This window comes from Paenibacillus sp. GCM10027630 (assembly GCF_042676305.1).
In the GTDB taxonomy this organism is placed as follows: domain Bacteria; phylum Bacillota; class Bacilli; order Paenibacillales; family NBRC-103111; genus Paenibacillus_S.
The window spans coordinates 172,192-223,938 of sequence record NZ_JBHTGY010000055.1 but is presented as its reverse complement, the minus strand read 5'-3'; the positions used below and the strand labels follow the sequence as shown (position 1 = coordinate 223,938).

The 51,747-nt window shown below is 43.7% G+C and carries 58 protein-coding genes (1 of these 58 only partly in view); 12 read left to right on the top strand and 46 right to left on the bottom strand.

All coding sequences use genetic code 11. The features are described from left to right. Positions 1-128: 128 nt before the first annotated feature. Positions 129-254 carry a YjcZ family sporulation protein gene (locus tag ACFQ0C_RS27220; protein WP_258212469.1) on the bottom strand — a complete coding sequence of 42 codons (126 nt, stop codon included), beginning with the start codon at positions 252-254 and terminating at the stop codon, positions 129-131. A 398-nt stretch (positions 255-652) separates the two neighbouring features. Here ACFQ0C_RS27220 and ACFQ0C_RS27215 point away from each other — a divergent pair, with 398 nt between their 5' ends. Further along, entirely contained in the window at positions 653-1,228 is a 576-nt protein-coding gene (locus ACFQ0C_RS27215) for an Hcp family type VI secretion system effector (protein ID WP_379371313.1), read from the top strand. Between the two features lie 1,114 nt (positions 1,229-2,342). Here the strand turns inward: ACFQ0C_RS27215 and ACFQ0C_RS27210 are convergent. Beyond that, a complete protein-coding gene (locus ACFQ0C_RS27210; protein WP_258212474.1) occupies positions 2,343-2,552 on the bottom strand; it encodes a sporulation protein Cse60 in 210 nt (69 codons plus the stop codon). Positions 2,553-2,987: 435 nt separating this feature from the next. Between ACFQ0C_RS27210 and ACFQ0C_RS27205 the strand changes: the two genes are divergently transcribed. The 4 genes from ACFQ0C_RS27205 (at position 2,988) to ACFQ0C_RS27190 (ending at position 4,848) form a co-directional block, all read left to right on the top strand. Then, a complete protein-coding gene (locus tag ACFQ0C_RS27205; protein ID WP_379371311.1) occupies positions 2,988-3,251 on the top strand; it encodes a hypothetical protein in 264 nt (87 codons plus the stop codon). A 357-nt stretch (positions 3,252-3,608) separates the two neighbouring features. Then, positions 3,609-3,890 carry a hypothetical protein gene (locus ACFQ0C_RS27200; protein ID WP_379371308.1) on the top strand — a complete coding sequence of 94 codons (282 nt, stop codon included), beginning with the start codon at positions 3,609-3,611 and terminating at the stop codon, positions 3,888-3,890. Further along, a complete protein-coding gene (locus tag ACFQ0C_RS27195) occupies positions 3,844-4,494 on the top strand; it encodes a DUF3862 domain-containing protein (RefSeq protein WP_379371306.1) in 651 nt (216 codons plus the stop codon). The genes ACFQ0C_RS27200 and ACFQ0C_RS27195 overlap by 47 nt, the downstream gene beginning before the upstream one ends. Before the next feature lie 48 nt (positions 4,495-4,542). Beyond that, positions 4,543-4,848 carry a transposase gene (locus tag ACFQ0C_RS27190; RefSeq protein WP_379371304.1) on the top strand — a complete coding sequence of 102 codons (306 nt, stop codon included), beginning with the start codon at positions 4,543-4,545 and terminating at the stop codon, positions 4,846-4,848. A gap of 86 nt (positions 4,849-4,934) precedes the next feature. Here ACFQ0C_RS27190 and ACFQ0C_RS27185 read toward each other — a convergent pair whose 3' ends face one another. Then, positions 4,935-5,033 (bottom strand): YjcZ family sporulation protein, encoded by a 99-nt coding sequence (locus tag ACFQ0C_RS27185; protein WP_379371302.1) that lies wholly within the window; start codon positions 5,031-5,033, stop codon positions 4,935-4,937. A 573-nt stretch (positions 5,034-5,606) separates the two neighbouring features. Here ACFQ0C_RS27185 and ACFQ0C_RS27180 point away from each other — a divergent pair. Beyond that, positions 5,607-6,029 carry a hypothetical protein gene (locus tag ACFQ0C_RS27180; protein ID WP_379371300.1) on the top strand — a complete coding sequence of 141 codons (423 nt, stop codon included), beginning with the start codon at positions 5,607-5,609 and terminating at the stop codon, positions 6,027-6,029. Next, complete coding sequence (locus tag ACFQ0C_RS27175) at positions 6,030-6,344, top strand: DUF4352 domain-containing protein (RefSeq protein WP_379371329.1); 315 nt, start codon at positions 6,030-6,032, stop codon at positions 6,342-6,344. Between the two features lie 314 nt (positions 6,345-6,658). Here the strand turns inward: ACFQ0C_RS27175 and ACFQ0C_RS27170 are convergent, their stop codons facing one another. From ACFQ0C_RS27170 to ACFQ0C_RS27150, 5 genes are all read right to left on the bottom strand, one after another. Next, positions 6,659-6,967, bottom strand: coding sequence for a YolD-like family protein (locus ACFQ0C_RS27170; protein WP_379371298.1), 309 nt, complete (start codon positions 6,965-6,967; stop codon positions 6,659-6,661). Between the two features lie 48 nt (positions 6,968-7,015). Further along, a complete protein-coding gene (locus ACFQ0C_RS27165; RefSeq protein ID WP_379371296.1) occupies positions 7,016-7,423 on the bottom strand; it encodes a YhjD family protein in 408 nt (135 codons plus the stop codon). Positions 7,424-7,567: 144 nt separating this feature from the next. Beyond that, positions 7,568-7,795: a hypothetical protein gene (locus tag ACFQ0C_RS27160; RefSeq protein ID WP_379371294.1), complete on the bottom strand. Its 228-nt coding sequence runs from the start codon at positions 7,793-7,795 to the stop codon at positions 7,568-7,570. 87 nt (positions 7,796-7,882) lie between these two features. Continuing rightward, on the bottom strand, positions 7,883-8,074 hold the full coding sequence (locus ACFQ0C_RS27155; RefSeq protein ID WP_258215231.1) for a hypothetical protein: 192 nt from the start codon (positions 8,072-8,074) through the stop codon (positions 7,883-7,885). A 141-nt stretch (positions 8,075-8,215) separates the two neighbouring features. Next, positions 8,216-8,905, bottom strand: coding sequence for a peptidylprolyl isomerase (locus ACFQ0C_RS27150; RefSeq protein ID WP_379371292.1), 690 nt, complete (start codon positions 8,903-8,905; stop codon positions 8,216-8,218). A 706-nt stretch (positions 8,906-9,611) separates the two neighbouring features. Here ACFQ0C_RS27150 and ACFQ0C_RS27145 point away from each other — a divergent pair. Further along, positions 9,612-10,271 carry a non-canonical purine NTP pyrophosphatase gene (locus ACFQ0C_RS27145; protein ID WP_379371290.1) on the top strand — a complete coding sequence of 220 codons (660 nt, stop codon included), beginning with the start codon at positions 9,612-9,614 and terminating at the stop codon, positions 10,269-10,271. A gap of 79 nt (positions 10,272-10,350) precedes the next feature. Here the strand turns inward: ACFQ0C_RS27145 and ACFQ0C_RS27140 are convergent, their stop codons facing one another. Together ACFQ0C_RS27140 and ACFQ0C_RS27135 are read right to left on the bottom strand one after the other, a co-directional pair. Next, positions 10,351-10,464, bottom strand: a complete 114-nt coding sequence (locus tag ACFQ0C_RS27140) for a YjcZ family sporulation protein (protein ID WP_258215228.1) — start codon at positions 10,462-10,464, stop codon at positions 10,351-10,353. A gap of 248 nt (positions 10,465-10,712) precedes the next feature. Further along, entirely contained in the window at positions 10,713-11,375 is a 663-nt protein-coding gene (locus tag ACFQ0C_RS27135) for a glycoside hydrolase family 73 protein (RefSeq protein WP_379371287.1), read from the bottom strand. A 901-nt stretch (positions 11,376-12,276) separates the two neighbouring features. On the opposite strand from ACFQ0C_RS27135, the gene ACFQ0C_RS27130 reads away from it, so the two are divergent. Further along, positions 12,277-12,603: a hypothetical protein gene (locus tag ACFQ0C_RS27130; RefSeq protein WP_379371285.1), complete on the top strand. Its 327-nt coding sequence runs from the start codon at positions 12,277-12,279 to the stop codon at positions 12,601-12,603. A gap of 84 nt (positions 12,604-12,687) precedes the next feature. Here the strand turns inward: ACFQ0C_RS27130 and ACFQ0C_RS27125 are convergent, their stop codons facing one another. The 4 genes from ACFQ0C_RS27125 to ACFQ0C_RS27110 form a co-directional block, all read right to left on the bottom strand. Further along, positions 12,688-12,939, bottom strand: coding sequence for a YolD-like family protein (locus ACFQ0C_RS27125; protein WP_258215225.1), 252 nt, complete (start codon positions 12,937-12,939; stop codon positions 12,688-12,690). 189 nt (positions 12,940-13,128) lie between these two features. Continuing rightward, positions 13,129-13,584: a phage holin family protein gene (locus ACFQ0C_RS27120; protein ID WP_379371283.1), complete on the bottom strand. Its 456-nt coding sequence runs from the start codon at positions 13,582-13,584 to the stop codon at positions 13,129-13,131. Between the two features lie 203 nt (positions 13,585-13,787). Continuing rightward, entirely contained in the window at positions 13,788-15,131 is a 1,344-nt protein-coding gene (locus ACFQ0C_RS27115; protein WP_379371281.1) for a TrkH family potassium uptake protein, read from the bottom strand. 257 nt (positions 15,132-15,388) lie between these two features. Next, positions 15,389-16,003 (bottom strand): nitroreductase family protein, encoded by a 615-nt coding sequence (locus ACFQ0C_RS27110; protein WP_379371279.1) that lies wholly within the window; start codon positions 16,001-16,003, stop codon positions 15,389-15,391. A 165-nt stretch (positions 16,004-16,168) separates the two neighbouring features. On the opposite strand from ACFQ0C_RS27110, the gene ACFQ0C_RS27105 reads away from it, so the two are divergent. Continuing rightward, the gene (locus ACFQ0C_RS27105) at positions 16,169-16,726 is read left to right on the top strand and encodes a DJ-1/PfpI family protein (RefSeq protein ID WP_258215221.1); all 558 of its coding nucleotides are present in this window, start codon (positions 16,169-16,171) and stop codon (positions 16,724-16,726) included. A gap of 102 nt (positions 16,727-16,828) precedes the next feature. Here ACFQ0C_RS27105 and ACFQ0C_RS27100 read toward each other — a convergent pair whose 3' ends face one another. Continuing rightward, positions 16,829-17,683, bottom strand: coding sequence for an ATP-dependent DNA ligase (locus ACFQ0C_RS27100; RefSeq protein ID WP_379371276.1), 855 nt, complete (start codon positions 17,681-17,683; stop codon positions 16,829-16,831). Between the two features lie 103 nt (positions 17,684-17,786). Here ACFQ0C_RS27100 and ACFQ0C_RS27095 point away from each other — a divergent pair, with 103 nt between their 5' ends. Next, a complete protein-coding gene (locus ACFQ0C_RS27095) occupies positions 17,787-18,014 on the top strand; it encodes an alpha/beta-type small acid-soluble spore protein (RefSeq protein WP_379371274.1) in 228 nt (75 codons plus the stop codon). Between the two features lie 81 nt (positions 18,015-18,095). Here ACFQ0C_RS27095 and ACFQ0C_RS27090 read toward each other — a convergent pair whose 3' ends face one another. The 19 genes from ACFQ0C_RS27090 to ACFQ0C_RS27000 form a co-directional block, all read right to left on the bottom strand. Continuing rightward, positions 18,096-20,474, bottom strand: coding sequence for an S-layer homology domain-containing protein (locus ACFQ0C_RS27090; RefSeq protein WP_379371272.1), 2,379 nt, complete (start codon positions 20,472-20,474; stop codon positions 18,096-18,098). Between the two features lie 209 nt (positions 20,475-20,683). Further along, positions 20,684-21,142, bottom strand: coding sequence for a carboxymuconolactone decarboxylase family protein (locus ACFQ0C_RS27085; RefSeq protein WP_379371270.1), 459 nt, complete (start codon positions 21,140-21,142; stop codon positions 20,684-20,686). Positions 21,143-21,248: 106 nt separating this feature from the next. Continuing rightward, positions 21,249-22,130 (bottom strand): RNA polymerase sigma-70 factor, encoded by an 882-nt coding sequence (locus ACFQ0C_RS27080; RefSeq protein ID WP_379371268.1) that lies wholly within the window; start codon positions 22,128-22,130, stop codon positions 21,249-21,251. 82 nt (positions 22,131-22,212) lie between these two features. After that, a complete protein-coding gene (locus ACFQ0C_RS27075; protein WP_258215215.1) occupies positions 22,213-22,647 on the bottom strand; it encodes a DUF350 domain-containing protein in 435 nt (144 codons plus the stop codon). A 33-nt stretch (positions 22,648-22,680) separates the two neighbouring features. Further along, positions 22,681-23,961: a glutathionylspermidine synthase family protein gene (locus tag ACFQ0C_RS27070; RefSeq protein ID WP_379371265.1), complete on the bottom strand. Its 1,281-nt coding sequence runs from the start codon at positions 23,959-23,961 to the stop codon at positions 22,681-22,683. Positions 23,962-24,023: 62 nt separating this feature from the next. Continuing rightward, positions 24,024-24,326 carry a hypothetical protein gene (locus tag ACFQ0C_RS27065; protein WP_379371262.1) on the bottom strand — a complete coding sequence of 101 codons (303 nt, stop codon included), beginning with the start codon at positions 24,324-24,326 and terminating at the stop codon, positions 24,024-24,026. 78 nt (positions 24,327-24,404) lie between these two features. Continuing rightward, positions 24,405-24,869, bottom strand: a complete 465-nt coding sequence (locus ACFQ0C_RS27060; RefSeq protein ID WP_379371260.1) for a hypothetical protein — start codon at positions 24,867-24,869, stop codon at positions 24,405-24,407. Between the two features lie 158 nt (positions 24,870-25,027). Continuing rightward, positions 25,028-25,282, bottom strand: coding sequence for a DUF2164 domain-containing protein (locus tag ACFQ0C_RS27055; protein ID WP_379371258.1), 255 nt, complete (start codon positions 25,280-25,282; stop codon positions 25,028-25,030). A gap of 78 nt (positions 25,283-25,360) precedes the next feature. After that, positions 25,361-26,701 carry a right-handed parallel beta-helix repeat-containing protein gene (locus ACFQ0C_RS27050; RefSeq protein ID WP_379371256.1) on the bottom strand — a complete coding sequence of 447 codons (1,341 nt, stop codon included), beginning with the start codon at positions 26,699-26,701 and terminating at the stop codon, positions 25,361-25,363. Between the two features lie 158 nt (positions 26,702-26,859). Next, entirely contained in the window at positions 26,860-28,632 is a 1,773-nt protein-coding gene (locus ACFQ0C_RS27045; protein ID WP_379371254.1) for a hypothetical protein, read from the bottom strand. A 29-nt stretch (positions 28,633-28,661) separates the two neighbouring features. Further along, a complete protein-coding gene (locus tag ACFQ0C_RS27040; RefSeq protein ID WP_379371252.1) occupies positions 28,662-29,891 on the bottom strand; it encodes an efflux RND transporter periplasmic adaptor subunit in 1,230 nt (409 codons plus the stop codon). Between the two features lie 68 nt (positions 29,892-29,959). Further along, positions 29,960-31,573, bottom strand: coding sequence for a DHA2 family efflux MFS transporter permease subunit (locus ACFQ0C_RS27035; RefSeq protein WP_379371250.1), 1,614 nt, complete (start codon positions 31,571-31,573; stop codon positions 29,960-29,962). Between the two features lie 45 nt (positions 31,574-31,618). Continuing rightward, complete coding sequence (locus tag ACFQ0C_RS27030; RefSeq protein WP_379371248.1) at positions 31,619-32,272, bottom strand: HlyD family secretion protein; 654 nt, start codon at positions 32,270-32,272, stop codon at positions 31,619-31,621. Positions 32,273-32,298: 26 nt separating this feature from the next. Next, a complete protein-coding gene (locus ACFQ0C_RS27025) occupies positions 32,299-32,724 on the bottom strand; it encodes a MarR family winged helix-turn-helix transcriptional regulator (RefSeq protein ID WP_379371246.1) in 426 nt (141 codons plus the stop codon). A 166-nt stretch (positions 32,725-32,890) separates the two neighbouring features. After that, positions 32,891-33,178 carry a stage VI sporulation protein F gene (locus ACFQ0C_RS27020; RefSeq protein ID WP_258215205.1) on the bottom strand — a complete coding sequence of 96 codons (288 nt, stop codon included), beginning with the start codon at positions 33,176-33,178 and terminating at the stop codon, positions 32,891-32,893. Between the two features lie 107 nt (positions 33,179-33,285). Then, positions 33,286-35,340: an ATP-dependent DNA helicase RecG gene (gene recG / locus ACFQ0C_RS27015; RefSeq protein ID WP_379371243.1), complete on the bottom strand. Its 2,055-nt coding sequence runs from the start codon at positions 35,338-35,340 to the stop codon at positions 33,286-33,288. Position 35,341: 1 nt separating this feature from the next. Next, positions 35,342-36,193, bottom strand: coding sequence for a DegV family protein (locus ACFQ0C_RS27010; RefSeq protein WP_379371241.1), 852 nt, complete (start codon positions 36,191-36,193; stop codon positions 35,342-35,344). A gap of 51 nt (positions 36,194-36,244) precedes the next feature. Beyond that, on the bottom strand, positions 36,245-38,068 hold the full coding sequence (locus ACFQ0C_RS27005) for a DAK2 domain-containing protein (protein WP_379371327.1): 1,824 nt from the start codon (positions 38,066-38,068) through the stop codon (positions 36,245-36,247). Between the two features lie 114 nt (positions 38,069-38,182). Then, complete coding sequence (locus ACFQ0C_RS27000; RefSeq protein WP_379371325.1) at positions 38,183-38,545, bottom strand: Asp23/Gls24 family envelope stress response protein; 363 nt, start codon at positions 38,543-38,545, stop codon at positions 38,183-38,185. Between the two features lie 255 nt (positions 38,546-38,800). Between ACFQ0C_RS27000 and rpmB the strand changes: the two genes are divergently transcribed. After that, the gene (rpmB, locus tag ACFQ0C_RS26995; protein WP_028550362.1) at positions 38,801-38,989 is read left to right on the top strand and encodes a 50S ribosomal protein L28; all 189 of its coding nucleotides are present in this window, start codon (positions 38,801-38,803) and stop codon (positions 38,987-38,989) included. A 140-nt stretch (positions 38,990-39,129) separates the two neighbouring features. On the opposite strand, the gene spoVM is transcribed toward rpmB, so the two are convergent. The 12 genes from spoVM to coaBC form a co-directional block, all read right to left on the bottom strand. Next, positions 39,130-39,210 carry a stage V sporulation protein SpoVM gene (gene spoVM, locus ACFQ0C_RS26990; protein ID WP_258215245.1) on the bottom strand — a complete coding sequence of 27 codons (81 nt, stop codon included), beginning with the start codon at positions 39,208-39,210 and terminating at the stop codon, positions 39,130-39,132. 251 nt (positions 39,211-39,461) lie between these two features. After that, positions 39,462-39,719: a hypothetical protein gene (locus ACFQ0C_RS26985; RefSeq protein WP_379371238.1), complete on the bottom strand. Its 258-nt coding sequence runs from the start codon at positions 39,717-39,719 to the stop codon at positions 39,462-39,464. Between the two features lie 7 nt (positions 39,720-39,726). Next, positions 39,727-40,383, bottom strand: coding sequence for a ribulose-phosphate 3-epimerase (gene rpe, locus ACFQ0C_RS26980; protein ID WP_379371236.1), 657 nt, complete (start codon positions 40,381-40,383; stop codon positions 39,727-39,729). Between the two features lie 2 nt (positions 40,384-40,385). After that, positions 40,386-41,366: a ribosome small subunit-dependent GTPase A gene (gene rsgA, locus ACFQ0C_RS26975; RefSeq protein WP_379371234.1), complete on the bottom strand. Its 981-nt coding sequence runs from the start codon at positions 41,364-41,366 to the stop codon at positions 40,386-40,388. Continuing rightward, positions 41,366-43,657: a Stk1 family PASTA domain-containing Ser/Thr kinase gene (pknB, locus tag ACFQ0C_RS26970; protein WP_379371232.1), complete on the bottom strand. Its 2,292-nt coding sequence runs from the start codon at positions 43,655-43,657 to the stop codon at positions 41,366-41,368. The genes rsgA and pknB overlap by 1 nt, the downstream gene beginning before the upstream one ends. Before the next feature lie 6 nt (positions 43,658-43,663). Beyond that, entirely contained in the window at positions 43,664-44,443 is a 780-nt protein-coding gene (locus ACFQ0C_RS26965; RefSeq protein WP_379371230.1) for a Stp1/IreP family PP2C-type Ser/Thr phosphatase, read from the bottom strand. An 8-nt stretch (positions 44,444-44,451) separates the two neighbouring features. Then, positions 44,452-45,534 carry a dual-specificity RNA methyltransferase RlmN gene (gene rlmN / locus ACFQ0C_RS26960; protein WP_258215198.1) on the bottom strand — a complete coding sequence of 361 codons (1,083 nt, stop codon included), beginning with the start codon at positions 45,532-45,534 and terminating at the stop codon, positions 44,452-44,454. A 100-nt stretch (positions 45,535-45,634) separates the two neighbouring features. Further along, complete coding sequence (gene rsmB, locus ACFQ0C_RS26955; RefSeq protein ID WP_379371322.1) at positions 45,635-47,041, bottom strand: 16S rRNA (cytosine(967)-C(5))-methyltransferase RsmB; 1,407 nt, start codon at positions 47,039-47,041, stop codon at positions 45,635-45,637. 173 nt (positions 47,042-47,214) lie between these two features. Next, positions 47,215-48,162, bottom strand: coding sequence for a methionyl-tRNA formyltransferase (gene fmt, locus ACFQ0C_RS26950; protein ID WP_379371227.1), 948 nt, complete (start codon positions 48,160-48,162; stop codon positions 47,215-47,217). Continuing rightward, a complete protein-coding gene (def, locus tag ACFQ0C_RS26945; RefSeq protein WP_258215196.1) occupies positions 48,159-48,638 on the bottom strand; it encodes a peptide deformylase in 480 nt (159 codons plus the stop codon). Before def ends, fmt begins: the two co-directional genes overlap by 4 nt. 92 nt (positions 48,639-48,730) lie before the next feature. Continuing rightward, the gene (priA, locus tag ACFQ0C_RS26940; RefSeq protein ID WP_379371320.1) at positions 48,731-51,361 is read right to left on the bottom strand and encodes a primosomal protein N'; all 2,631 of its coding nucleotides are present in this window, start codon (positions 51,359-51,361) and stop codon (positions 48,731-48,733) included. A gap of 2 nt (positions 51,362-51,363) precedes the next feature. Then, positions 51,364-51,747, bottom strand: partial view of a bifunctional phosphopantothenoylcysteine decarboxylase/phosphopantothenate--cysteine ligase CoaBC gene (coaBC, locus tag ACFQ0C_RS26935; RefSeq protein ID WP_379371225.1) — the 3' end only. 828 nt of this gene lie beyond the right edge of the window; 384 of the gene's 1,212 nt are visible here — the last part of the coding sequence; its start codon lies beyond the right edge, outside the window; the stop codon is at positions 51,364-51,366.

Here is a 51,747-nt window from a genome sequence, read left to right as displayed (position 1 = left end):
CTACCAGTGGGGATTAAAAAAGATGACCCCTGATGAATACAGAAGTCATCTTCTTTCAGCCTAGTAGCTTTTTATTACGTGTCCATAAATTGGGTCACAGTTCAAACGGAAAGAGGGCTGCTTTTTTATTAGATAAATGAACGAGAAACAATTACCAACAAAATGAAAAGTACAAGAATCACACCAGTAGATGTAAAAAATCCACCGCAGCTACAGCTACCTACACCACCAATTCCTCCAACTCCAAGTCCCATGGTTTCAGCCTCCTTTCGTTAACATTCTGTATATTATGAACACATAGTTTTTAGAGATTGGACTTATTCAAAACTTAGGCATCGGTAGAGGGGATAAGTCGTTCCAAATTGGATGGATTTTCATAAAATGTAGTGTGGACCATTCTCCAAGTAATTCCACATCCCATAGTTCTCCTTCTAAATAGATGGTTGCATTTATTGCACCGTCTATTGTTATTAAGGCTAAGGAAAATTTTCCTGATCATAACAACAAAAAAGCCCTCTTTCCTTCTGATGGATCATTTGTCAAAAAATCAGTTGTATTAATGTTTTGATGTTTCTTTGTCAGGCTTGCATTTAACATCATTCCGTTGAATATCAATAATTTTGTATCAATATTTAATGAGGAGTGATTTTTCATGATAACATTAAAAAAAATGCTTCTATCCATGTTGATTACATGGACATTGATGCTAACTTTTAGTGTGATTCCCGCTGCTGCAGCAACAACTGGCAAGACCGAAGTTGATCTTAACTACGATGTTTATATGAAGTTAGAAGGCATTGAAGGTGAAGCAACAGCTGAAAAATTTGAAAAGTGGATTGTCCTCTCTGGTATTCATTTTGAAGTTTCTAATACCTCATCAAACTCAAACGGAGGTGGTGGTGCTTCTGGAAAACCCACGGTCAAAGAGTTTATGGTCATTAAACAATTCGATTCCTCATCAGTACCTTTATTTCTGAATACTTTAACCAGCAAACATATGAAAAATGGAAAAATTGTATTCGTATCTCGTGGTGAATCCCCCACTCCTTTATTAACTATAGAATTAAGTGATGTGGTTGTATCCAACTATGACTTTAACAATACAAATGAAACCATTAGTTTGGAGTTTAATAAGATCCAGTTAAGTTACTCTACAATTGATGAAAAGGGCAACAAAACTCCTCTAATTAACGGCGGTTTTGATTTCAAACAGAATAAAGTGCAATAATAAAAGAATAATCCCTGCCTTTTTGAAGGTTTGGGATTATTTTTATTATTTTTAAGTGATTCCGAGTTCCCCCAGGATCAGTCTCTTAGCGTTAGTTCAACTAAACTTTCGCACACAACTGCTTTGGACAAACCTGCTTCAGTCCATCCTATTTACCCCAATCACAACCTTTGCATTTTTCCGGCTGCTTAGATGACTTTTTTCAACTATTCTCTTTAATTCCTCCCGACTCCATTCCCTGTTACATAATGAGTGATAACATCTGTAAGTGTGACTCCGTAGGAGCCCCAGACTCTACGTTAACAGCTTGGCCTCTTCTTGGCTCGTTTCCACGATGACACAAACGATTTCGTTTTGGCCTGCTTCGCCGGCAACCCTCTAGCGCTTCTTACCTTTGATGAGTGTCATGTCCAATCAATCCAGGATCGACTACAACACATCATGCTTTCAAACACTTTCGACCAACGATTCATAAATATGATCGACCATTACATTTGTATTCCAACCGTTGGTTTGAGTTAGATGTGTGGCAATGATTCTATTTCATAATTCATTTCTTTGTCATAAGTTGGATTTTCTTCAAAACTTAGAAGACGGAAAAAAACATTGCTGTTTTCATATTTATAAAGTAACTTTAACAAGTAACATAGAAGAAATTATATAAAAATGGGGTCGAAATTATTGAAAATCATTAAATTTTTGTTTCTTGCAATGTGTGGCAGTGTGCTTTATTACTTATTTCTCGGGGGATCGTTCATTGGTCTTTATAATCGATTAATGCAACTTATCCTCGTGTAATTAGCAAACACCAGAATGCTGTGCTCATATAAATATAAATAGAGGAAATGAGCACAGTACTTTCAAATCGACTGTCCGATCGACCTTGGGAAAAAGAAAAGCACCGGTTAAGGTGCTTAATAATATTCTTAAAAAGTAACTAGTAAGATTCGCTGATACATTCGATGTCGTTTTCGATTTATATTTTCTGTTATTTCTCCTTAATGTCGTCATTAAATTATGAAACATATCGCAATGTATTCTAATTTCACCATTAATCAATCCCATATAACAAAAGTTCCTGATGCATTATTTATTCGAGAGCCGACAAAAAAAATCAAATTCCAATCTGATAAATCACTAGTACTGAATAAAGTTCTAGTGTACCATCATTGCTTTTACTGTTTTTATCTAAACAAACAGCACTGCTGTATTTAATATCAATAATCTCGCCTCCATTTAATTCTAAGTCATCCAAAAATTCATTTAATTCATTCTCGAGTAGTCCTTCTTGATAATGTGCAAGTAACCTAGCTTTGGTTTTCAAACGTGACACCTCCGTGATTTAATAATTATTTATACGCAAAGAAAAACAGCCTATTCCAATAGAACAAGCTGATATTTTTCGCATCTTAAATTTCATAATTGGGGCTATGATATAAAGTCATCCGTTGTGCCATAGATCTTATAAATTATTTTGGTTCCAAAATCCCTTTTTCGATAAATTAATCGTCCTTCCCCTTGGTATATCACTAATATTTGTGCTAAGTTCATCGAAATTTTTCTGAATTTCATCTACTACCTGTTTTTGCTCAGCTTTCATCATAGTGTAAAAAATTAAAGAAAAAAATCAATGAAAGAGCGCATTATAAAAATGGAACCTTCAAGCTCGCAAGGATCATCCATTTCTTTCGTTTTGAACGGATTTGGCTTGTTTTTTATGTTAAAATATGGAGTATCATGCAAGAAACGGAGTTGAATTATGGATGACATCCGAAAAAGGGCATATAAAGCACTGAACTATCAAGCCTTATTAGATATAAAGAACAGTGGCAGTTTCAACGAGGACAGCTTTTATAGAATTTATCGAATTGCACATGCATTCCATAATCTTGCAGAACATATAGTTCAAGATTTTGAAGGATTCGATGAGGAAATCTTCTGGAGCACAATAGACCCATTGGAAATTCAGTTTGGGATGTATCACTACAGAAAACTTTTTGATGACGCCTTCAATAATTGTTGATAACTCTGCATCACTAAGACCATTTCTAACGTAACGGCTTAAAGAGGAGTTGGAGATGTTTAGTCTTAAAAGTAAAAAGGTGAATGAAAAGAACAAATAATACTGCAGAAAGCGGAACCGATAAACGTATGGTTCCGTTTCTTTTGTTATTTAATTAACTTAAGGATAATCCAATAGTTTTATGTACATGAGTTAACCCGATGGGGATAGATTCCATTTTTTCGCAAAATAAAGGTAAATAGTGGAAGGAATATGGAACTATTAGTACGAATATACTCCAGTGAAGAAATAGAGTTAGGTAAGATAAAGATATTAATTCTCAAATTATTTATATGGAACGGGGAAGGAGCAGCTTTAATGAGTCAATCTAAAAATTTGTATATCTGTCCAGTATGTAAAATGAAAAATGAAGAAAGTCAAAAATATTGTACTGGTTGCGGTACATGGTTACTAAGTGAAACCTTCCCAGCTCAAAAACATAAGGTAAATAAAAATATAGAAAGACTTTACATATGTGCTTTCTGTGATACAGCTAATGAACCCGGGAGAAACGCATGTAAAAAATGCTTTAAACCTCTATTTAGCACGGAGTATGAAACCAAAGAAATTAAAATCACAACGAAAAGTAAAATGGCTTAAAGTGGTATATCTTACTACCGCCATTCCGTTTGCATTATTTGCAGTATTAATAGTTCTAACTCAGAACGACAAAATAAATTTACTCGGCAGCCTAACCTTAATATTCGGGCTTACCGGAATCGGGATCACTTTAATTACTACATTAATACTCCTGATATCTGGAAAGTTTGGAGTAAACAAAAAAAATTGGGGAGTCTTCCTTCTTACGAGCGTATTCTGTATAATTGCTGGTTTTGTTAATGGGGCGATAAACCAAATGAACACCTCTGTGGCGGTCACAACAACACAGCCCGCTAGAGTGGAATCTGCAGCAGTATCCGCACTTAAAATGGAGCAACAAGTGGCGTCCACGCCAGCTGAGGAAAAACCAAAAACATCTATTACAAAAACTGAATTTGATAAGCTTGAATCCGGAATGACATACGAGCAAGTGACCGAAATATTGGGAACACCTGGAGAAGTAAAGTCGGAAGTCGGTTTTAAAGGAGACAAGTTTCACCAAATTATCTATGGATACAAAGGAGAAGGTTCTGGCTCATCTTTTGCTCAATTAACCTTCCAAGCAAACAAATTAAATTCCAAAATGCAAGTTGGTTTGAAATAATTAACCAAATCTATTAAGCGGGACTATAATGCTCCCATAGCTTGAGACATGGGAGGGGAAAAAATAAATTATAACAAGAGCATGGAGAAACGGAAGCGATATACCTCAGAGTTTAAGACGAAGGTTGTGCTGGAGGTCCTCCGGGAGGAGCAGAACGTGAACGAAATAGCTGCTAAGTACGAAATGAGTCCGGTTATGGTTAGCCGGTGGAAAGCTGAATTTCTTGAGCGTGCTTCCTTGGTCTTTGAAAAGAAGACCGGTGAAGCTGACAAACTGAAAAAGGAGTACTTAACTTATTCCTTAAAATTTCGTGTCTTGACAATGGGGAGCATTATAGACTTCCATCAACAGTAGTAGCCCTGTTGTTCTTATAGTCCATTAATTAAATACAACAAACAGAAAAAAGCCCTCAATCCCGAAAGATAGAGGGCTAGCTTTTGTTAGATACATGAACGTAATACAATAACAAGAAGAATGAACAGTACAAGAATTACTCCCGTGCTAGTCCAAAGACCTACGCCTGCACAACTTGCCCCCATAGATAACTGCCTCCTTCCATTTGGCCTACAACATATTATGTATATTGCAGATTTACTGATTGGACACTTTAAAATAATAGGCCCTTTGCAAGCAAGACATTTCGTTCCCTATTGAGATATGGAGCAATGTTTCAACTTCCAACTTAGATATCCACTGAATAGAAGAGCGCCTTTATTGCACCCTTACTAGTTTTCAAATAAGCACAGGAATAATTCCCCGTCCTACAATGCCTGATTTATATCTTGAAGTGGAATGAGTTTATAATCTACTTAATAACATTAATATTTAATCGTATTAATTTTTAGGATATCATTCGAAAGTACTTATATCTATTATCCAATCTGTTGAGTTAATGAAGTCTTTTAAATGGACGTCCAACAATTCTATCAGAACATGAATGAAATTGATCTATTAACTCATCCATAATATTACATATATTTCGCCGAAATGATATAATAGGCCTGCATTCTTCGTTATAGTAGCTAGCTTGCCCCAAATACTAAGGGTAGATGGCTCAGTAAGGGAAGCCAAGTACTGCCAGAAAAAGTCCTATACAAAATGAGGTATTAATCATGACATCGACAATAATAGAAAGTCTAATGGGAAGTCTCTTTTTAATAATGGGAGTTGTTTCACTTGTCCCAGCTATCATCTTGTTAATATTGAGAGTGAACCTATTTAAGTATTTTTTCCTGGCATCAGGAGTTGGTTTTTATTATTTTTTAATTATCTTGTTAGTAGTCCCCTATATCCCACCATTTGGATCTATGTCCACAGAAGAATCGAGGGAAACCTCCAAAGCTTTAGTAGAAGCGAATATCAATGCCCTATCAACAGATAAAGCTAAAAAGGAAACCGATTTGAAAATCAAAGCCGAAGAAGCTGCCAAAAAGAAAGCAATGGATGAAGAAGCTGCTAAAAAGGCTGCGGCTGAGAAAGCGAAAACTGAATTTGAAATGAACGAGACCATAGCTGCTGCAGACAGGAATTTTTAGATAGAAGGGATTAGAAGAGAGCCTGCAAACTTTAAAGATGCCTCTAAGGGATTAGAATATATCTATGTTACCGTTTCAACTGAAAATAATGGCGACAAAAAAATCATTTATAACCCTAGTCATTTTAGGATGGTACAAGAACCCAACTTTCTTATTAGCAGCAAGCTACACACGTATAAAGAACTGAGTCCTGGCGAAAAAATCACTGATGAAATCCAATTTTCTCAGAAAATTAATGAAACAAATATACAGTTAAAATGCGATTTCGAACCATTTACATCATTTAACAAAATTTATTTAATTCATTTGCAGTGAGTACCATAATGAATCCGGGTCTGCTCCTGATAGGGTATTGCTCTAGGAGACATGGAACATGGTGGCGTATCTACTCCAGTTACTGCTCAGATCCCTACTAGTTCATCGGTCTCCACCGTGGAAGCTCTTGTTCCCGACTTTGAATAACGCGCAAAGCCCCAGGCTGCACTTCAATATATCCGGTTTCAACTAGCTTCTTAATGCAAGAACGTACTTGGTGTCGGGGGCGAACAGAGAGCCGGCAAATGTGCTCTAAATCAGGACGAGACCAATTATTCTGGTACAAGTTCCAAAGGATGCGCAATATTTTTCTTTCAGTATCCTGCATCATGCAAATCCACCCTGATTACATCTGAAAATTGAAATACTTCCCACGAAGGTCCAGACTCGACTTTTATAAGAGCATATCGCGGATCTATACTTGTTACAATTCCAAATATAGTCCGGTTTCCACTATCTCTAAACAACGTAATTGAAGCCTCCAGATTTTGCGATTTCGAGACCTTTAATCTCCTGAATAATTCTTGCTGCTCCTCGTCTGTTAACGCTGGTTTAGTCAATTTCATTTTTTTCTTCTGTCCATAAACTCTATTGATCCGATTCTTATGTTCCGGTAACATCATTCCACTACACTCCCATATACTGTTTTCTTCTAGATTTGTTCTCATTGTTCACTCGCTATCTGATAATGAAATATCCCAATACTGGCTACCCTTTTGAACAATGGCTGCTCTGACCTTCTTCCATTGAATCAAAAGATTGTGATCATAGCCACGGCATATGAATTGAGCCTGTACGCCATCTTTGGCGCGAATTTCTTCTAAAATCTTGATGTCTCGTTTTTTTAACTCTACCCTAAGCTCCATCAATTCCGAGTGGACACTTTCATGCGCATTGCTGAGACTCAGGGCATAAAGAACATTCAGCTTCAAGTTAGCTTGTTTAATTTTCTGAATATCACTTTGAAGCACATCAAGCATGATCGATAAAATAAGCTCCATTTTAACTAATAGAAGCTCACCGGGAGTAACTAATTGCGCTGGATTGGTTTGAATGTATTTGTTCATCTTATCTGTCACGAACATCGCCTCCGCTCAAAAGAGAACATATGTTTGTATATTATCCAGAATAACGAACATTTAATCTAATTTCAATAGTAATTTTTAAGTATGAGCAAAAAAAATCCCCACCAGCCTAAGCTAGTAAGGGATACATCTACTTCTTTAACTTTCATTACGTAATTTTCGCTTGGATGCTGCAACCTTCTCTGTTTTTTTATCCGCTATTTCAGATACTGCAAGTAAGCCCATTGATAATCCAAACATGATGCAGACCATTAGTATACCTAGAAGTATGTAGTTATTGATCTCTAAATAAATCATGAGAGGAATGGAGATCATTAGGCAGCAATACAAAGCTACTCCAATATGGTTTGCCGTCTTCCTTGTCATTATAAGCCCTCCACTAAATCGAGTTCTTATATTTTATTCAGAAATGCAACTATTAGACGTGTCAGGTTATATCTAAATGAAACTTCATTACTCGGACTCTTTCGCTGGATACTCTGCTTTTAATGCGTCTAGGCTATCGAATCTTGGTGTCTCGAACATGAATTTAGCCGGTGCTTTCTCCGTTCGGTCTTTGAGAATATGTCCGTAATATTTTCCATTCTTCTCAAATACACACATAGTGCGTCCTGCTTCGTTTAATAATGGATACCGTTCGATCATGCCGCTGCACCCCCATTGAGTTCTAATTAAATTCTATCATATGGGATCTATTTGCAAAAGAAAAAAGCCTATGGATTACTTCGGAGTAGATTCGAAAAATTACCGGTAGTTACATATGTTGGTTTATGGGCGTTTCAATTATCATTTCTCTGTCACGGTTATTGACTCCATGAATACTTTTTCAGACGGATGGCTTAATTCTCCGGTATTATTAGCCTTTTCAACCTTTGTATCGGCAATTTTTAATACCGTATCCATGCCAGCTGTAACTTTGCCAAAAATCGTATAGTTCGGGTATTGATCCAGACTCTTGCTGTCTTCCCCCGTACAAATAAAAAACTGACTACCGTTTGTATTAGGACCTGCATTGGCCATTGCAACAATACCCGGTTCGTATTTATACGTTGAGCTCAATTCATCTTCGAATTTATATCCGGGACCTCCAGTACCATTACCATTAGGATCACCTGTTTGAACCATAAAGGACTTAATAATTCTATGGAATACAATATCGTTATAAAATCCTTCCTTTGACAGAAAGACAAAATTATTGACGGTTTTTGGTGCCGTGTTTGCAAATAGCTCAATTGTGATATCACCTTTATTGGTCTTGACAAGAGCTTGATAAGACTTATTCGAATCAATAATCATTGCTGGAGGACTTGTGTATTTCTTCTCGATAACTACTTCTTTTGCACTTTCACTTTTGGTTATCTCCATCTTCTGCTCCACTACATTACTATTGTGCGTTACTGAGCTATTATCGCCTGTACTAATAAAGTGCAAAGAAGTGGCAAGAATCAATAAAATCCCTATAATACTTGTCCCCATTGTTGTCTCTCCTTATGATTTAACTACTTACAAATTTGAGGGCATTGGCTGCTACACTATTAAAATAATTTCCCGGGCAACCGCAAAAAGTGACGAAATCTCTTAAATATTGTTATATTGTAACATAATTGAATTTCGATTGTATCTCAGATGTGCTACACTTCTGAAATATTTTGATTTCCCTCTCTTATTTCCTCTCTAACATATAATTCGATTAAAAGACCCCTTGAATTTATTTGATTTATATCCACAGATAAAATCTGTTATTTCATTGTATATACTACCATAATTTTACTTTCTATTGTTGAAAAATATCGGTGAGCGCTTGGCCCTCTTCGGACCATCATTCCGCATAAATTCCTGCAAACCTGCAGTTATTTTTTATAGTATGGTAGCATTCGAGAAAAATAAAGGTTAAAGTGCAGTAATTTTCATTCAATGCGGTCAGTTTAAGCTAAGCATGAAAAAAGAGATGCACATTTGCATGTATTTAAGATTACTACGATAAAGCGGCCAAAAGGATGTATGAATGCAGGTTTTTTGGGGAACCAATGGCTTCGAATCCAATCATATCTTGTGCGCTGCCAGGCCGATTATCCTTAAAAAGGGGAAATAAATAGGGCTCTGTCTTCCCTTTTATTCCATTAATACTTTGACTACTATAGGATTGATGGAACAACATTAGATAGAAGGATGTGGGAGCGCAGTGGAAATTTTATTAGCAACATGGAATCGCCAAAAGCTTGCTTGGATGGCAAACGGTCTGCAAGGGGTTGGCCTTCCGATTCATATACTGCGAGACGGCGAGATACCCGAGGCGGAGGAGTCCGGTAAAACTTGCGAGGAAAATGCGCTGCTAAAGGTTAGGGAGGTCCGGGCAGCTAAAGAAGCGAAAATGTCCGCTGCTCTTAGAGCCTCTTCTTCCCTGCCAACATTATCGGAAAATAAGGCTACATCTGACACCATTATCGTTGGGGAGGACTCCGGCTTATTCATTGATGCATTAGATGGATTTCCAGGCGTACGCACCGCCCGGTTTGCTGCGGGAACCGATAATGATCGAAGCCAAATTATACTTGAGCGTATGCTCGGTCTGAAAGAGGGCCAACGAAAGGCCTGTTTCGTGAGTGCAGTCGCAGTCCAATTCCCGGATGACCAGGAGGATGTTTATCGGGGTGAGTTCCATGGGGAAATTTCTTTTGCTCCGATGGGAACATTGGGTGAAGGTTATGCTCGTATATTTCAATTGTTGAATGGACAAACACTGGCCAGTCTTAACCCTGCACAGTGGGAAGGCCGAGATCATCGCCGCCAAGCTTTGTCATTAGCCTCAGCGGGAATACTTAAATGGTTGGAACCCCGCTAATAAAAAACTAGCGGGGTACGTAGAAATTCCCTGACAAAACAAAAAACCTCAATCCCGAAGGAAAGCGGGCTGATGTTCATTAGATAAAGGCACGAGAAACGATAACAAGCAAGATGAAAAGTACGAGAATCACACCCGTAGAAGTAAACACACCTGCACAGCTACAGCTGCCTGCTCCAACTCCCAATCCCATAGTTTCTTCCTCCTTCCGCTCTAGCTGCTGTAGTTTATGAACCAATGAAGCCATGCGATTGGACTGTTTTAATATATAGGCATTTACCAAGGGTAATAAGTCGTTCCAAATTTGATAGATTATCATACGATGTGGTATGGATCAGCCGCCAATTGGTCCATTATTTCCCCATAGATCCTTCTGGATAGACGGTTGCAGATATTGCGCCGTCTATTGTGCGTGGGAATGGATCAGCAATTTCTACTAACTTAAACTTCTATCTTCCGGTCTATACGGCCATCCAACACAGTATTTAAAAAGGCCAGCTCGGAAGCTGTCAGCGTCCTGTCTACTATTTTTTGCATCCAGTTCCAGTCCAGTTGATCGGCATTATACGCTTTCCCCATCACTTGGTGCAGCATATCCCACTGCCATTGTTCTAGTTTCATTGGCATATTCGTTTCATCCTCCTCAACTATAGCATTTGCTAAAAGGTCATATGGCGCCAAACTGTTATTTTCAATGATACTGATTAACTTCGATGCATAGTTCGCATCAGTCGCGTAGCCTGCCGTCTGCAAAGCTTTGGCGGCCCCTACATAGTCTAACTCTGAGCATCGATCAAAAAATCCAGCCTTAGTATAACGACTGTTTTGCACAAGAAACTTGCTATGATCGGTTACACTGCCTTCCCAACTGGAGTAAACACGAAAACCATCCTTAATCGTAACGAATGCTCCGTTGATATATTCTTGCGTAGTAAGCTCTTGCCCCGTACCTTTAATGCCAAACAGGTTATTGCCAGGAGCAATTGTCCCCCATGCTGATTCTAATGCTGCTTGAGCTATCGTAATAGATGTCAGGATACCTGTGCGCTTTTGATCATCCACTGCCAGAGGAGTAAGTATTTCAATAAAAGATTTTTTATCCACAGCATTCCCTCCGTTCTCTTATATCTTATTCAGAATGGGACTTGCCCGAATCATGTAATTGTCCCTGTAGCTTAGACGATTTATTATGGATCTGACTTTTCAGTACTGATAAAAACATTTATCCATACACTTATACATTTTACACATAAGTAGTTATAAACAATATGCAATTCTGTTATATGCGTTTGTATGTTATATTTGTGTTGTCACAAAACATTCAAATAATTCATTTCTACTCGGAAGGTGATTTAATGAATACCGATCTTGTTGTATTGGGTTTTATCATTTTACTTTCAACCATCCTCTATCTTCCAGGCAAATTGATATTAAAAAAGAAAAAGGACTCTAAGATCATAAACATTGAAGACTATAAAAAGAGCAAGATAAACAAGGAGCTCCCTTAGCTTTTACATAATAAAAAATGCTCTCATAGTCGATTCAACCATACTCCACTTGCTGCGTGGAAATTGATCGAAATAGTGCAAATAATTATCGAATTTCTAATATTTCTATGGTAATCTGAAATTGACATATAGGGAGTTGAAATGAGGGAATAAGAGGATGGTTTTATTGTTTCTTTTTCTTGCTTCTTTATCTGTATACGTTTGCTATCGCTACTATGAGACCGTTGAAGTGGTTTTATTTTTGCTTGGATTTTACTCCAGTATCTTTTGGTTGGTCGTTGCTGCCAAGTGGATAACCGGTTAGTTAAATATAGATTGCTTTACGAAGTCCTCTGCGAATAGAGGGCTTATTTTATTTCATTGGCAAACGAAAAATCGACTGTTACTTCAGAAAACGAGAACAGATGTTACGAAAAATTTATTATTTCATGTCTGTTTGCCGATATATGTAGAGACAGATAATTGAGCAACAAATTGAAAGGCGGCTGAGAACGTACATGGACATTGAGAAACCTATTGTAACTAATGAGCGTTATGTAACGACTATTGAAATACTGGAAAAGTACGGCGCCAGAACCACACATTTAGAAATACTGATAGAACTAGGAAAAGTACCCTCTGTAAAAGATTATATAGATTTATTCAGGGAAAAGCTGGGCGTTGAAACAGAGATTAAGGATATTAATACTATGCCTCACTTTGATAAGCAGAGGTATTATTTGATGGATTTCAGAGTTCTGGAAGGGGCAACTCAAGAACTGCGAGGAATTAGAGTATTACGTACAAGCAAGGACTTTACCTATACACCGGTAACTAAAATATAGATTTTTCAAAATCTATTAAAACAGCCCTCGATTCCATTCAAAAAGGAAAGAGGGCTTGTATCTTGTATCCGGCTATTCTCAGAGCTAATCTCTTGGACTATCAACTTTCATAATATCCATAAAAGGCACCTTCGTCAGTTCTTCGTTACGTTGAATATGTACCTTGCCGGTGCGCGAGTCTAAATTGGTAATCCACCCTCTCACTGGCTCCTCCCATCCCCAAACCGTTAGCTGAACCTCTGAATTCTCATTTTTGGCCTCAGTCAGCTGATTACCAATCTCCTCTAGCACAAACTCGTCTCGCGTCGGGCGCTTTGCTACTTTTGCCTTTGCCATATCGATCTCTCCCCTTATCCCTTTGTTCTGTAAGCTTGCCATTCGTTCCTAAATAATCCGCTGATATAATGTTAATGCATAGTAAATTAAATAATTTCCAACAAGACAGAACGAGGCAACAAAAAACCCCGGAATCATCCCCCGAGGCTTCCTACTCTATCATACCAAAACCTATCACAAAAGGGCTAATTATTTACCTTCTCCTTTATCTTTCAGTTGCTCCAAAAATTGGGTGATAATTCTAGGCAATGGTACACCAAGCACCCCGAGATTCTCAACTACCGACAACCCTTCTCTGCCAGCATAAAAATAAAGCACAAGGGTTCGAAATACGGGCGTCTGACCGCCAACAAACTCATCTAGCAATACGGATAATGCAATGACTCCCAAGACAATCGCCTTACGAATGCCACCCCAGAACATAATCTCACTATTTACCGTCTTTGTTTTGATCGCTCCTAGCAAGCCACTTATGTAATCAGCCACCATGAGGTAGACCATTACTTTAAGGGCGATATCCCATCCCCCCAGAAATTGCGTTGTAATGATACCAATAAGCGAAACCGCAGACCCTATCAATGTCTCCGTTCTTTTATCGCCTATTGCCGCTGAAACTAGTAATGGCACAAGTTTGCTAGCTTCCATAAAGTAGCATCAACCTCCCTTTGTACAAACTATGTAAAAGGGTTCCATTTGGTTTGGTTATGCTCCTAATTTGAATAAATGGACGGCAGTTTTTTGTAGAAATGTGCAAATTTTCCTCCATACTTTAATAAAGAAAAAGACCCCTAATTGGAGTCTTTATTCAAAGCTAAACCGGATTTACAAGACACACTATGTACACAGCATCAGCCTATTGTGATTTTACCTTCCGGGTATCGGTACAAATCTTTTTTATGTTTGGGTAAGAGAGAAAATGCTAAAGTCAACAGTCCTATCCGCCCGGTAAACATTAGTAAAATAATAATGATTTTACCTGTGAAAGTTAAATGCTGCGTTAATCCCATACTCAGTCCTACTGTACCAAATGCAGAAGCGGTTTCGAACAAAATCATTAGAAAATCCTGCCCCTGTAGAGCGGATAATATCATAGTAAAGGTAACGACAATAAAAACAGCAATTACAGTTAAGGTTACAGCCTTATAAATATCCTTTTGAGGGAGCCTGTGACGAAACATAACCACATCTTCTTTACCTCGAATCATTGATAGCAAAGCCCCTACCAAAACCGCAAAGGTTGTTAGCTTAATCCCTCCTCCAGTTGATCCCGGTGCCGCACCTATAAACATCATAATAATCATTAGGAATTGTGTTGCCTCGTGTAAATTCGCTATATCAATAGTATTAACACCCGCTGAGCGTAAGGTGATAGATTGAAATAATGATGCAACTATTTTCGTAGTCCAACTATGGTTTCCGAGTGTATTCGTGTTGGCATATTCAAATATAAATATACAGACTGCGCTGATCGCGGTCAGTATGGCCGTCGTAACTAAAACTACTTTAGAATGTATGGACAGCTTTCTTGTTTTGGGAAAATCCATAATATCTGAAATGACAATGAAGCCTATTCCTCCTAGCAAGACGAGCGCCATGGACACTATATTAATAAAATAATCATCGATATAAGGGGTTAAGTTCGTAAAGCCACCCATCAGCTCAAAACCTGCATTATTAAAGATAGACACCGAGTGAAAGATAGAGAAATAAACGGCTTTTCCCAGTGGCATTTCCTGCGACCAACGGATTAGAAATAAGACAGCGGCAATACTTTCTATCGTTAAGGAATAAATAAGAACCTTGCGTATAAGGCGAACGATACCCTCCATCGTATTTTGATTTAAAGTCTCGGTCAGAATTAACCGGTCGCTTAGTGAAACCTGTTTTTTCAAAGCTATGGCAAACCAGGTTGCAACGGTCATAAACCCAACCCCGCCAGCTTGAATCAATAATAATAAAATAATTTGTCCGAATACGGAAAAATGAGTGCCTGTATCCACAACAATTAGGCCAGTTACACAGAGTGCAGAGGTGGCTGTAAATAAAGCGTCGATAAATGATATTGTATTTCCGCTTTTGAGAGAGATCGGCAAATACAAGAGAAAGGTACCCAAGCAGATAATCAATGCAAACCCGCCCGATAACACACGAGAAGGAGTCAGCTTAATAAATTTTGATAAACGCAACTTCAAGCACCCCAATTATTTTATTTCGATTGCGCCCATTGTTCACATATTAATTTGATACATTAAGATGATGCTCAAATAAACCAAATTCTATTATACAATATAAAAGGAATGTTATACAGCGAGTATATACGAATCAACACTCCTTGAAGGTGAACACCTTATTAACGTTGGGCCAAGCCCGGTATAGATGCATTTTTTACTCAACAAAAAAACTGCCTGGATATTCCCGGGCAGCTTGTAAAGCCTATTTCAACTTTTGCTTATTTCTCAATAGCACCTTCAAAAACAACCTCACTCAGTGGAAGTCGGCCATTAGGCAGCTCACGAGCTTGAAGCGCTTCAGACAGTTGGCTCTTGTCACCATGATAACCGACCGCAATAACGGCATGCAGTTCATACTCATCCGGCACATTTAGCAGCTGGCGTGCTTTTACACGGTCAAACCCACCCATTGCATGAGTCACAAGCCCAAGAATGGTTGCTTGCAAAGCCAGGGAACCCCATGCTGTTCCGCTGTCGAATGCATGTGCTACATTAGCGTCCCCGTTACCTCTTAGCTTGTTGGATGCTACTACTATTAGTACGGGTGCTTTAGATGCCCACGCCAGATTAAATTCGTTAATGAATTGATGGAAGAGATCCAGATGCTCTTGCGTTTTGGCAACAATAAATCTCCAAGGCTGGTCGTTCGAAGCTGATGGAGCCCAGTGAGCGGCCTCTAGAATGGTGTTAAGGTCTTCATCGCTCACTTTGCGATCGGAATAAGCGCGAGGTGACCAACGATTCAAAAACAAAGGGCTAACCGGAAAATCAGACTTACGATTATTTTCTACCTCTGAAGCCAGTTCAGTAAGAATGGAAACATTGTTACTCATCAATAAATACCACCTTTCACATCGGAATTAACTTACTTAAAAATAGCACATAAATGATTGTTTAGCAACCATAATTTGTTACTTCCCTCTTTACAATAATTAGGATTTGCATCACAATTGGACTATGGGAATCATCCATAATATACCAAATCGGGAGTGATCCAATTGTCCAAAAAAATTCTTCTCATTACCGGTGATGCAGTAGAAGCTCTGGAAGTATATTACCCATATTTTCGAGTTTTAGAAGAAGGCTACGAAGCTGTAATTGCATCTCCTAAGAAAAAGGTATTGAAAACTGTCGTTCACGACTTTGAAGGATGGGATACTTATACAGAAAAACCGGGATATCAATTGGAATCCCACTTATCCTTTGAAGAAGTCGATCCTGCGGAATATGACGGTCTTATTATACCCGGCGGCCGTGCTCCTGAGTACATTCGGTTGGATCCAAGCATACCTCGAATCTTGACCCACTTTTTCGAAACTAATAAGCCTGTTGGTGCTATATGCCATGCTGTTCTTGTACTTAGTGCATTGAAAAATAATACTTATTTCGAAGGACGCACGCTAACCGCCTATACGGCTTGTCGCCCTGATGTAGAGCAGCTGGGCGCGACCTATGCGGCAGATACACTGCATGTAGACGGAAATATTGTATCTGGACACGCTTGGCCGGATTTGCCAGGATTCATGAGGGAATTTCTTGCGCTAGTCAAGAAATAATAGCATTAAGCAGCCGGCCAAGGTTTGCCGGCTGTTTTCATTTAACAGCATAAAAAACTTCCCTAGGTTCCTATAAAACAGAAGCCGGGAAGTTCTCATTAATTATACGAAATTCATAAAAACAGGTGCTCTCAGCATTCCATGACGGGTAAGCCCTCGATACATAACCCTACCTTTAATACCAGGCTGGAAATATACAAAACGGTCATTTTCGGACGTCACCCATTTTTTGCTGATGGCATAAAAGGCAATTTCCTGCATTGGATTTACACCCTGCTTAATAATGCCTGCTGGACGCTTATTTCCATTCTCCTCCGTTTGTATAAGCCATCCTAGCTCATCCTTGCAGTAGCCTATAATATCAACCTCCGCATAGCGGGTGTTAATTATTTTCAACCAATCATGCGAGCTTCGCGAAACATAAAGACTGTCTTTACGTTTGGCTACTATCCCCTCCATCGATTTCTCCACTACCGTATGAAATAGATCATTTCCTTTATCTTCAGTCTGCGGCACAAGATGAAAATATTCGTTTGGGATCAATTTAGACTCCAAAATAGAGCGTCGTTTCATTAGCGGCAAAGTACGCAAATCTCTGCCTCTATAGAAAAGCACGTCCCACACCACAAAATGTACAGGCCTTTGACTAGCATAGGACTGAATTCTATGTTTACTTTTTAGTTGTAATCGTTCCATTACCAATTCATAGTCAGATTCACCCGTATCCGGATCTATACAGCACACTTCACCATCAAGCACTATATCCCCATCTACAGGCACATTTAAAAGCTCGGGATACTGCCTTGTACATTCTTTTTGGCCGCGCGTGAACAAACGCGTTTCATGCGCGTTAGCAGACAGTATAACCCGATGCCCATCGAGTTTAGGTTCATAAACGAAAGCCGAATCCGAGAATGGCTCATCTATTGATTCCAGCAGCATCGGTGCGATAAACATTGGCATCACCCAATTTCATTGTAACATGGACTTCGCTATGAATAATTAGGGAAAACATGGGGATGATATGTTTACTTTCAAATATAACCAGGAGGTGCTTTTCATGGCAACAGGTCAATCCAGAAACAGTAATCAAATTGTGGTTCAACAAGCTGCATCGGCTTTAGAAAAATTGAAATATGAGGTGGCTCAAGAGCTGGGCATTCAAATTCCTCAAGACGGTTATTATGGTTATATGGCAACCCGGGATACAGGAGCCATAGGTGGACATATGGTTCGCCGTTTGGTACAAATAGCTGAGCAGCAGTTAAGTAATGGAAACCGGTTCTAAGTAAAATGGGTTACATTCAAAAGCAAAAAAACAGGCTTGGTCTTCTAATCTGACCTTCGCCTGTTTTTTGTTATCTGTTTATTACCAGCCTCTATTTATAGGTGAATCCTGCAGTTCCGAGCGAACCTGTAAAAACTTGTAGAACGTAGTGGCAGCTTGTGCACGGGTAATTTGCTCGCTAGGCTTAAACTTACCACCTTCAAGCGGCATAATAGTCAATCCGTTAAGTATGGAAATGGCCCCTTTGTTCTTTACCCCTTCCAAATCAGTTGCGCTTGCCGCAAAAAGTCCTTCCACTTGAGCCAATTTACGGTAACCAAGAGCTCTAACAATAAGGTCAGCCATCTCCGATTTAGTTAACGTTGCATCCGGCTTGAAAGTATCCGAGTTACGGTCTATCAAATTGAGATCGATCGCATTTTCAATATAAGCGAAATATTTATTATCTTTGGCAACGTCACTGAAGCTCGCAGTTCGTTCAGCATATGCTCCTGCTGCCATTGGGTAATACCCTCCATTAACAGACGCCAGCAGCATTTTAACCATTTCCCCACGAGTGATCAACCCATCAGGCTGAACTTTCCCGTCCACCACATCAAGCGCTTGATAATCAATCATTAGCCTTAATGCTTCTTCAGCCGGGTGGCCTGTGATATCGGTTGGTGCAGAAACCGGCTTAATTACTTGAATCGTCTCTCTATTCTTCCACTCACCTGTTGTCGCATCCAGGAATGAAGGCTCTCTGAATTGAACCTTTGACTTCAAATTATAGACAAGCTTCGTTTCAGGCTTTTGTGGCGCCTCTTCGGACGGCTTGATTTCACCTGCAGCAACCATCAGGTTATATTTATCCATGGCCATAGTTGAGCCATAATAAGGGACACCCATGCCACCCTTCATGAAAGTTATATATTGCAATTCAACCTCATATTGGGAGAGCAGTATCTTCTTGGCGTCGTCATCTGAAATTACCTTAGGTTTTTCAGACGGATACGGTATCGAAGTTATATTGCTATAGAAATCCTGTATATCGCCTGTTTTGCGATCCAGATTGATATTAACGGATTCATACTCTGTGTACACTCCGTTAACGATACGGCGGAAACTATAATTAAAATTAGGCATGTATTGCATCTTTTCAACGGGTATATCATAGATTTGTGGCTCCAGATACAGCTCGTGTGCATAAGCCGGAAGCAGCTTTTGAATATACGTGGCTGCCTTCTCCTTCAATTGATCATAGCTTAGACCGCTTGTATCCTGAGCAGCAGTTGCATCTGCTGAGGCTATCCTGTAATTATATTTGGAATAACGCAACACGGCGCCTGTATTACTGTCTACCGTTGCATGGATAGACGGATTATCCTTCTCTTTTCCCGTAGACCAGCTGAGATCCCACTGAATGGAAGTGCTGCCAGTGCGCGGATCGTTATTTTCTTGATACGATGCGTTTTCCAGCTTGGCATCTGCAGGGAGCGGGAGAAGCTTGGATACTCGTTCTATAGCCTGTTCCTTAGTCAGCTTGAGCGGTTGCTTCGGAAATTCCTCCAATTGTTTATCACTTGCAGCAATGGACGCCGGACGAGCGCTCCTCGGTGCTCCGGTGTACAGAAGCGCTTCGCCGCTTTGTGCATCAATCATGAACGGTTCCATTTGATAAGAAATCAGAGGGGTTGCTTTTCCGGTCGGCGTGTTTGGAAATATGTATTGCAGGCGCGATTCGGCAAGCTTCTTAAACTGTTCGTTAGCTTGTTCAGTAGTGAGCTTATTTTCCGTTGCTTTAAAAGTGAGCTGAGAATCCCATTGCATATTATAAGAAATGATTTGACCTTCTCCATCTACAGTCACAGAGATTGAATTTTGCGGAAACACAACCCCATTCACAACTCTAACATACTGGAATGGATACTGAGCTGAGCCGGTTAGAGGCTTGCGATAGCCTTGTTCGAACTGGTCATAATATTTAAGTTGGTCCTTTTCAGTTGGATTTGTCTTCGCAATGTAATCTAAGGCAATTTGTTTGGCATGCTCCAGATCAACCTTGGGAGGAAATACAGGCTTTTTATCAGGATCATAGTTATTGATATAATAAGAAATGAGTTGCCCAGTATCCGAATCAATTGAAACGTTAATGTTTCCATAATACCGCTTCTGATCCTGCTTATTGAAATTCATATTCCATGTTCCTCGACCGCTACCGCTACCGTAAGCATTATTATAACCGACTCCTTGCAGTGTAAAGCCGTCCGGAATCTTCACGTACTGTTTGGCAAGCTCGATAGCGCGTTCTCGATTAATTTTTGTGTCAACAGGAGCTTCCTCATTACCGATTGTTTTACCCATGCTTATGTCAGGCTGTACGGCCATTACATTAGCAGCTTCAGGCATCATAGCAGAAACCGGCGCTACAGAACCAAGCAGCATAATGCTAGTGATACTGGCAATTCCTAATTTTTTCATATTAATTACCGACCTCTTCCTGTGAAGGTTATTTGATGTTACCAGAAAAGCGGCTAATCCAGTACGAACGAAGCTCATCCGGTCAATTAGATGCTTTTCTTAATACATGTACTATAACGAACCTCATTTGGAAAAAGTTGCACTCGAACAGCCCTTAAAAAAGAAAAATTCTCAAACGCCGGAGCGAGTGAGAATTTGGGGTTGAAAAATTATTTGGCAGCAGCCTTGTAAGCTCCAGGCACCATTCCTGTCGAGATGGCTATACGGTTCCAGCAATTGATTGTGTTGATAGCCATAAGCAGTGTAACAAATTGTGTCTCGTCAAAATGCTCGCGGACTTTATCGTATATTTGCTGAGGCAAACCGGCATGAGATATTTGGGTCACTGCTTCTGTTAGCTCTAATACCGCTCTCTCCGCCTCCGTATAAAATGGAGCTTCACGCCAAGCATTCAGCATGTAAATGCGCTGTTCCGTCTCTCCCATTGCACGCCAATCCTTCGTATGCATATCAAGGCAATAGGCGCAGCCGTTAATTTGTGAAGCGCGGATTTTGATAAGCTCATATAAGGATGCATCGATACCGCTGCTTTGCATAAATCCCTCTAATTTCAACAAAGCTTGTAAAGCTCCTGGGTTGGCTTTTTGATAATTCAATCTTTCTTTCATAGTTAAATCTCCTCCACTGGATCATTATTTGTTTGTTACATATTCTTAGACCAGCGTCTGCACTTATTTGTGACATGTTCAAAAATATTTGTTTAACAAAATAACCTTATGCTTGTATAGCCCGCTTCAGCTTATCCGGATTAACGACAAAATAAATAGTTTGGATCGCAGAATGTTGGGGGGCAGCTCTAAAGCATATCGCTAATTGCGGATCACCATCTCGAACTAGCAGCAGACCGGGCTCGCCATTGATAGCAATCGGACGCAGCTCGCCACCAAATGAATTTTTGCCTTGAATCCCTTCCAAAAACGCTTGAATACGTTCCCTACCTGTAATTGGAAATATCGCTGCCCTTCGCTTCCCGCCTCCATCGCTAATAAGAACGGCCTCATCCGCAAGCAGATGCACAAAAGATGCAAAATCGCCTGTCCTTGATGCATGAAGAAAGCTGTTAACCAAATCCTTTTTATGGCTAATACTGTTTGAAGAAGATAGTGGATCTTCCATCTCTTGCTGTATTTTCGGTTTGACACGACTGTATATTTTACGGCAATTAGTTTCCGTTTTATCCAAAATATCCGCAATCTCGCTATATTCGTACAATAGCACCTCTCTGAGCAGAAACACAGCTCGCTCCACCGGATTTAGCTGCTGCAGCACAACAAGTAAAGCGTAAGATACCGTCTCCTCTTGGACCACCTGCTCCTCCGGGCTTGCAATAACCTCTCCGATATCCGGCTCAGGCAGCCAAGACCCTGGATACACTTCCCTTTGTTTACGTGAAGAGCTCAAAAGATTCAGACATCGGTTTGTCGTCATTTTGACCAGGTAAGCTTTCTGATGCTGAACCTCATCCAGTTGAACCCGCTCCAGCGAAACAAACACATCCTGAACTATATCCTCGGCATCCGTAAGTGAACCCAGCATGCGGTATGCTATTGAGATAAGCAGCAGCTTGTAATCCATGTACATCTTTGCCAATTTCATTGTTCGAACCTCTCCTTTAATAGCAAAGAAGCAGCCTCTCATTGGAGACCGCCCTCTGTCCTGCCTGCTTCGTAAGTATGTATCAATAGCTGATTAATGATGCCATAAGCACACCGGTAACAATACTAAGAATGAATGAAAACTGGCCTACCGCAAGGTTACCTTTTGGAATTTCTACCAGCACCTTAAACGGAGTCAGCAGCTCAAATAAATAAAATACAATGATTTGAAAGGCAATGCCAAGCAGCCCCCAGACGATCAAATCCAGCAGCCCGACAGAATGGTATACCGCTGAAGCAATTACTAGCACTTGCCCCAATATTTTGCCTCCCAGATCGTAGGCAGCTGCGCGGGCTGCTCCTACTTTGACAGGATCGGTTACATCGCTGCCCTCCTTGATCAATTTAAATTCGCTGTATGGCGTAGTGAACAGGAAAAAAAAGATGCCAATAGCTAGCAGCGGCACGGCCACCCCTAAATAAATTAAAAAATTAACAATGGAATCCAATTGCGTCACTGCATTTCCCCCTTGTTTTTTGGTGCATAACTATTACTTAAAACCTACAGGCAAATAATAGGATAAATTATTGGTGATGGGACCACCTACACGTGGAACAATAGCCGAAGCTCTGCCTCCAATGACAAAGCAGCCCCAGAGCAAGCTTCCTCGCGTGCTGCCTTTTAATGTCTCTATGTCAATCGTCGGCAGCTTCGTATATTGCTGATAGACCATTGGCTGTTGACTATACTCATCGGCATTGTTTAGATAAAGGGTTGATCCATCGGCGTTATAAATGGACACTCCGCTGCCTTCCCGCCCAAATATAGGCTTGACCACATAAGGAGAAGCTCCCATTCCCGCTCCCTCAAAACGATTTTCCAAATAAGTGGGAAGCATATGCGACTCGATAATTCGATGCTCCTCTGAGGAAAAAAAATGCCCTTCCTCATGCAAGCTCCATATTAAGGCCTGCAATGCTTTTGTTTGCGCCAGAAAGCCGGATGGAGGGTTGATAACGGCAAGCTTTCTTTCTGCAATCAGCTGCAGAACATGTTCACCTGTCGGGTAACCGTCTTCGTCATGTTCCTCTGCAAGCTTCTCAAGCGCATGCAATCGATATAGCACCTGGACAGGCTGCAGCTCTTCTATCTCGTCTATGACCCACAGCCGGTCGTCTAACACCCGCAGCTGTGACAAGGGAGCGAATCGTGCAGGGAGTCCGGAGCGCTCCAACAAATAACGAGTCGTACCCGCATCCTCGTCATGCCAATCCAATGCGCTGAAGCAAATCTGCTCTGTTGAATAACCTGCTTCTCGATATACGTTTATAGCTTTATCGAATGCCGTCCTTAACATGCTGTCACAGCCGGCATTCGGATCCTCCGCTCCGTAAGCAGCGCATACATGGCCGTTCACATGAAACGCTTCTACAATGCCAGTAGGAGTATCACTGTTGAACTCGAGCATCTTAATCTCCTGCCCGTTAACGGCAAAATCGAAACGGCCGACTAAAGTTGGCAGCATCTGCTCCAAGCTAAGTCTGACCGCGCCAAACGAAGCGCGAGGAAGCCCAAGCTGCTCTAATAGAGCATCATCGGACTGCTGTACGATCTGTACCGTACGTGCGTAAATCTGAGTAAGCCCTTCCGCAGCTTGAAGTATTCGACCGTGCAGCTCCCTATCGATTCGATAAAGATCCGCCAGAGCGTACTCATCTCCATACATGCAGTCCCAGTTAAAGATCCCTTCCTGCCGCAGCGGAGTATAGATGGCCTCTCGCCGATCCGCATAAGACATAGCTGCTGCGGACGCTTTACGGTGATGCTCCATGATATTCGCGTCCTCCTTTCAAGCTTTCCTTCTATTGCGGTACTCGACTAGCCAATATCCTTTTAGCTGGAGCTGGAGCCCCCGCTGCTCCCAATGCCGCCATGTCCTGAAGTGCCTTTCGAAATACCCGATGAACCATCCGACGGTGTAGAGGTTGCAGAAGAGGTCGTTCCGCCCGAATTTCCTGTTGAACCATAGTATCGTGAAGTCGAGCTGCCGCTCCCATTATCACAATATCCGTCATTATTTTGATCGACACAGTTCGAATTAGCCGGTGTGTTTGAACACCCAGGTGCTGCAACAAGCGCAGCGGCCACAAACAAAGTGACGATATGATGTGTTTTTCCAATCTTTTTTTGCTCCAAAGCGTTCTCCTCCTAAGAGTTTTGCTTTAGCAAAACTAAACTTCGTAAGCATAGCTCAAGTTTTGAAATTAGCAAAACCTACTTCGTAAGATCCAGCTCAGATTTCACCGCATAAATGACAAAAGTCTCACGATCTTCATCAATTTCCGTTGATGTGCGGTACCATTCCTGCCCCTCTAGATATAAATAGTTGGCTTCCAGATGAAGCAGCACAGCAAGGGTATCTTGGAAACTGTAACAATGGACCAATCGATAGTCAGCGCCAAATTCTCGGTACTCACGGAGCTCTAGCCTTAGTCCCGTTGATTGACCAGAATCACGCTTCTCCCAAGACATTACCCGTTCGTCATCCGCCCGCTTCACATAGATGACATAGCAGCCATCCTCAATAGCATTGGATGTTTTCTCGTAAACTACGCTTTCTTTTACCAAGTAATCACAAGCAAATCGCAGCGCAGTCTCTTCCCGTCCTATCCGATCATAGTAATACAGCAGCGGGAAGTCGCTGTCTTCTTCAAATAAACGATACTCCAATCGCGGCATAAGCATGCTCCTTTCTCGTCTACGGCTATTCCTCTGCCATTAGCAAGCAGTAAGTTATACGCGCAAAAGGACCAAAAGATTCGTGGGCCACCCTTCCTAAACTCATCAATCAGAAATAGTTCATGAAGCCGCAACGCTTAAGGTTACGATAACTTTTGTCATTTTCGCGGGAATTGATGCGGCTTCTCCAGAGCATACATATCTTCCTCCACCGCTGCAACCCGTTCTCGAACATACTGACGACAATCGTCAACCGCCTGATTATAGAAAATAGGGCCTGCCTGTTTCACAAAAAAATCCAGCAGCTGCTCAGCCGCCAAATGCCCCAGTTCTTCATTGCGTTCCTCTTGAAAATAATGCTGGAGCATACTGATGATCTGTTCTTTTTGCTCCTTGGGAAATTTTAAATTCATTATTTTATTCAGCTCCTCTTCTCATAGCTAAAGCCGCCCCAGCTTTTATAGGACGGCCAACCATTCCGAACCCTCATACTAAAATCCTACAGTCGCTGTATCCGTTCCTGAATCGGATAATCCGGCTATATTGTCAAACCCCGCATTACCGAAAACCGTATTGCTCTGACAGCGTGCCGAACCCACTCTTACAGCTGCTTTGGAGCTTTGAAATATACTGTTGCCGGTAACAATATTTTGTTTGGCGGAAGAGGCCGATCCGACTCCAACTGTATCTATCAAAATCCCTGTTTCTGTCCAACGCACCTCATTGCTTTTTACGGTATTCGCATCTCCATTGAATACGGAAATACCAAGTGGTGCAGTATTGATTGTATTGCTTGTGACAGTGTTGCCAAACGGACGGTCATCACCGCCATTATCTGCTGCATCCAACTGAATTCCGCCTGAGGATGAGCGGGATATTATATTATTTACAACTGTATTATAAGTGCAATAATCTTTCAGTCGTATCCCAAAGGTGCAGCTAAACTCCTGATCACCCAAATTCGCCCCAGAGATCAGATTCCCTTGTATTAAATGATAGGAGCACGCCTTCAGCTTCGAAGTAACCAAAATGGCTGCATCTTTACAACCTTCGATTACGTTATCGGCAATTATTGAATAGCTGCTTCCGGCATTTACATAAATGGCATTTTTGTTCACATTTTTGAATTTATTTGTTTGTAATATATTATTGCTTCCACCTTCAACAACAATACCATATCCCTCATTAGGGTTTTCCGTTCCCACGATGAGCGTAAATATGCAATTGGTGACATTAACATGCTGGGAGCGTTCCACATGTATGCCTTTCGTAACTCTGTTAAACAAGCAACGACTAATCCGAACATGCTCCGAATCAAAAATATAAATGCCGCATTCGAAAATGGATGCTAATGAGGTACTAACGATCCCGCTTCCTTCAAATGTAAGGCTGTCTATAGAAAAATGCTTGCTGTCCGAGCCGCTCTTGATCATATGCAGATTGGTATCTATCGACCTGATAATAGTCACGCCTGCTCCTGCACCAAGAAGATGCACTTTAGAGCGCATAAACAAGCTGGATTTTATAACATAATCTCCGGGTGGGAGGTACACCGTCCCGCCTTTATCAGCTGAGGCAGCATTAATGGCAGCTTGTATATAAGGTGCATCATCTTGTCCATAACGGCCATTTCCTTGAGCTCCATAATCCTTAACATTATAATAAAAGCTCGTATCTATGACAGGAATAGTCGTAGCTGCACGAGCCTCCCCAGGAAATCCAGCCCCTGCTGCAAGCAGTACTCCGGCCGCTCCTAATGAAGCTAACATTTGTCTGCGAGTCATCGGTTTACCTGTTTCTTGTTCTTTATCGTTCGGTTCTATTGGAAGCAATGTCAATCCTCCTTAATTTCTATAAATCTTTCAAATTGTCATATTTTTTTCTTAATAGATAGATTCAGTATAAATGGAAATGAGGCCAGCATCAATATTGAAAAAAAAGCCCTCAATTGAGGACTTCATTTTCAAAACTTCAATATTCGTTTATTTGATTATTTTAGCACCTTCAGCAAACGTCTTGCGGGTCCTGACGGCGTATCAATCATTTCGTACAATTTAAGGGTAAGCGGGTATTCCAGCTGCTCGGATAATGCAGTGTTTAGATAATAGATCTGGCTGCCGTTAATAATCCGGTTCTCCCCTGCCAAATCTACGATTTTGGAAGCGACCTTTTTTCCATCCGTATTTTCCAGCTCAAAAGCAAGCTTCGAAAATGCTGTATTTGTAACAACATTATCTGTCGGATGCACATCCAAATCCAGCTTTAGCTTGTAGGTATAGTTTAGTGTAAAGGTGGCTGCATTACTTAACACATAATTGCTGACAGACCAGTTTTTCAAGTCAATATCATAAGGGTACAACGCTAATTGATTGGCAGGAACTTCAAGCTCCCTTTCAACCTGAAGATCAGCACGCGCTATTACCGTCTTGTAAGGAGCCGCTGTTTGTTCGTCATAAACACGTAATGAAAATTGTCTATTTTGTTCAGATAACGGCAACAAGAAGGTATAGGCTACCACCAGGCTCGCATTAGGCGCAACCTCAATCTTGGAAGTCGGCTTCTTGCCGCTATAAGCGCTTCCTGCAGTTGAGACAAGCTCTGTGCCAAAGTCCGGTACGGTCAACGGCTTGCTACTGCTGTTAGTCATTTTTAGTTTGACAACCGCAGTTTTGTAGCCTTGACCTTCATTTTCAAACATCTGGACATGCATTACAGAAACGGCAAGCGCAGGGTCGACTATGACATTCAAAGGATCAAAAGCAAGTGGCTGCTGCAAGGAGTAATTTGGCGCTATCAGCTCTGCAGCTTCTGCCACCGGTTGCGATCCCGTTATAGCAGAGAGCCCTATATGCAGCCTGCCCACGGAATAGCTAACTGCTGGCGGCAGCTCAGCATCTACGGTGCGCGCTGCGGGCTGGTAGCTTTCCGGTGTCATTATATTCAAGTCGGTCAGAACCGTATCCTGGTCGGTAGGAATCGAGAAGTACATATATTTCTGGGAGCCTGCATCCAGAGATTTTACACTTTTCTCAGCACGATTGCCTGCATAAACCTGCTTGTCAGATCTGCCATTGATCGTAAAGTCAGGGATCAGCTCTGTCCGATCACTTGGATTTTGGACGCGCAGTGTTAGCAGCTGCACCCGCTTCGTCCCATCACGCTCTTCTGTCAAGCGAATAGGGGTATAAACAAGCGGCGAGGCTAAGGATGGAATTGAAAAGGATTCCTCCCATTTTTTCGTAAATTCCGGTTCGGATAAAGAATCGTCAATTCCTTTCCAGCTTAACCCCTTAACCGGTACGGACAAAAGCGTCGTTTCTACCTTCGGATATACATCCTTATTAATATCAACCCAAGCCAGCTCATTCAAAGTGATATCCTGCTTGCGGTCCAGCAGTACCATATAACTCAGCTCAACCGTTGCACCACTTTCCACAGCCTTGACATTATTCGCGCTAGGACGAAGGACGAAGGCTTTGTCATCATTCATAACCGCTCTGAGCTCGCCGTCCGGAACGCGGGCCAAAGAACTCGAATGATTCGTTAATTTTACAACCGCAGCAATACGTGTTCCGCTATATGTATGCTCGTTAAGCAAGCTTTTTACCTCTAATTGAAGCTCATTCGTTAAAGCAGCCGGCAAGGTTAGTTGAGCCCCCACTTCCGAAGCAGCAGCAGAGGCAGCCGAACCTGTATATGGTATTGAAAAGCATAGTGCTGTAGTAAGAAGCATGACTAGCATTTGATTTTTTTTCTTATTCATAGCTGATCCTCTCCCTGATCCCGCTTTATTCATTTGATGATTTCCACCTTTTCTTTATCCAGCAAGCCCTGCCCGACCGAAATGACAATTTGCTCCCCTTCCTTCAAACCGCTTACGACCTCACGATAGCCGTTTACCGCGCGGCCAAGCGTGACTTTGCGTTTCTCGACCTGCTCGCCTACCAGCACATAAGCGTACATCTCATTACCTTCCTGAGCAACAGCGGAGGTCGGTAAAGCCAACGCATCCTGTTTGCCCCCGTCACCCAAGAGCAGCTTCACGCGTGTGCCCGGCTTCAGCTTGAAGCCTTCATTTTTAGCGGTCAGTTCCATTACAAATGTTTTGCTCTGAGGGCTCATAACATCCGCTAAATAGGTAACCGCTCCTTGAAATTTATCATTGCTGCCTGGGAGCGTAAAGCTCACTTCTGACTTGCCTCTTGCAAGCTTCACTTGGGCTTCCGTAAGATCAGAGTGGATTTTCACAGGATCGAGCTGTTGAATAACACCGGCAACATAGCCCGACTGAATGGACATACCCTGCTCAGGAAACAGATCCGTCAAAATACCGCTGATCGGCGCCTTCACTTCGAGATCGGAGATCGTTTTATTGATATCCTCAACCCCTACCTCTGTGGTTTCCAATTGAATTTTCAATGTCGCAAGCGGATCCGTTGCCTCCAGATTAGCCAGCTGCTTCTGAGCCGTATCGAGATCCAATATTGCGGTTTTCCACTGTGTTTCAGCTTTCTCCAATTGGCTTTTTGCAGCAATCCCTTGATCATAATCATTTCTTAAATTGTTGTAAGCTTTTTCGAGATCCGCGATTTGCATTCCCAATTTGCCGATAGTATTTTTTAATACCGCTTTATTCGTAGCCACATCTTCACGTGTTTTAACCAGCTGTGATTGCAACCCCTCGCGTGTAAGCTCAGTTTTTCGCTTTGAACGCTCCATGTCCGCTGTATCCAGCTTCAGGATGACCTCTCCTTGGCGAACAGGTTCACCACGCTTTTTGAGCAGCTGCTGGACATCGCCGCCTACCTTGACGGTAACATTCACTTGGGAGGAGGATACGACATCCGCATCCTGTTCAACGAGCCCCTCCATAGCTTGCTTGGCAACCGGCACCACTTTGACCTGCCGAAGCTGCGACTCCTTCGCAGACGTAACGGAACAACCCGCGGCTACAACAGCGCATAAAAGAATCATCGATGCAGGTGCTACTGTACTTTTCCATGCCTTAAATCTGTGTTTCATAGTTTATGTACCCCTTTGCCCAAAAATAGTAAACCTTTCCGAGGACATTCTTAACGGACCGTTTCTTTCTATTCACCCATTACATGCTCTTTGGAGGACCCAGGCCTTTTTACTGTCTTCAAGAACATCGACAGCACAACAGCAGCAAGCGCCAAGCCTGCGGTCATATAAAACACATCGTCCATTGCCTGGACCGTTGCCTGTAATTGAATTTGTCCATACACATAACCGATTGCGCTGCTTTGGGCTTGACCGAACGATTGTCCCACCGCCATATACTGGGTTTGAATTTGGCTAATATTGTTCTGGACTGAGGCCGAGAACATGTTCATCTGATCGGACATCGCAGCCGAATGAAATATTCGCTGGTTGCTGAACATTAGCGCGAGCCAAGCGATACCGAACGATGCACTCACCTGCCTGATGGCATTCGAGAGTGCCGTCCCCTGCCCCATCTTGTGCATAGGGACTGTATTCATCCCGGCCGTTTGTACCGGCATCATAACAAGACCAACACCAACAGCACGGATCATCAACCATCCAACAATTGTAGAGAATGGAGTTGTCACATCCAGCTGCCTTGTCAAATATAAGCCATAAGCCGTAATGATCATTCCGATAACAGCAAGCGGTTTGGCGCCTATTTTATCAAACAACGCACCTGCGATAGGCATCATCAGACCGGATACTATCGCTTGCGGAAGCAGGAGCAGCCCTGTCTGGATCGGAGATAAGCCCGCAACATTTTCCAGAAATACCGGCAGCAGGAATAAGCTACCCATCAATATAACCATTGCCGTACTGGAAATCATCAGCGTAAGCGTAAAAGTGAAATTTTTGAGCAGTGATAAATCCAGCATCGGCCGCTCAACAATAAGCTCAATAATAATGAAAGCAATCAAGCAAACAGTGGCAATTGAAAGAAAAATAATAACTTCCGTATTGTTCCAGCCCTTATCCGCTACAATCCCTACACCATATAACAGTGTGGCAAGACCTGTGCTCGAGGTCACAAACCCCCATAGATCAAACTTGCCTGGGTTCTCAATCTTGTATTCCTTTAAAGCAGCTGCAGCCAGAAAAATATCTATGATACCTATGGGAACATTAATGGAGAAAATTAACCGCCAATCCAAATATTCTACTATGTAGCCGCTCAGCGTCGGGCCCACTGCAGGCGCAAACATTACGGAAATACCGAATAGGCCCATCGCCATTCCCCGCTTCTCAGGCGGAAACATACGAAACAGCATAACCATACTTACCGGCATAACCGCTCCTCCGCCTATGGCTTGGATAATTCGAAAAACGATCATCGAGTTATTGCTCCAAGCCGCACTGCATAATGCGGAACCGATAGTAAATACAGCTACAGAATATAGAAACACTCTTTTATAACCGAATCGATCACCCATATAGCCGGTAATCGGTATCAGTGCACCTACAACAAGCGAATAAGCAGTCAAAACCCATTGTATTTCCGTCTGACTGACACTGAACACTGCCATCATCTTAGGCACCGCTACATTAACGATGCTGGTATCGAGAATAGCCATAAAAACCGCCAAAATCATGGCGAGCATGGCCAGCCCTCTTCCACGTGCAGGAGGCTCTGTGCCCACAGGCGCATTAGCGTTTCCTTGAGCCGCTGCCGGCTTCGCTTCGCCTAATTGATCCGTCATCTCTATCGTAACTCCTCTCCGAGGTTGAGCTAGGTAACAGCGAAGCTACCTCTCGATTTTTGTGACGGCATTCAACCCGGGAATAAGCCGCTTTCCTTGGTAATCATCCAAAGTAATTTTCACAGGTACACGCTGTACAACCTTAGTAAAGCTGCCGCTCGAATTGGAAGAAGGTATTAAGGAAAAGGAGGAATTCGTGCCGAGACCAATTTTTTCAACACGCCCCTTAAACGCAGTGCCCGGGAACGCATCAATGGTTAGCGTTACTTTATTGCCGGCCTTCACGTCATGAAGCTCTGTTTCTTCAATATTCGCTGTTACATACAGCTTCCCTAAATCAGCGCTCATTAACAATGCAGCCCCCGCTGCCACCGTCTGATCCTTAACCGCATTTGTTTGAATGATGGTACCGTCATCAGGAGCGATAATGTCCTGAGTTGTAGCGGCAACATTACCCCGTGCGGGAGCCGTCTCTACGATACCCAGAACATCGCCCTTTTTGAAAGTATCCCCTTCCTTATAATTCCATTCAATCAGCTTGCCTGGCGCCATCGAGCCTATGGCTCGTAGCTCACCTTGTACCTTGGAGTCTTCCGTGCTTATGTATTTACTGATCTGTTGATAATAATAAAACCCTCCGATAGCCCCTCCAATAACAACAACAGCAAGAACACTCAATCCGATTATTTTCTTTTTCATCTACCCAAGCGCACCATCCTTCAAAATCATTGTTTAATAATTAAATCCGTTGTCATTTTCCGAAGTAATCCAATGAATTGCCCCTGCTCTTCTGCCGTAAGCTTTTGCAGCATGCCAATTAAAATCTGGTCCCTTGTCTCCTTCAATCGCATGATGGTTTCGGTCGCAGGTTCCGTAAGCTCTACCCATACAACACGACGGTCTGTTTCATCTCGAGTTCTATCGATGTGACCGGATATCACCAGACGATTAATAGCGATTGTGGTAGCACTTGTGGACAGGCCCAGCTCCTCTGCAAGCTCACCCACTGTAGTTCTCTTCTTGCAAAGCAGCGTAATCAACAGCAGCATTTGCTGGCGCGAGAAGCTGTGCTGCTCCGTAAATTGATCCTTGAACTTGGCTACTCTTCGGAATAATTCGTCGATTTGAGCCAAACTATCCTCAATGGCCATCGATATTTACCACATCCTTTAATCACCAAATAGTTTTATGATAAAATTACTTTGGGATAAATTTACCACTCACTTTCTCAAACCGTCAAATGCCATATTCAGCCAAAAACACGCAAAAAAAAGCAGACCCGCTGGTCTGCCTAAGTCTTTAACCGTTTTTCTCTCGCTATCGAAACATCCCCCACAACTTGATAAGATGAAATGTGTTGTTAGGATCGATTTTTTGCGAAATCACAAAATTCACCATATGCTCTATCTGTTTGTCGCTCAATTTCTCACCAAGCACCTTACCCAGCATACCGACAAATCGACGCACCTTGGCCCTGTCCTGCAGATCGTACTTGGTCACGCCCTGCAGAATCATTTTGATACGTTCTTTTGTATCCGGATTTTTCATTTTCGCTTTAACGCGTTCCACAAATGCAGGCTCAAATCCGAACTTTTGATAGCTCATGCCACAAATACCTCCGATCAAGGAAATGAGAAATTCACTCCTAATAAGTCTATGACGGGAGGCTCGGACATGTGTCTTATTAAACGGGACAAAACTTTACAATACTTTTAATCCAACAATTCACTGTCAAAAATATGTTCTCGCTGTAAATATTCACGCTGCTTCCAATAGGCCGCGGCTGTCCAAAAATCTGGATGCCGGACGAGTGCTGCCGCCTCATCGCGCGCTTGCTCCATAACCTCAAAATCCGTGACCATATCAGCAAGCCGAAAATCCGGCAGCCCACTCTGCTTGGTGCCGAAGAAATCACCCGGGCCCCGAAGCTCCAAATCGCGCCGCGCGATCTCAAAGCCATCGTTGGTGTCGGTCATCGCCTTCATGCGCTGCTTGCCGACCTCATTCTTCGGATCAGCGATGAGCACACAGTAGGATTGATGTTCTCCACGGCCAACCCGGCCGCGAAGCTGATGAAGCTGTGACAAACCAAAACGATGCGCATCATATACAACCATCAAGGTTGCATTCGGTACGTCCACGCCAACCTCGATTACAGTAGTCGATACAAGCACTTGAGTTTGATTTGCGCTGAAGTCACGCATGACCTCGTCCTTTTCCGATGCAGGCATCCTCCCATGCAGGAGCGCTACCTTGTATTCTGGAAAAGCGAACTGCAATTGAGCGTGCACATCGATAGCATTCTGGACATCCAGCTTCTCCGATTCTTCAATTAACGGGCAAATAATATAGGCTTGCCGTCCTTCGGCAGCCTCGCGACGAATAAAGCCCAGCACCCTTTCAAGCATATCATGAGTTACTGCATAGGTTTTGATTGGCTTGCGCCCCTTCGGCAGTTCGCTCAATGTAGATACGTCCATATCCCCAAAGGCTGTTATCGCCAGAGTTCTCGGAATGGGCGTTGCTGTCATCGTCAGCACATCCGGGTTCATTCCTTTGCGACGCAAAATACTCCGCTGGTTAACACCGAAACGATGCTGCTCGTCGGTTACAACGAGCCCCAGCTTGCGGAAAAATACATCCTCCTGGATTAAGGCATGCGTCCCGACGATCACATCGATCAACCCCATCTGCAGAGAGGCCAGCACATCCCGTCTCTGCCGGTCTGTCAGGCTGCCGGTAAGCAGTGCTACACTAATGCCATATGGCTCGAACAAACGCTCCAGTGACCGTTTATGCTGCTCAGCGAGTATTTCTGTCGGCACCATCAGCGCTCCTTGGCAGCCTGCTTTGACAACAGCAAACAAAGATGCTGCCGCTACTACAGTCTTCCCCGCGCCAACATCCCCTTGAAGCAGACGGTTCATGCAGAAGGACTGCTGCAAGTCGTGTAAAATTTCGGCCAGCACCTTCTTTTGCGAATCGGTAAGCTTGAATGGGAGCGCCCGAACGAATGCCCTCACTTCAGGCAAATCAAGCTGATGGGCAACCCCATCAGCCCGGTCATGATTCAATGCTCGGTAAGCCTGCATTTTCAGCTGAAACAAGAACAGCTCCTCGAATACCATCCGTTTGCGTGCACTCAAACCCTCTGCCATGGAGCCTGGTAAATGCAGCAGAGCTACCGCTTGCTTACGGGGCATCAGCTCATATTTGTCCATCAGCTCCTGCGGAAGCACCTCAGGTATGAGATCGCCATATTGTGTAATCGCCTGCTTGGTTGTTTGACGCATCCATTTTTGGGATATAGCTCCGGTAACCGAATAAACAGGCTGCAGCGTTCCGATCTGCGTAGTCCCTTTTCCCGGAAATTGTGACTCTGATACGGTAAGGTGCAGCCTTTTCTGATCCCACTTTCCGGTTAATATAATTTCAGTGCCAGCCTGCAGTTGATCTTTGATATAGTGTCTGTTAAACCAGACAGCCGTAATAAAGAGCGAGTTTACTACAAGCTTGCAGGTCAATCTTGATTTGATTCGACCATACATCTGAACCTGCGGCATTCCCGCAATGGTTCCTTGAACTGTGATCTTATCCCCATCCTTCACCTCAGTCAGATCACGCAGCGTGTAATCTTCATACCGAAAAGGATAGTAATCAAGCAGCTCACCTACCGAAGCAATGCCTAGTGTCAGAAGCTCCTCCGGCTTCTTCCCCTTGACCCCATGCACTTCTTTAACCGGAACTTGGTATAAATCAATGGTCATATTAAACCGGATTAACGAACACAGCTACGGTTCCGGGACCGGTATGCGTTCCTACAACAGGACCAATTTGTGTATAGCGTGTGCTCTTGACAACGAAATTTTGCAGCATCATTTCATTGAATAGTTCAGCACTGTCCAGAGCTGCTGCATGTGCAATTGTGATGTTCAACGGCTTATCTCCCAAATCCTGTTTTAAAAGTTCGATAATCCGAGCCATCGCTTTTTTCTGGCCTCTCACTTTATCAACCGAATAGACGGTCCCTTCATTAGACACTGACAAAATAGGCTTAATATTTAACAGCGAACCTACCAGAGCGGCGGCTTTTCCGATACGGCCTCCTTTTTGCAAATACTCAAGCGTATCCACCAAAAAATAAAGCTTCAATTGTTGACGCATCGAATGAATCAGGTTGATTATCTCATCCTTGCTTTGCCCCGCACGAGCAGCCTCTGCCGCTGCAACAACTATGGAACCAAACCCATAGGATGCTGATTTGGAATCAATAACCGTTAGATCTGCACTATCATCCATCATCGATTTAGCCAATATTGCAGATTGATAGGTTCCGCTTAATCCTGAAGACAAGTGAACCGATATAACCGAGGTATCCGCAGCATCAAGCATCCTTTTATACGTTTCCACAAATTGTACGGGCGAAGGCTGCGATGTTGTAGGAAGAACAGCAGCACTCGTCAAATTTTCAAAAAAAACTTCTGAGCTCATATCTATTTGGTCACGGTAAGTATCCATACCGAAATGCACCTTTAATGGAATAACCTCAATGCCTAATGCTTCTTGTAAATCAGCTGGAATATCAGCTGTACTGTCAGTAACGATCCGAATTTGACTCAAAAACGACTCCACCTCCACTTCCCCATCTTCCCGGTAATAAATACGATAACTTTACTCGGCGGATATAATATAATAATAAAGCGGTTGACCGCCTGCATGAACCTCTACTTCCACTTCCTTATACGTGTCTTCGATATAGCTGACAAGCCGCTCAGTCTGATCGTGTTCCGCTTCTTCACCCGTATACAAGGTAACAATTTCTGCTCCATCACTCAACAAGCTATCTACCAGTCGCTTACAGGAAAGTAATAAATCAGGCTCGGCTGATACAATTTTGCTGTTGTGGATTCCAATATAATCCCCTTGAGCAATGTCCATATCATCTATACGCGTATCACGAACCGCATAGGTAACCTGACCGGACTGAACGAGACCAATAGCTTTATGCATACTATCGGTATTCTCCTCAAGTACAGCGTTCTCTCGAAAAGCAAGTACAGCAGCTATACCTTGCGGTATCGCTTTGGTAGGAATAACGACCATTTGTTTGTCCTCTACTAGATCAACCGCTTGTCTAGCCGCCATAATAATATTTGAATTGTTGGGCAATACAAACACGGTATGAGCTGGGACAAGCCTTACAGCATTCACAATATCCTCCGTACTCGGATTCATGGTTTGGCCTCCATGCAGCACCCGGTCCACACCTAGGCTGTTGAAGATATCGGAGATTCCTTGTCCGACAGATACCACGACAAAGCCGTACTGCTTTAATTCTCTTACATCCTGCACCGTACCCATTGACCCATGATCAACTACAGAAACTGCTTGCTGAGAATCGTTGGTTATCGCGGCTCCGGTTCTGCTCCCATAAAGCTCTTCGGCCTCTTCAAGCAGGAGATGCGTATGCTGGTCACGCATATTCTCGATTTTGATCCGGCTTAAATCACCATATTGCATGGCATGGTTCATCACTGTTCCCGGATATTCCGCATGGATATGCACTTTGACCAAATCATCGTCAGCCACAACAAGCAGAGAATCTCCGAAGTTGGACAGCTCCTGCCGGAATACCTGTTCATCGAAGATTAAGCCTGTCATCTTCTGCTTCTGCGCCTGCAGAGTAACTATAAATTCCGTGCAATATCCGAATTCGATATCCTCTGTTGACAGCTTAGCTTGGGCCCGCTTAGGTTCCCCCATTGTTGTTCCTGTGCCCCCGATTACAGCGGCATCTATAGCAGATGAGCGATGAGCCGAGTTTGTTCCCGTTTGTACAGCCCCAACAGGAGCAGTCGCAGTAAGATAACCCGGACGAGCTTCCGTCTCGTTGTCTTTACTGCCAGCTCCCTCTTCACCTTGCTCCAACGCTTGAAGAAAGCCTTCGTAAATCAGCAGCAAGCCTTGGCCGCCCGCATCTACTACTCCAACCTGCTTAAGGATCGGGAGCAGATTCGGCGTATTAGACAGTGCCTCGCTGCCTTTATTGCACACTTCTCTCATCAGCTCAACCACATTCGATATGCGTTCTGCTTGCTTAACCGCATGCTTGGCCGCTTCCTTGGCAACGGTTAGAATCGTACCCTCAACCGGCTTGACAACGGCTTTATATGCCATGGTAACGCCGTTCTGGAGAGCTGCCGCAAGCTGTTTGGCATCGATGGAATCCGCTTCCATTACTTCTTTTGAAAATCCGCGAAATAATTGAGACAGGATTACCCCCGAATTGCCGCGCGCTCCCATCAACAGCCCCTTGGCCAGAGCATCCGCCGATTTACCAATCTGTTGAGATGAACGCCGCTTCAGCTCTTCAACACCGGATGTTAAGGTCAGGTTCATATTAGTCCCTGTATCCCCATCGGGTACAGGAAACACATTGAGCGCATTGACCTTTTCCACATTTTCTCTCAGCTGCTGCGCTCCCTTTTCCACCATGCGGATAAAGTCATTCCCATTAATACGAACTAGATGCTTGCTCAACAAACATTCCCCTTCCTACTTCAGAGTGAATCCATTCCTTATGCTAAGCTGGACACTTTCTCTCTGAAATTATTCAGATACCCGAACCCCTTGAACATAAATGTTCACTGATTCCACCTGAAGCCCTGCAACCTCACTTAATACATATTTAACTTTCGTTTGAACATTATGAGCTACTACTGATATTTTAGTTCCATAGCTGACAATAATATATAAATCAATTGCCGTCATACCTTGTGCATCACGACGTATCTCTACACCACGGCTCAAATTATCTTGACGAAGCAACTCTGCAATCCCGTCCTTGAGCTGATTGCGCGATGCCATTCCAACAAGTCCATAACAATCCAATGCAGCTGAGCCTGCCAATACAGCAATAACCCCATCCGCTACCCATACTTTGCCATACTCTGTAGCCAGTTCAATAGCCATCATCAAAAGCTCCTTTGATATAGATTAGAATGGACTAACTTTTATTTTACTATATCAGCGTTCAGAAATAAATAAAATATACATCCACCGCTACGCGGGCACTCAAGAAACTTGCAGAAAAACATCTCTGGAACATTGACGTTATTTATTACCTTGTGATATGATATTTAAGTGTGTTTTTTAACAGGATTTGCATACGGAGAGATCGCTTTCGAGGATCTTTGATCATCGTAGCTTTTAAGGAGGTGTCATACAATGTCCCGCAAATGTTTTATTACCGGTAAAGGACCCGGAACAGGCAACCATGTATCTCATGCTAATAACAAGTCGAAGCGTACTTGGGGTGTTAACGTTCAAAAGGTTCGTATTCTTGTGGACGGAAAACCAAAGCGCGTTTATGTAAGCACGAAGGCTTTGAAATCCGGAAAAGTTACTCGTGTGTAATCTTTAACCACCGACGACAAAAAGCACCTGGGGCCCAGGTGCTTTTTTTAGTTACGTAAGTATAAGCTTTTATTCTGGGCTTCGCTAAAAATTCTTTCAACCTGTATGAACACATAGCGAAGCCTTTGGATATTTAGGGATTAGTTCTTGCTGAACGTATTAAGTACGGCTTTGACTAGTCCGCCTAACAACCTCGGTAGCTTGATTGTATAAAATCTCATTTCTGCCCCTCCTTCTAGGTTGCGTTTAACCAGCTGTAATTCCTCAAGCATCCTGTACTTAAGCTGGCTGCACGCTGCTATTCCCAAGCATCATGTTTCATCATACTCCATTATATTCCTCTATTTTCAAAACGTGCCTATCCATTCTAATCGAGCCCCAAAAAACAAAAAGGCTACAAAAGCCGGAACTTTTGTAACCATATTATGCAGCTGAAAGCTGATTTATGAACGTGCATGGACATGAATGTTCGTTAAACTGAAGGAGGCAATGTGCCCGCTTGAATTGTGAGATATATTGCATAAATAACGGCAAAGAGGAAATATAACACAATGGTACTCACAACAAAAGCAATCCGCATACCACGACTATCATATCTTTTAAAAAACTGGACTCCTGTATATAGAGCTCCTAAAGAAAATAGATATTTTAATAAGTCCTGAATTTGTGAAAAAAGCGTCAACATACCAGCACAAAGCAGACTAAAGCCTAGCACGGTCAGAAATCTCATAGCCGTCTCACACCTCGCCGCGAATATGCCGTATTGCTTCCGCTCGATCCGGTTGGTTAAATACGGCATTCCCCGCTACCAGTACATTAGCCCCGGCCGCAGCCACTTGTCTTGCTGTTTGGGCATTAATCCCGCCATCAACCTCAATGTGTACATGCTGCAAGCCGCGCTCATCCAACATTTCTCGAAGCTTGGCAATCTTCGGCAGCATTCCAGCAATAAACTGCTGGCCCCCAAATCCAGGATTGACTGTCATAATGAGAACAAGGTCCAAGGATTCATTCATTACGTACTCAATCGTTGATAAAGGGGTAGCAGGATTTAATACGACACCCGCTTGAATACCCTGCTCTTTTATTAAATGAAGCGTGCGATGCAGATGACGGCAAGCCTCAACATGTACAGAGATCAAGTCGGCTCCAGCTTTAGCGAAAGCAGGTATGTAGATATCCGGATTCTCAATCATCAGATGAACGTCCAATGTGAGGGCCGTATGGGGACGGATGGCCTCCACAACCAACGGGCCGATCGTTATGTTTGGAACAAATTGTCCATCCATAACATCCACATGAATCCAATCGGCACCTCCACGTTCCACATCGGCTATTTCAGCACCTAGCTTTGAAAAATCTGCCGACAAAATAGACGGTGCTATATTAAGCATAATCAGTACCTCCTTTTTCTCTCTTTAATTTCTGTAAGAAAGTGCAAATAATGATCGTAGCGGGATTCAGCAATTTCTCCCTGCTCCTTGGCTTCAATAACTTTACACCCAGGCTCGTGCTGATGCTGGCAGCCGCGGAACTTACATTCAGCTGCGTAGGTCCGAAATTCCTTGAAGCATGAGCTTAGATCTTCGGCTTCCTCAACTTGTGCAAAATCAAGCTGGCTAAAGCCTGGAGTATCCGCAACAAGCCCGCCATTTTGCAAACGAATTAACTCCACATGACGAGTCGTGTGCTTTCCTCTTCCAAGCTTCATGCTGATTTGGTTTGTTTCTAGCTGCAATCCGGGCACCATAGCATTCAGCAATGAAGATTTGCCGACACCAGACTGACCGGCGAATACGCTGATTCGACCGGAAAGCCTCTCAAGAATCGGTTGGATCCCAATGCCCATTTTGGCACTGGTTACGACAACTTGGTACCCAACCTTCTCATATAATTGAACTATAAGGCTCATACTGCTAGTCTCAGCAGCCACGACTGATCCGGACTTGGAATTAGATCCGCTCCACACTTGGGATTGCTGTTGTGTATCTGGATGAACGGCTTCATCGACTGAAATTAAATCCTGTTTGGTCAAACAAATAATGGTCTCCAAACCGGCGCTTTCCGTGTGCACCAGAAATTTATCCAGCAGCTGCAAATTCAATGCAGGCTCCTGCACGGCAAATACCAGGACAGCCAGCTCCACATTAGCAACCTGTGGGCGGACCAGCTCAGAAGTGCGCGGTAAAATTTCATCTACGGTGCCTTCACCATTTTCAGTCAATCCATAGAGCACCCGATCCCCTACCAGCGGGGACTCTCCGCGTTTCTTAAAAATTCCTCGAGCCCGGCATTGGACCGACATCATATTTTCCCCATCTTCAGGCAGCACATAATAATAACCGCTTAGAGCCTTTACAATAAGACCATGTGGCATTAGCTTCTGCCTCCTGTGCCGGTGCCAGAACCCGGTGTGGCGTTTGCTGGATTTGGTGGTTGCGTTCCTTGTGTTCCTTGTGTTCCTTGTGTCCCTTGTGATCCCTGAGTTCCTTGCGTTCCTTGATTACCCGTACCGGTACCAGGATTCCCTCCTGAATTGGCTGGTGGTTTCGTCCCCGGTGTTGTGCCTGCTCCAGGTGTAGTAGTTTGGCCCGGCACAGTCGTTCCAGGCGTTGTGGTGCCAGGAGGTTGAGTACCAGGTGTCGGAGTGCCCGGTGTCGTTGTTCCTGATGAACCGGCGGGAATAGGATTAAACGGCTTGCCGTTCTTCTGAGCGATAAAATCATCATAGGTAACGGTTATCATATCAGCCAGTACATTGTCCTGCTTGATCTGGATGACAGCTCGCTTATCAGGTGCTACAACCAGACTTACATCGACTGTACTTGCTTTGGTCACTTTGGTAATCGTTTTATATTCAAAGTTTTCATATTGAGCATCAGACAATACAAGCTTAACGGTCGTTTCCTTACCTTCCTTCGACGGCTTGATCGGCACGGCAATCTTCATAGGCCCTGCTTCTTCCGGCAGTCCGGAGCTTATGATCAGCTTGATTTCGGCTCCTGGTGAAACCTCATCATTGTATTTGTAAGGGAATTGCGTAATTACCTTACCCTTAGGCTGTTTATAGCTTGCTTCTACATTGATGCCGTCCTGAGCAAGTTTCAAATTGCTGACGGTAATCCGGGATTTGGCCTCTGATTCACTCAATCCTTCTAAATCGGGCATTTTGAACGTTTCTCTCCCCTTGCTTACCGTTAACATGACAACAGCAGTGGCTGGATCCAATTCATCATTCAATGCCGGCGTTTGTAAAATAACGGTCTCAGGTTCTTCATTCACAAATTCCGGCTTCAGCTTAATTCTGTCTTCTGTTATGCCAAGTGCCATAATCGCCATTTTGGCATCCCCCAGCTTCTTGCCAGTGACACCCGGCATTTTCAGCTTTTCAACACCTTTGCTAACATACAAGGTTTCTTTAGAATGAATCTTGAGCTTCATGTTCAAATGATCCTGCCGAATGACCACATCTTTGGGCACATCCTTGGAATTTTCAAAAATGACCTCAGACTCCAGATTGGCTGCTTTCAGTATAGCCTGGGCTTCGGATATCGGCTTTGTAACAACCGACGGCACTTCAACCTCTTGAATAACGAACTTAGCTTTCACTACTCCTACCATGTACCACATTCCGCCGAGTACCAGCAATAGAACGATAATCCATATTAGCGGCTTTACCCAGCGGTTTTTCTTTTTTTCTTGAGGCTCCTCAGCATCTCTTGTGGGGCTGACATCCCTATCTCCGGCTGAGAGCGAATACTGGTCTGGACGGATTGCAGGAATAACACGCGTTTTCTCTTCATCCAGTTCATCATCGTCCATGAAATTGATTTTAGCTTCATTGCGTCTATGCGGAAGCAGACAGCTATCCAAATCATCCAGCATTTGTTTGGCCGTACGGTAACGCTCCGCCGGATTTTTACGCATGGCTTTCAAAATAATATTTTCCACGCTTTGCGGAATAAGAGGATTGACCTTGCGGGGCTCCTCCACTTCCTCCTGTAAATGCTTCAATGCCACACTTATCGGACTTTCTCCCAAAAAAGGCAGCCGACCTGTAAGCATCTGATACATTACAATGCCGAGTGAATAAAGATCTGATTGCTCACCAGTAAAGGTTCCTTTGGCATGCTCAGGTGAAAAATAATGGACCGAACCGACAACAGAGCCGGTTTGGGTTATTGTAGATGAAGTGATGGCACGCGCAATACCAAAATCCGTAACCTTCACTCTGCCATTTTTGCCGATTAAGATGTTATGAGGTTTAATATCACGATGAATGATTTGATTATGATGGGCGTGATCAAGCGCATCACAAATTTGGCTGGCGAAATGGACGGCTTCCTCCACCTGCAGCGGCGCTTTTTCCTTGATAAGTTCATTTAAAGTAGTGCCTTCTATATATTCCATAACAATATAATGGATATCTTCTTCCTGACCAACATCATATATGCTGACTACGTTGGAGTGGGACAGCGATGCCGCGGCTTGGGCTTCACGCCGGAACCGCTGGATGAATTCCTCGTCATGTACATACTGCGAACGCAGAATTTTAACAGCAATATGGCGATGTAGTAATATATCGAGTGCCTTATAAACAATTGCCATCCCGCCGCCGCCAACACGCTCAAGTATTTCATAACGTCCTCCCAGCTGCTTACCTATCATTCATCATCACCTCTCTTCGCCGTCAAAATGTGCATTATCCTCTGAATCACCTAAACCATTACTGACAAGCACAAGGGTAATATTATCATCACCGCCAGCTTCCAACGCCTCATTAACAAGCCGTTGTGCCTTGCTTTCCAGAAGCCCGTCCCCATTAACAACGGCAAGTAATTGGTCAGGGCTTACAAGACTGCTTAGGCCATCGCTGCATAAAAGTAAAATATCGCCTTGATTCCAAGACAAGTCCCTTACATCCACTTCAATTGTTGCTTCTGTCCCTAGAGCTCGAGTCAAAACATTGCGTCTAGGGTGATTTCCTGCTTCCTCACGGGTGATTTGGCCGCTTTTAACCAATTCATTCACAAGAGAATGATCCTCTGTAATCTGCTCGATGCCTTGAACATTTATTTGATAGGCGCGGCTGTCCCCTATGTGCCCAACTACAACTGAGCTGTCGTCCGCCAATACCGCTACAACGGTAGTCCCCATACCATGATAGCTTTCTCGCTCGGCGGCGAAAGCGAAAATCTTCTCGTTCGCAAGCTCTACCGCCGATTTCAAGAGGGTTTTCCGTTCCTCGACAGTCGGACTTTGTGGAATTGCTTGCAATTCCGAATAAATAACATCAACCGCAATTTGGCTCGCGATGTCTCCGGCCTGATGGCCGCCCATTCCATCTGCAACTATGGCCAATACGAAGCCGTTCAAATTCTCCTGCACAACCGCTCGGTCCTCATTGACCATTCGGACTTTTCCGATATCCGTTTGACTGGCCGTTTTGATCATGGTTCTCCTCACCTCGCACCTGACTCCATATGCTTTGCACGCAGCTGCCCACAGGCTGCCGCTATATCGCTTCCCTGTTCTCTTCGTATCGTCGCATTAACTTTGTTACGCTCCAATATACGCTGGAATGTAAAAATATCGTCCCTGGGTGTCCTTACATAGTCGCGCTCGGATACGTAGTTTACCGGAATTAAATTGACGTGAGCCATTGGAAAGGATTTAAGCACTTGCCCCAGTTCTTCTGCATGCTCGGGACGGTCATTAACCCCACCCATCAAAGCATATTCAAACGTAATTCTTCGACCGGTTTTGGCCACATAATATTGACAAGCTTCAATTAAATCAGCAAAAGGAAACCGTCGGTTGACCGGCATCAGCTTAGAACGCAGCGTATCATTAGGTGCATGAATAGAGATTGCCAAATTAATCTGTGTTTGCTCATCGGCGAATCTGTATATGTTCGGTACAATACCGCTTGTAGAAACGGTTATGTGGCGTTGACCGATATTCAGACCTTTAGGATGAATCATAACCTTCAGAAAAGCCATCATGGCGTCATAATTTTCAAACGGCTCGCCGATCCCCATAATAACGATGCTGCTAACGCGTTCATTAGACGCATCCAACAGCTGCTGGGCTTTAACCACCTGTGCAATAATTTCACCTGAAGTTAAATTTCGCTTTAGTCCGGTCAATGTAGACGCACAAAAGGTGCAGCCGATTCGGCAGCCTACCTGTGTGGTTACACAGACGCTGTTACCATAGCTATGCTTCATGATGACAGTCTCAATGGCGTTTTTGTCAGACAGCTCGAACAAAAACTTCACCGTACCATCCTTTGATTCATATTTAGCAACTTCTTCCAAGGTGACGAAATCAAAATGCTGCGCTAGTTTATCTCGAAGAGTTTTGGGCAGATTCGTCATCTCTTCGAAGCTTGATATTCTTTTCACATACAGCCAGTCAAAAATTTGTCCGGCACGGAAGCCTGACTCATTATTATCTTTGACCCATTCCTGCCATTGCTCCAAAGTCAGATCGTATACATAAGGTTTATCAGGCTTATACATTTTTTGTTTTGTCAATTCCATTATTTATCACAACCCGCTTTATCAATTGGAGTACAGTAATAAATCTACGAAATGTCGTTTATCACTGCACATAGATTAGATTTTACCATATCTCTTTTATTTACGCTCGTTTACGCAGCTTGGCTATAAAGAAGCCGTCGGAATGATATTCATATGGATAGATTTGCAGCGGCTGAGGCTGGTCCCATTCGAATTCAGGATGTGCCTTCAGAAACTGTTTAACCATGCCCTCGTTCTCGTTATATTCCAGTGTACATGTGCTGTATACAAGCACACCTCCTGGACGGAGCAGCGAATGAATATGTTCCAGAAGCTCGTGTTGAATTACACAGATTCCTTCTATTTCCTGTTCACTTTTGTTCCATTTCATATCAGGCTTACGCCGGATTACACCAAGCCCTGAGCAAGGAGCATCCAGCAGGATGCGGTCAAAGCTTTGCTCGGCAAATTGCTCCCGCAGCTTGCGTGCATCAGTGACAACCGTATGCACCGAGCTAAGACCCAGCCGCTCTGCTTGCTCTTGAACGAGCTTCTCTTTATGTTCATGAATATCGCAAGCCCATAGCTCGCCGCGATCTCCCATTTTCTCAGCTATATGTGTCGTTTTACCACCGGGCGCTGCGCAGCAATCCAATATTTTTTCTCCTGGCTGAGGATCAAGACTGAGCGCAACCAGCATCGAGCTCTCATCCTGGATAGAAAATAATCCATCCGCATACCAGGATGTCAAGGCCATGTTGCCGCCCCCTCTGACGATAACGCCATCGGGTGCCAATTCAGATGCTTCTGCCTCAAGACCCGCTTGCTGCAGAAGCTCAATCAGCTTACTGCGGCTCTGCTTCAGCGTGTTGACCCGTATACTGACTCGAGGCGGAACATTATTAGCTTCGCAAATTTGTTCCGTCCGGACTTCACCCAGCTGGCTTATCCAGCGACGTACAAGCCATTCCGGATGGGAATGGGTCAAAGCGATCCGCTCTGCAGGCGGCAGGTCAGCTGGAAGCTGCAAGCTGTCCTTTTGTCTGATGATGTTGCGCAGCACTCCATTAACCATCCCTGAGATCCCTTGATGCCCTTTGCGCTTGGCCATATTGACAGCTTCATTAACGACAGCGTGATCAGGAATGCGATCCAGGTAATAAATTTGATAGAAGCTGAGTCTTAGCAAGCTGCGAACCCATGGTTCAAGCTTTGCCATTCCTTTTGCAACAAACCGTCCTAAAAAATAATCAATCGTATTCAATCTCTGGATTGTGCCATATACGATTTCGGTAGTTAAACCGACATCCGGTTTATCCAAATTATATTTGAGTAAAACTTGATGCAGCAGCAAATTACTGTAAGAACGATCCTGCTCAATCCTAAGCAGCACATCCAGTGCAGCTTCTCTCGCGCCGCCTTTTAGCTTGCTTCCATTTGAACTGGCCGGGTTACCTCCGCCACTGCGCTTATCTGCTGCTTTCGGGTTAGAACTATGGCCGCTTTGACGACCTTTGCCTGCATTCATGGCGTCGCTTTTTCTTTTCTTCGCAGGCTGTTTGGTCACTGTGTTCGAATCACCAGATCTTCCGTTAGCACTGCCGCCTTGTTTGTTTTCCTTTATGTTGTCTTTTCCGATGCCGTTATTCAACTTGTATGGCCTCCTGCTCTCTTTCCCCGATTCCGGTTACAGTTATTTATTTAACCGAGAACCGTTCCAGGCGTCAATTGGCCGCCCCGTGCAAACTGCCCGGCGTCCATCGCCTTCTTACCGGCAGGCTGGAGCTCTGTAATGGTCAGCAGCCCTTCTCCCGTTTCTACCTGTACGCCTGCTTCGCTCACAGCAACGACAGTACCGGCAGCCCGCCTCGCTTGTCCGGCAGATGCATCCATGGAACCCGGCTTTGCGCAGGACCAAATTTTTAATACATCTCCGTTCCATATTGTATAGGCACCTGGACGCGGATTTAAGCCACGCACCTTGTTCCATATGGATAACGCCGGCTGATTCCAATCAATTAGCTCCTGCTCACGGCTTATATTCGGTGAATAAACCGCCTCCGCATCATTCTGTGCTGCTGCTTGTACATCGCCTGCCAGAAGCTCCGGCAGCGTATCCTTTAACAGCTGAGCTCCTGCGATGCTAAGCTTATCAAACATAGAGCCCGTTGTGTCCGTATCCTCAATGGGAACCTCCACACGGCTAATCATGTCTCCAGTATCTAATCCTTCTGCCATGTACATGATAGTCACACCCGTCACCGCATCACCGTTCATGACAGCATAGTGGATAGGTGCGCCTCCACGGTACTGAGGCAGTAAGGAGGCATGAATATTAATGCAGCCCAGCTTCGGAATGTCCAGCACGGCCTTGGACAATATTTGCCCGTATGCTGCAGTCACAATCAAATCAGGCTCCAGCGCTCTCAATGCCTCAACCGACTCAGGACGGCGCAGCCGCTCCGGCTGGAGCACGGGAATACCGCGCTGCTCTGCAGCCGCTTTAACCGGTGTAGGAGTCAAAACCCGCTTGCGTCCGACAGGTCGGTCTGGTTGAGTTACAACCCCGACCACCTGCACTCCGCTTTCCAGCAAAACAAGTAAAGAAGGCACGGCAAATTCCGGTGTGCCCATAAAAACTACTCTCATGCTTCACCGCCCTTAGGATCAACCCGGTATACCTTATCTGCCAGGTCTGTATACAGCACCCCGTTCAAATGGTCCACTTCATGCAAAATGCATCGTGCCAGCAGCTCCGTACCCTCTACGACGATTTCATTACCGTCACGGTCGAGTCCTTTCACAACTACCCGAAGCGCACGGCGAACATCACCGTTCATACCAGGAATGCTCAAGCAGCCTTCAGGACCAAACTGCTCACCTTCGGTTTCGATGACTTCAGGATTAATCAACTCGATCAATCCCTTCTCATCCCCAACATCCATTACAATAACACGTTTCAGAATGCCGATCTGTGGCGCAGCCAAGCCTACACCTTCCGCATCATACATCGTATCGGCCATATCATTCAGAAGCTTATGGATGTTTGAATTAATTTTGGTTACAGGCTTGCACTTCTCACGCAAAACTGGATCGGGATCTTTTACAATAATTTTAATAGCCATTTATTAACACACCTTTCTTTAGAGACGAAGTTCAATAAAATAAATTGTTATGAATAGAACAAATAATAGATTCCCATAAAAAGAGTTAAGCTTTACATTAATACCTGCGGATCAACATCGATACTAATCGTCAGCTTATGCTGTCTCTCCACATCTTCAAACGATGCGACAGCTTGCTGTACAAGACCCGAAATGGAAGCTTCACCCCGATATTTTATCATGCATTGGAACCGATATCTATCCTTGATGCGGGCAATTGGCGATGCCACAGGGCCCAAAATTTCTATCGGGAGCGGAGCCAGTGCCTGGGCAAGCTCCTTCAGCCTTGCTGCCAACGCTTCTGCCGTCCTCATAAGCAACGGTATTTGTTCATGCGATAAAGTGATCAATATAAGCCGATGAAATGGCGGATATTCGTGGAATTTACGAAGCGTCATTTCTTTATCCTTAAAACTGTTGTAGTCATGTCTGCTGGCGCTAATAATGCTGTAATGCTCCGGGGCATACGTCTGTACATATACTTCTCCTGGCAGCTCATGCCGTCCAGCCCTTCCTGCTACCTGCGTAAGCAATTGGAATGTCCGTTCTGCAGCACGAAAATCGGGCAGGTTAAGCACCGTGTCAGCCGCTAATGCTCCCACCAATGTAACATGGGGGAAATCAAGTCCCTTAGCTACCATTTGTGTACCTAACAGAAGATCAGCCTGACGATTCCCGAACATGGTCAACCATTTCTCATGGGAACCCTTCTCGGTTGTTGTATCTACATCCATACGGATTACCCGGATTCCGGGGAACAGCTTGCTCAATTCTTCCTCCACCCGCTGTGTTCCTGTGCCAAAGTGACGGATATGCTCGCTGGTACAGCTTGGACAAACGGTCACCTCACGTTCAGCATAACCACAATAGTGGCAGCGTATGGCGCGCGAGCTTTGGTGATAGGTTAAGGAAATATCACAATGGGGACACTGTGCAACATATCCGCATGTGCGGCACATCACAAAGGTTGAATAACCGCGGCGGTTCAGCAGCAAAACTATCTGCTCTTTCTTGTGTAACCGTTCTTCGATCGCTTTATACAAGGAACGGCTGAACATCGAGCGGTTTCCCTCCCGAAGCTCTTCTCTCATATCAATGATATGCACACGAGGAAGGGGACGCCCCTCAACGCGATTATTCATGGTGAGCAGCTCGAATGGAGCTGCCTGCTGTTGAATAGTGCCACTTCCTGCAGCTTGGGAGGTTGTTGCAGCTGTAATAGAACCTCTAGCTGCCGAATCGGATTTGGCGGCTGCAGTATAGCTTTTACCCGCTGCCGTCGACATTTGCTCCAAAGCTCTATCCGTATTCTTTCGCATCGTCCCATACATACTTTCAAGCGATGGTGTAGCCGAGCCTAGCACTACTACAGCCTGATGCTGTCCAGCACGAGCAACGGCTACATCGCGTGCGTGATATTTGGGGCTCTCCTCTTGTTTGTAAGAGGATTCATGTTCCTCATCTATGATAATCAACCCGATTCGGGTAAAGGGGGCAAAGATAGCCGAACGCGCACCAATTACAACGCTCACCTGCTTGAGCATTATTTTGCGCCATTCATCGTATCGCTCACCAGGAGATAGTCGGCTGTGTAATACAGCTACCAAATTGCCGAAACGGCCTTTAAACCTCTCAACCATTTGCGGCGTCAAGGATATTTCAGGAACCAGCACGATTGCCTCGCGGCCTTGATCCAGACAGGTTTGAATCGACTGCAGGTATACCTCCGTCTTACCGCTTCCAGTCACTCCCTGCAGCAAAAATACTTGATGCCTGACATCCAGAACAGCCTGTGAAATTCGATCGAATACTTGCTGCTGCTCCGGCATTAACGGCAGTGGTTCCGTTCTGCGAAAGTAACGCTCCGCATAGGGATCACGGAACACTTCAACCTCTTGTATATCCAGCCAGCCTTTATCCGCCAATCCTTTGACTGTGCTCGCGCTTATGCTAAGCTCATTTAATAGCTCACTAAGCTTAATCGGGTATGGCCGTTCCGCAAAGTATTGAAGCACTTCCTTTTGCTTGGCCGATCTTCCCGGCAGCTGCTCCGCCCATTCCAATAGCTGCGAAGGCTCCTCATGGGGAATAACCGTCAATATCTTTTTGGTAGCCATCCGGTCTTTGATCAGCTGAACCTCAATTAAAGCACCCTCCAGCATCAGCTGCTTTACGGAACCACCGTCTGAAGCGAACTTTTGCAGTAAGGTTTCGATTTCTACCGATCCCTTTTCACGGACATAGCTAATGATTTCATCCTGCACCGGCAGCAACATCGAATGTTGACCTATGGTGTGCTTTTCATCATTGTGCTTACCAGCCATAGTATCCGAAATTTTCACATGCCGTTCGTATTTCGCCTTTAAGGCACCAGGTATCATCGCCTGCAGTGCCGTAATTTCGTGGCATAAGTACGTGCTGCTTATCCAACTGGCTAACTCAACCAGATCAGGTGTTAAGGGCGGGTACAAATCCATTACTTCAGCAATCGGCTTCACTCTGGCCGGGTCGTAGTCCACATGATCCTGCAATCCGACAACGAACCCTTGCAGCTTCCTTGGGCCAAAAGGAACGCCTACCCGGCTGCCAACCATAACCCATTCTCGCAATTTCTCCGGTATAAAATAGTCAAACGCGCGGTTTGTTTGTTTTGCAGGGACATCCACAATGACTTTTGCATACATCATTAGTTCGTCCCTTCTCCCTTCGTAGTCCGTTCAGCAATGAGCGTTAACAGTTCTCGTGCTACACCCTGTTTAGTCATGATAGGCAGCGATTTTACCAAGCCATTCTTATCGTACAATCGGACGACATTCGTATCTGTTCCGAAGCCTGCGCCTTCCTGCGTAACATCGTTGGCTACAAGCAGATCACAATTTTTCTTCAACAGCTTGCCCATCGCATATTCGTCGATACGTTCAGTTTCGGCTGCAAATCCTACTAAGTATTGATGCTTTTTCATCCTGCCAATGGTTTGTAAAATATCCTCATTCTTGACCAAAGTAAGGGTCATTTCTTGTTCATTTTTTTTAATTTTTTGCATTGCTCGCTCCGCAGGCCGATAATCGGC

Coding starts and splice junctions, on each gene's coding strand:
- priA (WP_379371320.1), bottom strand. CDS start 51,361: ATGTATGCAAAAGTCATTGTGGATGTCCCTGCAAAACAAACAAACCGC.
- rlmN (WP_258215198.1), bottom strand. CDS start 45,534: ATGGAATTGACAAAACAAAAAATGTATAAGCCTGATAAACCTTATGTA.
- def (WP_258215196.1), bottom strand. CDS start 48,638: ATGGCTATTAAAATTATTGTAAAAGATCCCGATCCAGTTTTGCGTGAG.
- ACFQ0C_RS26985 (WP_379371238.1), bottom strand. CDS start 39,719: ATGAGATTTCTGACCGTGCTAGGCTTTAGTCTGCTTTGTGCTGGTATG.
- ACFQ0C_RS27200 (WP_379371308.1), top strand. CDS start 3,609: ATGAGTCAATCTAAAAATTTGTATATCTGTCCAGTATGTAAAATGAAA.
- rsgA (WP_379371234.1), bottom strand. CDS start 41,366: ATGCCACATGGTCTTATTGTAAAGGCTCTAAGCGGTTATTATTATGTG.
- ACFQ0C_RS27020 (WP_258215205.1), bottom strand. CDS start 33,178: ATGAGCTATCAAAAGTTCGGATTTGAGCCTGCATTTGTGGAACGCGTT.
- ACFQ0C_RS27150 (WP_379371292.1), bottom strand. CDS start 8,905: ATGGGGACAAGTATTATAGGGATTTTATTGATTCTTGCCACTTCTTTG.
- ACFQ0C_RS27030 (WP_379371248.1), bottom strand. CDS start 32,272: ATGAAAAAGAAAATAATCGGATTGAGTGTTCTTGCTGTTGTTGTTATT.
- ACFQ0C_RS27130 (WP_379371285.1), top strand. CDS start 12,277: ATGGACATTGAGAAACCTATTGTAACTAATGAGCGTTATGTAACGACT.
- ACFQ0C_RS27140 (WP_258215228.1), bottom strand. CDS start 10,464: ATGGGATTGGGAGTTGGAGCAGGCAGCTGTAGCTGTGCAGGTGTGTTT.
- ACFQ0C_RS27205 (WP_379371311.1), top strand. CDS start 2,988: ATGGATGACATCCGAAAAAGGGCATATAAAGCACTGAACTATCAAGCC.
- ACFQ0C_RS27120 (WP_379371283.1), bottom strand. CDS start 13,584: ATGGAAGCTAGCAAACTTGTGCCATTACTAGTTTCAGCGGCAATAGGC.
- rpmB (WP_028550362.1), top strand. CDS start 38,801: ATGTCCCGCAAATGTTTTATTACCGGTAAAGGACCCGGAACAGGCAAC.
- ACFQ0C_RS27190 (WP_379371304.1), top strand. CDS start 4,543: ATGGGAGGGGAAAAAATAAATTATAACAAGAGCATGGAGAAACGGAAG.
- ACFQ0C_RS27110 (WP_379371279.1), bottom strand. CDS start 16,003: ATGAGTAACAATGTTTCCATTCTTACTGAACTGGCTTCAGAGGTAGAA.
- ACFQ0C_RS27100 (WP_379371276.1), bottom strand. CDS start 17,683: ATGTTTATCGCACCGATGCTGCTGGAATCAATAGATGAGCCATTCTCG.
- ACFQ0C_RS27185 (WP_379371302.1), bottom strand. CDS start 5,033: ATGGGGGCAAGTTGTGCAGGCGTAGGTCTTTGGACTAGCACGGGAGTA.
- ACFQ0C_RS27000 (WP_379371325.1), bottom strand. CDS start 38,545: ATGGCTATTGAACTGGCTACAGAGTATGGCAAAGTATGGGTAGCGGAT.
- ACFQ0C_RS27095 (WP_379371274.1), top strand. CDS start 17,787: ATGGCAACAGGTCAATCCAGAAACAGTAATCAAATTGTGGTTCAACAA.
- rsmB (WP_379371322.1), bottom strand. CDS start 47,041: ATGAATGCAGGCAAAGGTCGTCAAAGCGGCCATAGTTCTAACCCGAAA.
- ACFQ0C_RS27045 (WP_379371254.1), bottom strand. CDS start 28,632: ATGAATAAGAAAAAAAATCAAATGCTAGTCATGCTTCTTACTACAGCA.
- ACFQ0C_RS27215 (WP_379371313.1), top strand. CDS start 653: ATGATAACATTAAAAAAAATGCTTCTATCCATGTTGATTACATGGACA.
- ACFQ0C_RS27195 (WP_379371306.1), top strand. CDS start 3,844: ATGAAACCAAAGAAATTAAAATCACAACGAAAAGTAAAATGGCTTAAA.
- ACFQ0C_RS27040 (WP_379371252.1), bottom strand. CDS start 29,891: ATGAAACACAGATTTAAGGCATGGAAAAGTACAGTAGCACCTGCATCG.
- rpe (WP_379371236.1), bottom strand. CDS start 40,383: ATGCTTAATATAGCACCGTCTATTTTGTCGGCAGATTTTTCAAAGCTA.
- ACFQ0C_RS27005 (WP_379371327.1), bottom strand. CDS start 38,068: ATGGTGGAAAAGGGAGCGCAGCAGCTGAGAGAAAATGTGGAAAAGGTC.
- ACFQ0C_RS27090 (WP_379371272.1), bottom strand. CDS start 20,474: ATGAAAAAATTAGGAATTGCCAGTATCACTAGCATTATGCTGCTTGGT.
- ACFQ0C_RS27055 (WP_379371258.1), bottom strand. CDS start 25,282: ATGAATTTAAAATTTCCCAAGGAGCAAAAAGAACAGATCATCAGTATG.
- ACFQ0C_RS27160 (WP_379371294.1), bottom strand. CDS start 7,795: ATGACAAGGAAGACGGCAAACCATATTGGAGTAGCTTTGTATTGCTGC.
- ACFQ0C_RS27170 (WP_379371298.1), bottom strand. CDS start 6,967: ATGATGTTACCGGAACATAAGAATCGGATCAATAGAGTTTATGGACAG.
- ACFQ0C_RS27035 (WP_379371250.1), bottom strand. CDS start 31,573: ATGACGGATCAATTAGGCGAAGCGAAGCCGGCAGCGGCTCAAGGAAAC.
- pknB (WP_379371232.1), bottom strand. CDS start 43,657: ATGATAGGTAAGCAGCTGGGAGGACGTTATGAAATACTTGAGCGTGTT.
- spoVM (WP_258215245.1), bottom strand. CDS start 39,210: ATGAGATTTTATACAATCAAGCTACCGAGGTTGTTAGGCGGACTAGTC.
- ACFQ0C_RS27060 (WP_379371260.1), bottom strand. CDS start 24,869: ATGCCGCGATTGGAGTATCGTTTATTTGAAGAAGACAGCGACTTCCCG.
- ACFQ0C_RS26965 (WP_379371230.1), bottom strand. CDS start 44,443: ATGATCAAAACGGCCAGTCAAACGGATATCGGAAAAGTCCGAATGGTC.
- ACFQ0C_RS27025 (WP_379371246.1), bottom strand. CDS start 32,724: ATGGCCATTGAGGATAGTTTGGCTCAAATCGACGAATTATTCCGAAGA.
- ACFQ0C_RS27220 (WP_258212469.1), bottom strand. CDS start 254: ATGGGACTTGGAGTTGGAGGAATTGGTGGTGTAGGTAGCTGTAGCTGC.
- ACFQ0C_RS27070 (WP_379371265.1), bottom strand. CDS start 23,961: ATGGAGCATCACCGTAAAGCGTCCGCAGCAGCTATGTCTTATGCGGAT.
- ACFQ0C_RS27180 (WP_379371300.1), top strand. CDS start 5,607: ATGACATCGACAATAATAGAAAGTCTAATGGGAAGTCTCTTTTTAATA.
- fmt (WP_379371227.1), bottom strand. CDS start 48,162: ATGAGAGTAGTTTTTATGGGCACACCGGAATTTGCCGTGCCTTCTTTA.
- ACFQ0C_RS27125 (WP_258215225.1), bottom strand. CDS start 12,939: ATGGCAAAGGCAAAAGTAGCAAAGCGCCCGACGCGAGACGAGTTTGTG.
- ACFQ0C_RS27080 (WP_379371268.1), bottom strand. CDS start 22,130: ATGAAATTGGCAAAGATGTACATGGATTACAAGCTGCTGCTTATCTCA.
- ACFQ0C_RS27085 (WP_379371270.1), bottom strand. CDS start 21,142: ATGAAAGAAAGATTGAATTATCAAAAAGCCAACCCAGGAGCTTTACAA.
- ACFQ0C_RS27155 (WP_258215231.1), bottom strand. CDS start 8,074: ATGATCGAACGGTATCCATTATTAAACGAAGCAGGACGCACTATGTGT.
- recG (WP_379371243.1), bottom strand. CDS start 35,340: ATGACCATTGATTTATACCAAGTTCCGGTTAAAGAAGTGCATGGGGTC.